Genomic DNA, 57,671 nt, shown 5'->3' on the forward strand with positions numbered 1-57,671 from the left:
TTGTTTTCGGGCTTCCGCATCAGACCTGGGAGGCAATGGAATATACGATCAGAAAAACAATGGAGCTGAAACCGGACAGGCTTGCTTTCTATTCTTATGCACACGTTCCGTGGGTAAAAGGGGTAGGGCAGAGAGGCTTTGATGAAAACGACCTTCCGAGCGGTGAAGAAAAGCGCCGTCTATATGAAGACGGGAAGAAGCTGCTTCAGGAATTGGGGTATATTGAAGTTGGTATGGATCATTTTTCCCTTGAACATGACGATCTTTATCAATCCCTGATTCATAAAAAGCTTCACAGGAACTTTATGGGATATACTTCAAGCAAGACTCAATTGATGGTAGGTCTTGGAATGTCCGCTATTTCAGATTCCTGGTATGCCTTCGCCCAGAACGTAAAAACGGTGGAAGAATACCAGAAAATGGTGGAAGAAGGAGAAATCCCTGTTGTAAAAGGACATATTCTTGATAATGAAGATCTTATCGTAAGAAGGCATATCCTGAATCTGATGTGCCAGCTTGAAACCACCTTTACAGACAAAAACTTTTTCCCTGAACTGGAAAATGCATTTGAAATGCTGGAAGAAATGGAAAAAGATGAACTGGTTGAAATCTACGATAATCAGATCAAAATTACAGAAAAAGGAAGAGCATTTACGAGAAATGTTGCCATGGTTTTCGATCTCAGAATGATGAGGAATAAGCCGGAAACAAGGATTTTCTCTATGACGATATAAAAAGCAAAAGCGGTTCATCATTTGAACCGCTTTTTTATTAATTGTATTGAAAAGAATTGAAATATGTCATGCTATTTAATAATAAGTTTCTGGCTGTAAGACTTCAGTTCTCCTGATTTTATGATCAGATAATAAACTCCCGGCGGAATTCCTGCAATATCAACACTTCCGTCATATTCAATTTTTGCTTTTTCCAGAACTGTTTTTCCATCCGTGCTGATAAGATCTGCCGTACTGTTCATATCTGAAAGTCCTTCAACGAAAACTTTTTCAGAAGCAGGATTGGGATGAATAGTTACAGAATTCAGGTTGGAAGTTTCATCCGTTGCCAGAGCTCCGGTTGTGATTTTAAATATTTTCCCGCTGTTCACTGCCGCCACAAACAATTCTTTCTGGGAGTTTTGTCCGAAGGTAGAAAAATTATTACCCGTACTCGGCGAATTCCATACAATGGAATTATCCGGATTCATAAACCCGATTTGTTCAGAACAGTAATCTGCAAAGAAATATTTTCCCTGAAGCGCAGGATACTGGCTTCCCCTGTACACATAACCACCGGTGATAGAACACCTTCCCCCGGAATGGTTATAAACGGCTACAGGAAAAGTCATGGACGACATACTTGCACATCCGGCAGTATTGTATGCATTGTTTCCTTCATAACACCGCCATCCGTAATTTACACCTGACTGCGTAACAGGTATCCTGTTGATTTCCTCGATGGCTCCCTGTCCTACATCAGCAATCATTGCATTCCCTGTGTTGGTATCAAACGAAAATTTCCAGGCATTTCTAAGTCCGTAAGCCCAGATTTCATCAGCTCCGGTTACCAGATTTCCGGCAAAAGGATTTCCGGGAGGAATATTATACGGTCCTGTGGCATTCACATCTATTCTTAGCATTTTTCCCAGAAGTGAATTGATATTCTGGGCATTATTGTTAGGATCTCCGCCGCTTCCGCCATCTCCTGTAACGATCCAGAGATTGCCGTCAGGAGCAAAATGGATGCTTCCTCCGTTGTGGTTGTCAAAAGGTTTTGGAATATTCAAAATGATCTTTTCAGAAGTCGGATCTGCAATATCCGGATTGGTTGTGTTTACAGAATATCTTGCTACCGTAATATTTCCATTCGTCGCATTGTTGTAATACACAAAGAAATATCCATTTGTTGCATATTGGGGGTGAAATGCAAGCCCAAGAAGGCCTCTTTCTCCTCCGTAAAGCACTTTGGAACTGATATTTAAAAAGTCAGCACCATTGATCGTTCCACCGGGCTGGATGATTTTGATGATCCCGTTCTGCTGTACAACAAACAGTCGGGTGTCATTGGCATTCGTAATTTCAACGGGACTGGTAAGCCCGGACGCGAATTCTACTAAATTAATGCTTTGAGAATTAACAATTAAAGAAGAAAAAACGCTTAGAGTAAAAAATAGTTTTTTCATAATATTTTGATATTTAGTGTATTGATAAATGAATGAAAATTTTATACCAATCGGAATTTGAAAATTTCATTACAATAAGAAGGAAAAATTATTAAATCTTAAATAGAAGTTAAAACCCCGATATATCTGAAAATAAACCATTTCTGCTGTTAAAAAATTCATAAAATAATAATAAAATCATTATATTTGCCGACTTAATTTAACGTAGTTATAACAAAATGCAAGGAAAAGGACTTATTACAATTGTTGCTATTGTACTAGGGTTAATTTGCTTAAATGAGCTATTACCAACCTGGTATGCCAGCAAAATTGAAAAGCAGGCGACTGCTGTTGCAGGAGACAATCCGGAAAAGTATCAGAAAGAAATTGCAAAACTTTCTAAGGATACTTTGAACCTGGGATTCACAAAACTTTATTACACTAAAGCCAAAGACAAGGAAATGAAACTTGGTCTTGACCTTAAAGGCGGGATCAACGTTCTTTTGGAAATCAACCAGAGAGACCTGGTGAATGATTTAACCAATTATTCTACCAATCCGGTTCTTATCGAGGCTTTAAACAAGACTGATGAAGTTCAGAAGAATTCTACAAAATCTTATATCGATAACTTTTTCGATCAGTTTGAGGCAATCAACAAAGCAAAAGGCACTAACCTTAAGCTTGCTGATCCTGAGCTTTTCGGGAATACCAACTTATCAGAGATCAAGTATAACACTTCTGATGATCAGGTAAAAAGTATTATCAAAAGAAGAATTGATCTTTCTGTAGGTACAGCTTTCGAGGTAATCAGAACCAGAATCGATAAAATGGGTGCTGTGCAGCCAAACGTTCAGAGAGTGCCTGGTACGGCAAGAATTTCTGTTGAAATGCCTGGTATGAAGGACATCGACAAGGTGAAGAAAATGCTTCAGACTTCCGCAAAACTTCAGTTCTGGGAAGTACAGCAGGTTCCTGAAATGGCTCCATATTTCCAGACATTGACTACAATGGTGGCTATAAAAGGTGATTCAATGGGAGTTGCAAAGAATATCAACTTCATGAATCTTTTAAACCTTGACAAATTAAGAGCAAACGGTGTTGCAAGCGTAAAACTTTCGGATACTGCTGCTGTAAACAAAATTCTGAACAGCAAAGTAGGTCAGTCATTACGTCCGGCAAACATTAAATATACCCAGTTTATGTGGGGTTACAAACCTGAAGCTACAGATGCTGAAAGCTTGGTACTGTATGCAATCAGAGGTAACATCAATCAAAAAGCTCCGGTAGACGGTGCTGTTGAAACTGCAAGCATTGGCTATGATGAGCTGAGCAGAGTAGTGGTAGATATGCAGATGGATTCCAAAGGGGCTAAAGAATGGAAAACATTAACTGAGAAAAACGTAGGTAAACCAGTTGCTGTAACATTGGATGGCAGAGTTTATACCGCGCCAAACGTTGTTAATGCTATTCCAAACGGTAGAACTCAGATCTCAGGTAACTTCTCTCAGGAAGAAGCCAAAGAACTGGTAGACGTTTTAGGAGCAGGTAAATTACCGGCAGGTGCAAAAGTAGTTCAGGCTACTGTAGTAGGACCTTCATTAGGACAGGAGTCTATTAATGCAGGGGTTATTTCATTTGCTATCGCATTCCTTATTATTATTGTTTATATCATTTTCTATTACGGTGGTGCAGGTGTATATGCTGTAATTGCAATGATTATCAACTTATTCTATATTTTCGGAATTATGGATTCCGGAGACTTTACACTTACACTTCCTGGTATCGCAGGTATCGTTCTTACAATGGCCATGGCCGTGGATACGAACGTAATTATCTACGAAAGAACCAAAGAAGAATTATTCGCAGGCAAGAGTATTTTAGAAGCCTATAAAGACGGTTTCAAACATGCATTAAGCGCGATTGTAGATGGTCACTTAACAACATTATTAACGGCTGGTGTACTTTTCCTATTCGGAACAGGTCCTATTAAAGGATTTGCTTTGACTTTGGGAATTGGTATATTAATGACATTCTTTACTTCCGTATTACTTTCAAGAGTAATGATCTTCTCAAGACTGAACAAAGGAAAACACCTTTCCGTTTGGACAGCTCCAACGAAGAACCTGTTCAGAAATACATGGATCGATTTTATTGGGAAAAGAAAATATGCATATATCATTTCTGCTGTTTTAACGGTAGTTTGTATCGCATCTATCGCTATCCACGGTTTCAAATACGGAATCGACTTTACAGGAGGTAGAAACTATGTGGTAAGATTTGACAAAGCCGTTAACGCGGAAGATATTGAGCAAAACTTAGTAAAAGTATTCAAAACTGAAGACGGTAAGAACTCTTCTGTTGAAGCTAAGACCTTCGGAAACGACAGACAACTGAAAATCTCTACAGATTACCTTATTGAAGATGAGTCTTTAAAAGCTGACCAGACTGTAGAGCAAAAATTATATGAAGGCTTAAAAACAAGCCTGCCTGCTAATACCACATTGCACGATTTCAAATCTGCGGATAAAGAGCACGCAGGAATCATTTCTTCTGAAAAAGTAGGACCTACAGTGGCTGATGATATCAAAACTCACGGTATCCTTGCTGTAGTGGCTGCTTTGGCTGGTATCTTCATCTATATCTTATTAAGATTTAGAAAGTGGCAGTTCTCATTGGGTGCTGTTGTAGCTCTATTCCATGATGCGGTAATTATTTTAGGAGCTTATTCACTGCTTCATAAATTTATGCCGTTCAATATGGAGATCAACCAGGATTTCGTTGCGGCGATCCTTACCGTATTAGGTTACTCAATCAATGATACCGTAATTATCTTCGACAGAATTAGAGAATATTTAAGAGAGAAGAAAGCTTTAACATTGGCTGGATTATTTGATGACTCTATTTCAAGTACGTTGGGTAGAACATTCAACACTTCATTTACAACAATCCTGGTAATTCTGGCGATCTTCATCTTTGGTGGTGATAACCTGAGAGGATTCATGTTTGCCATGTTGATCGGTATTGGATTCGGTACTTATTCATCCATCTTTATTGCATCGGCCATCGCTTACGATTTCCTTAAGAAAGGAAAAGAAGAGGGGGTGCATGGTAAAACAACTACCAGTAAAGAAGTACTTGCTTCAAAGTAATATAAACTACAATAAATAAGTAAAGGCCGTTTCAAAAGAAGCGGTCTTTTTTTGTGCGAGTTGCGAAGATTCGAGTTAGGGGTTACAGGCTACAGGATTTAATTTCCAGGTTCAAAAACTTAATATTCAGAGATCAGGGTTTAAGCTTATATTTACAGATGTCAAAAATTCCGTAACCTTTAACCCGAATCTTTTCAACTCGCAACTCGCAACCCAGAACTCGCAACCCGCAACTTCCCTAAAATTCACAATTTAGAACCATTATATTTCGGATTTGATTAATTTTGCAGCATTATGGAAAACTCAAAGAAAAAAGCAGCCATTGGCTTCATATTTATAACCTTACTGATTGATATTACAGGATGGGGAATTATTATTCCTGTAGTTCCCAAATTAATTGAGGAACTTATCCATGCAGATATCAGTGAAGCTGCAAAATATGGTGGCTGGCTTGGTTTTGCATATGCATTCACCCAGTTTATTTTTTCTCCGGTGGTAGGAAACCTGAGTGATAAATATGGAAGAAGACCTATTATACTGATTTCCCTGTTCGGGTTCGCAGTTGATTATATTTTCCTGGCGCTTGCACCCACAATCTGGTGGCTTTTCCTTGGAAGGATTATTGCCGGGCTTACCGGAGCCAGTGTAACAACTGCCAGTGCCTATATTGCCGATATTTCTACAGATGAAGACAGAGCCAAGAACTTCGGGCTTATTGGAGCTGCATTTGGTCTTGGATTTATTATCGGGCCGGTATTGGGTGGAGTTCTGGGACATTATGGTGCCAGAGTACCTTTTTATGCCGCCGCCGGATTATGTTTGTTAAATTTCCTTTACGGGTATTTTATCCTGCCGGAAAGTTTAGATAAAGACAAAAGAAGAGAATTCGACTGGAAACGGGCTAATCCTATTGGTTCATTTAAGTTTTTAGGTAAGCACCCGGAAATTTCGGGACTTATTGTCGCCCTTATTTTAATTTATATTGCAGGCCATGCCGTACAGAGTAACTGGAGCTTTTTTACCATGTATAAATTTAGCTGGACAGAAAGAATGGTGGGTATTTCATTAGGAGCAGTCGGGCTTTTAGTAGGTTTGGTACAGGGTGTTCTTATACGATGGACAACACCAAGGCTTGGTGAGCAGAAAAGTATTTACTACGGCCTGGCCCTGTATGCAATTGGAATGCTTCTGTTTGCTTTTGCTACAGAAGGCTGGATGATGTTTGCTTTTTTGGTTCCTTACTGTTTGGGGGGGATTTGTGGACCTGCATTGCAGTCTGTAATTACGAAAAGTGTTCCTTCCAACGAGCAGGGAGAACTTCAGGGAGCATTAACCAGTTTAATGAGTGCTACTTCCATTATAGGACCACCATTGATGACCAATCTGTTTTATTATTTCACCCATGATGAGGCTCCTTTTGAGTTTTCAGGGGCTCCGTTTTTCCTGGCATTTATTTTAATGGCGATAAGTGTAGCAATGACGTATTATGCATTCAAGAAAAAAGATAAGAAATTGGGGTAAACTGATTTTTAAAACGGGATGTTTAAAAAGATTTATTAATTTGGTTTAAATATTTCTTATGAGTCGTATCCCTCAATATAAACCTGATGATTTTAATCCGATCCTTGATATAGACTGGACTGAAAAAAGTGCAGCAAGAAAAGAACTGAATGAATTCTTTATAGAGCCGTTACAGGTGCTTAAAGATGCTAAAACCCCTTCACAGCCACACCGCAAAACCGTCAATGATTTTATTTTTATCGCAAACGGCAGTATCGAAAAAATGGTATGTTCCAGCCTGTACGGAGTGGAAAAAGGAATGATTATGCTGCTTCCTCCGCATAAGATCCGGACGTTCATTCATAATACCTCCGATGTGGAAGGTTTTTACTGTCATTTTTCCAATGAATTCATTGCGGAAGGCCCCGGCCTGAAATATTTACAGGATATCCTGAACCATGCTGATATTATCTATAATCCTACTCTGGTTCTTGATGATGAACATCGTGAGAGAATCTTTCTTATCCTTCAGCAAATGGAGGCGCTTTATCATCAGAATCAAGGTTTAGATCTTATCCGGTTGTATCTTTTTACTTTACTGGGCGAGATCCGGCATTTTATAGAAAAGCTTCCGCACCCGAACCTTTCTGTCAACGAAACATTGGTATTCCGTTTCCGTAAGCTGATCACCAGTGAGATCCAGAATCTGCATTCGGTGAAAGAGTATGCTGACCTGCTCAGTGTTTCACCCAATCACCTGAACAAATCTGTAAAAAATGTGACGGGCAAAACAGCCTCAGAAATCATTAATGAATCTTTATTAATGGAAGCCAAAGCTCTTCTTTCACTGTCTCATCTTTCTGTTTCGGAAATTGCTTTTGCACTGGGAGTAGATGATGTTTCCTATTTTTCACGCTTTTTCAGGAAGCACAGTGGTGTAAGTCCTTCTGATTACCGTAAAAGGATTGATCTGTCCTGATAACAGATTCATCTGTTCTAACCATATTCTATTGTATTTCAGAATTTTGCTGGTATAATTGATGACGGTTAAAACATGAAAAAAATGCTATTTATAACAGCCTGTTTAATGCCCTTGCTGTTTTATTCTCAGAATAATATCCATGGCTCCAATCCTCCCGTTATATTTGAAGCTTTAGCCGGAAATAAAGGCTTTGCCTCGCAGATGACGATCAATAAAACATTTGAAGGAAGCAAAAAGCTGGGTTTCTTCAGCGTTGCCAACATTTCTTCTAAATGGACGGAGGATAATTCTAAAGATGCCATGATCCAGGCCAATATTACCTTTGAGGTTATCAAAGACATCCGTTTGGTAGCCGGTTCTCACTATACACCAACAACAGGCTTCCGGCCTACTGCCGGATTTATGTATTCCCGAAATTTTAATGATTTTTTATTGGTGGTTAATCCAAGATGTATTGGATTTTCCAAAAACAGTATTGCTGAAGGTTTCATTATGGCTGAATACAAACCTAAAATCAGTGAAAACTGGAACTTATATTCAAGGGTTCAGGGATTGTACTCGGAAACCATAAGGGATGGTGAACACGCCCGCAGCTATCTGATGCTGAGACTTGGAGTGAGTCATAAATTCATCACTTTCGGAGCAGGAGCCAATTTTGACAGTTATGGACCTTTTAAAGAAAGCAAGCAGAATTACGGGATATTTGCTTCTGCCCGGTTATTTAACTAAGGATATAAGACATCATTATTAATCATTTAATTCTTATTATGAAACAATTACTTTTTAAAACAAATGAAACATGGACCGGGGCTTTTCTAAGATGGACATTGAGCATCGTTTTTATCCCTCACGGACTTCAGAAAACATTTGGACTGTTCGGCGGAATGGGATTTACCAAAACAATGGATATTTTTACCCATGGCCTGCATTTGCCTTCCGGAGTTGCATTTACCGTAATAATGGTTGAGTTTTTGGGATCATTTCTGCTTCTTCTGGGGTTAGGTACAAGATTTTGGGCTTTATCATTTATCGGATTAATGGCAGGAATAATGCTGACTGCTCATATTGAAAACGGTTTCTTTATGAACTGGTTCGGAACACAAAAAGGAGAGGGCTGCCAGTTTGATATCCTGGCTATTGGAATTGCTCTGGCATTGGTGTTTGAAGGCGCAGGAAAACTGTCAATGGATGGATGGCTATTTACAGGAAATAAAATAGAGAGCCAACCAAAAAGCTGAGATTTAGTACTGATAAAAGCAGAGAATCATATCTTGATTCTCTTCTTTATTTTTCTGAGATTATTTATAATTTTTAATTCTTTAAATGGTGAATGCTCTATCTTTTTCGTTATTTTATTGTTGATTATTTTCTAATTTGTGTTTTTTGGTGTGATATTTTTATATATTTGCCAAAAATTAACACGAATTTATGAAAATGAATAAATTTATTGTAAGCCTTTTTGCTTTATCAACTATTTTGAGCTGTAGTAATAATGAAGATACGGCAGAAACAACTGGCAACAATACTGGCTCTTCAACGGTTCCTGCTATTTACAGCAAAATTTATGGTGCCTCAAGCCTAACATCTGATGGTACTTATGTTTATATCAAAACAAACGGTACGCCTGATCATAAAAGTGTATATTATTCTACGGGCAACAGTCTTTACGAAAATTTTTCGGGAACAACATTTGGAGGATATGCATTTTCCAAAAACCCGAATTCTATCGCCACAAAAAGCTATACCTTTAAAATTCCTATAAATCCTGCAGTTAATTCGGCACATTCTGCAACACCTCTTGGTCCTATTGGAGTTTCTCTTAATGGAGTTCCTTTCTTTAACCAATATGCGGGACCTAACCAGCCTTTATCAGGAGAAATCGTTTCTTTTGATCAATGGTGGGGGCATCCAGCTCCGGGAGGAGATTATCACTATCATGTTGAACCTAAATACCTTACTACGGTAAAAGCTTCAAAATCTGCATTATTAGGATTTTTATTGGACGGATTCCCTGTTTACGGACCCGAAGAAAACGGAACAACTGTTGCAACGGCTTCATTAGATGCTTATCACGGACATACAACTGTAACGGCAGATTATCCGAACGGAATTTATCATTATCATATTACCGATACAGATCCTTATATCAACGGAAATGGTTTCTATGGAACTCCGGGTACTGTCAGCAATTAGTTTTTTATTTCTTCTGATATCCTGTGAACCTTCAGATAAAGAAACCGAAAAACCGAAATATTATAATATCGAAAATATCAGCCCGGAAAACAATAACGGATTGCTGATGAATCACGGCTTACCTTTTACGGGAATTATTTATTCCTTTTTCCCGAATACGAAAGATACGGCAGAAGTAATGGGCTTCAACAAAGGGAAAGAACATGGTGAATGGAGGCAGTTTTTTCCGGGAGGCAAATTAAGACAACAAAGATATTACGATAACGGCACAAAAGTTAAAACCATGAAAGAATGGTGGGATAACGGAAAACCAAAAATATCGGGTTCGTTTCTTAAAGGAGAAAATAACGGAGAGTTTAAAGAATGGAACAGAGAAGGACGATTGATAAAAGAAATGCATTATAAATTGGGATATGAAGAAGGAAGTCAGAAACAATTTTATGACAACGGAAAAATAAGATCCAATTATGTAATGAAAAACGGGAAAAGATTTGGTTTGTTGGGCACAAAAAACTGCGTTAATGTTAAAGACAGTATTTTCAGGAAATAATTTTGCGGTATTTTTGGTATTGACATTATTTTCATGCAAAAAACATGAAGAAGAATCTTTACCTTATTATAATACTCCCGATTTTGATCCTCATTTCATAACAGGAGAAGAAGCTGTAAAGCAGATTCCTCATACTATTGCTCCTTTTTCTTTTATTGATCAGAATAATGAGATGATTACTGATAAGACGATAAATCATAAAATACACGTCGCAAGTTTTATTTTTACGTCATGCGGAAGTATATGCCCGATCATGATTAAGAATCTCGATGTGGTCAATAAAAAGTACGAGAAAGATCCGGATGTAGTTCTGCTTTCTTTTTCGGTAACACCTTGGATCGATACACCACAAAAATTGGCAGAATTTAAAAAATTCAATAAAATCAATAATCCGAACTGGCATTTTTTGACAGGAGGAAAAGGAGAGATTTACAAGCTTGCCCGTCAGTCTTATTTTGCCGAAGAAGATTTGGGATTTACAAAAGACAGTACGGAATTTCTCCATACAGAACATGTAATTTTGGCGGATCGTGACAAAAAAATAAGGGGAATATATAACGGAACTCTTCAAACAGATGTGCAGCAGCTTGTAAAAGACATTGAAATTTTGAAAAAAGAAAAATAATTGTAAAAACTTAATATTTTATTAAATATCAAGTTTAAAGATACAGATTCATTAATCTTTTGTAATTTTGCTGTATGGAATTAAGCATTGGAGAAATGGCATTGATCGCCGTGGCGATTGTTGTATTATTCGGCCCGGATAAACTTCCTCAGATAGCACGTGACTTAGGCGCAGGTGTTAGAAAAATGCGTGGCGCAGTGGAAGATATTAAAACTGAGATCATGAAAGAGACGGATAATCCTGTATCTGAGATCAAACGCGAGATTGAGAAGGTAAAGGATGCAGCAAAAGACTTCAATCCCGTGAAGGATATTCAAAAAGATATTCTTACTGAGCCTTCCTCTGCCAATGAACCTCCCAAAATCAAGCCTGCCGATGATGAAACCTACGAAGGGCCTGTAAGCAGATAATTCATGGAGGAGATTATTCAGGAAGATAAAAAGGTTTTTCTATACCTTAATAATCTGGGCGATACTTCCTTCGACCAGTTTTGGATGCTGATTTCCAGTACATGGATCTGGATTCCGCTTTATATTATATTCCTTTACTTTTTATACAAAAATCATAAACTAAAATCTTTAGTTTTCATTCTTATATTCATTGCGCTTGGAGCTACGGTATCCGACCAGCTGGCCAGTATTTTTAAATATGGAGTAGCAAGGTTAAGGCCCTGTCATGATCCCAGCATAGAGCATTATATGAGAATCGTGAAATGTGGCGGTCAGTATGGCTTCTATTCTGCCCATGCCTCTAATACCTTTTTCCTGGCAGCCTATTTAAGTATTTTATTGAAAAAGAAACTTAATTGGTTTCCATATGCTATATTTGTATGGGCTGTGGTAGTTTCTTACAGCCGGATATATTTAGGAGTGCATTTCCCGATAGATATTTTGGTGGGGGCGTTTGTTGGATCTTTATTGGGAGTGATATTTGGAGTGCTCGCCAAAAAAGTCATCAACAAACAAAATATAGCTTCATGAAAAAATCTTTATTACTGACAGCATTCATATGCTTCTCATTCAGTCTTTACGCACAGGATAAAATTAAAGCCGAAGAGTGCTTTAAAAAAGCCGATTATAAATGCGCTGAAGAACAGTACAGTAAACTTGCGGAAAAAGAGCAGATACAGAAATTCCAGTCCGAATATTATAACAACCTAGGTACAGCCCAAAGAAGGCTTGGAAAAACTGCATTAGCTTTGAAATCATATGAGTCTGCTATGAAAGCTAATCCTTTATCGGCTCCTGTATATGCGAATCTTGCTTCTTTGAACAGTCAAAAGGGAAATAAAACTAAAGCGTTAGAATATATTGCCACAGGTCTTACGATCGATGCTGAAAATCCTGAATTTTATCTTACCCGTTCCAAAATTTATGACAGCCAGGGAAAAAAAGATCTCGCTTTGAGTGATCTCAAACAGATCCTGACCTTTGCACCGGATAATATTTATGCGAAAACCGGTTTGGCTAATCTTAAAAAAAATAACGGGGATCTGGATGGCGCTTTAAAAGATTATAACCAGCTTATCTCTGAAAAGCCGGAATCACTTCTGTATAACGGAAGGGCAGATGTGTATTTGAAAATGAAAAAGCCTAAAGAAGCTCTTACAGACGTTAATAAAGCTATTTCCATAGATCCTAAATTTTCTAATTCCTATGTAACTAAAGCATTGGTATTATTTGATACCGCAAAACCTAAAGAAGCATGTGAAAATCTGGATAAAGCAGTAAGTTTAGGGTATGAAAAAGCTATTTTGGCAGATTATTATGCCAAGTGTGTAAAAAAATAACTTTTTATGATATGAGTTTCGGGCCCGGCATGAAATGCCGGGCCCGAAACTATTTTTATCAATTTTAAAATTTTAAATCTAAATGTTAAATATTGTTCTTATAGAACCCGAAATCCCCAATAATACCGGAAATATAGGACGGTTATGCGTAGGTACGGAAAGTAAACTGCATCTGGTTCATCCGTTCGGATTTGTAATTAATGATAAAAACCTGAAAAGGTCCGGTCTGGATTACTGGGTACATCTTGATGTGACTGAATATGCCAATGTGGAAGAATGGATGAAAAATATTCCGGATACATCGCGGGTATTCCTAATGAGTTCACATGCTGAAAAATCATATCTGGAAAATGATTTCAGGGATGGTGACTGGTTGGTTTTCGGTAAGGAAAGCGTTGGTCTGAGTAAAGAGGTTCTTGGGCTTTTTGAAAATCATCTGACTATTCCTATGTCAAAATTAATACGGAGTTTCAATATTGCCAATTCCGTTGCTTTCGTAGTTGGTGAAGCAAAGAGGCAGATCAGTTTACACTCTGAATAGGGCAAGATCCTATTAACTTAGATCCTGAAACAAGAATTTTTTTAAATACAAATATTTTAGTCATTATGATAAGGTTTACCCTGCAATATCTGGTCGGCACGGTAAAGCTGCTCCACGATAAAAAGGCGGATCATCTGATGGGTAAACGTCATTTTTGAAAGAGACATCTTTTCATTGGCCCGGTTGTAAACCTCTTCAGAAAAACCATAAGCTCCCCCGATAAGAATATGAACCTTTTTTACCGAAGAATTCATCCATGTATCAATTTTTTGGGAAAATTCACGGCTGGTAAACTGTTTTCCTTTTTCGTCCAAAATCACAACCAGGTCATTTTTATCAATCTGATTGAAGAACAGCTTGGCCTCTTCCTTTTTCAAAAGCTCAGGAGAAAGGTTTTTGGCATTTTTTACATCAGGAATTTCCGTGATTTCAAAATTCCAGTGTTTGGGAAGGCGGGTAAGGTAATAGTTGATCAGAGAAGTGATTTCCTTATCATCCGTTTTACCGATACAAAGTAAGCTGATTCTCATGTATAGAGGATTTCAAAGGGCAAAGATACCATTTTTATGCTGGAAAATAAAGGTCGGGGAAAGTTGATCAGGATGTTAGCATAAAAGAAAATATTGATTTCAGACATTAGTAATGTCTGGATCATTTAGTTTTCAAATCTTTTTATTTTAGACCCTTTCTTTTGATCCATAATAGCAGAACTGCTGAATTATTAGATCATTACTGCTTATTGAATCCCTTACTATTGAAATAAGGAAAAGGAAAATGTTTATATTTGTATAAAGACTTATGACAAAAGATCAGATATCTTCGTTTAAAGAGATAAACCGGATTGTTTTTTATTAAGTAAAATGCACTAAATAGATGAATATAAAAGTTCCCAGATTTATCCTGAAGATTCAAGAATTTTTTGACGATATACATATTCCTGTTTTGGGAATATCGCTCTGGCAGATGTTCCAGATCTATATTTCCGGGATTTTCAAAGGTAAGATAGGGCGGAAGGCTGCTGCTATTTCCTGGAGCTTTACCATCAGTCTGTTTCCTTTTCTGCTTTTTCTGCTTTCCGTTTTGCCTTATATGCCGCATTATGATAAGCTACAGTTTTATATTTTTGAAGTGCTGATGCATAACGTTTTCCCTTCTAATATGGAAGGCGATGTAAGAGGATATATTGAAACCAATATCATCCCGAATATGAAAGGAATAAGTAATCTGACGATCGTTCTGGCATTGGTTTTTGCCACCAACGGAACCTTTTCGCTTATCAATGGATTCAATGAAAATTCGGATGAAAAACTTACTGATGTAAAAGAATTTATACTCTCTTTTTTTATAACAATAGGCTTTATCACGATTGTCTTTCTTGCGCTTTTCGGGGTATATTATGTGGAAGTTGTAATGAAGCTTTTTACGCCGGCTTATGATATTTCGTGGCTGGTGAATAACCTTTCCAAGATCATCGGGTTTGTATCTTTTCCGCTGTTTTATTTCATTCTTCTGACCCTTTTCTACTGGCTGGGAACGGTGAAGATTGCCAGATTCAGACAGGCGGTTCCAGGAGCCATTTTAACAACGGTTTTATTTGTTATCACTACATTCCTCTTTGCATTTTATGTAAAAGATATTGCAAGATATAACGTTCTTTACGGGTCCATCGGAAGTATGATCTTACTTATGGTTTGGGTGAATGTTAATGTATACCTTCTGTTGTTTGGCAACGAGCTGAATATGGCACTCAGAAAACTGAGAATTGAAAAATTGCTTTCTGATGAAATTCAAAAAGAAGCGGTTCATTATCATGCATCAGTCACAGAACCGAACCTGGAAAGTGATGACGAGCATAAAAGAAGGCTTGATGAGAGAAAATAATTAGTTTTCCACCTCATTTATATCTTTTTTGGAACTCACACTTAATATTATAAATCCTAAAAAAGCGGCTAGGAAAGAAGCGATCAGAATGGCAAATTTAGCCTCATCCTGAATAGGAATTTCATCTTTAAATGATAGCAGGGCAATGAAAATAGACATAGTGAAACCTATTCCCGCCAGCAATCCTACACCAGCCATTTGAAGCCATGTGCTGTTGTACGGAAGGGTACTGATTTTTAATTTAATAGCAATAAAAGAAAACAGGTTAATTCCGATCAGTTTTCCCAGAATCAGCCCGCAGATAATTCCCAAACCCAGTGTACTTGTCACTCCGGCTGCCATTTCGTTGGTAAAAGCGATATTGGTATTTGTTAAGGCAAATATTGGCATGATCAGGAAGCTTACCGGAAAATGAAGCTTATGCTCCAGTTTTTCAAGAGGAGAGATTTCTGTATCAGACACATTCGTGGGAATGGAGAAGGCAAGCAACACCCCCGCTATTGTTGCATGAATTCCGGAATGATGAAGAAAATACCATAGAAATAATCCGGGAATAATATAAAAAATAAGACGGGTAACTTTCAGAAAATTTAAAAGAAAAAGCAATGCCGCTGTTCCAAATGAGAGCAGGAGATAGGTCCAGTGAATCTGTTCGGTATAAAAAACAGCAATGACCAGAATAGCTCCCAGATCATCTACAATAGCCAGCGCTGCAAGGAATATTTTAATGGAATTCGGAATTCTTTTCCCAAGCATTGAAATGATGGCAAGTGAAAAAGCAATATCCGTAGCCATAGGAATTCCCCAGCCGTTGCTGTATTCCGTGCCGCTATTGAAAATGGTATAGATGACAGCCGGAACCAGCATTCCGCCTACAGCCGCAAATATAGGAAGGGAAGCGTTTTTGAAAGAAGACAGTTCACCTTCTATCATTTCTCTTTTGATCTCAAGCCCAACCAGCAGGAAGAAAACAGCCATAAGACCGTCATTGATCCATATGCTGACAGGGTAGGTGAGATGAAAAAGGCGAGTTCCCACTTCCTTGTCTAAAAAGTGCTGAAAAAGCTCACCTGCAGAAGAATTAGCAATTAATAATGAAACCAGTACACAAAAAATAAGTATAATTCCTGAGGCCTGGTTGCTGTTGAAAAATTTTTTAAAATATAGAGTTAAATTCATGTTTATGATTGCAGTCGCCTCACTCTTGAAACTCCGTCAATATCTTTAAGCTTTTTAAATGTTTCTTCCAGCTGACCTTTATTTTTAACTTCAAGGTTGATGTTACCCATAAAGATACCGTCGTTGGATTCTATAGACATACTTTTCATATCCATTCCCATGCTTCCGCTGATCACGGTTGTAATATCGTTGATCATTCCCATTCTGTCAAGACCTTCAATTTCGATCTTAACCCTGTTTTTGAAGCTTTCCGCATTTACCCATTTGGCAGGGATCACACGGTAATCATACTGTGCTCTCAGGTTAATGGCATTCGGGCAGTTGTCACTGTGTACTTTGATACCATCTGAAATTGTAATGAACCCGAAAATTTTATCACCGGGAATTACCGTACAGCATTTTGCATAAGTGTAATTCAGTTTTTCTTCATCTTTCCCGAAAACAATCATATCAAGGTTCTGCTCTTTCGGTTCCTCAAACTGGACGTTTTTCGACGGGGATTTTCTGAATCTTGAAAGTAAATTATTGAATACGTTTTTACTTTCAATATATTTTCTCAGGCTGCTGACATCCAGTTCGTTGCTCTGGAATTTAAGATATAATTCCTGGGAAGATTTAAGATTGAAAAATTTCTGCAGCTTATTAACCTCTTCATCATTAAAATTGATCTTGGCATGACGAAGCTTTCTTTGAAGAATTTCTTTTCCGTCTTCTACCAGCTGGTTCTTCTGGGAATTCAGGTAACTTTTGATCTTGGACTTGGCTTTGGAGGTTACTACAAATTCCAGCCAGTCAGATTTAGGCTTCTGATTCTGTGAAGATAAAATATCGATCTGGTCGCCATTCTGAAGTACATAAGAAATAGGGACCAGTTTTCCATTAATTTTTGCTCCGAGACATTTCATTCCGAGATCAGAGTGAACGGAAAAAGCGAAATCCAAAGCGGTAGCATTGGTAGGCAGGATCTTGATTTCACCTTTCGGAGTAAATACAAATACTTCTTTAGAGTATAAATTAAGTTTAATATTATCTAAAAGTTCGGATGTAGAAAGATTCTGCTGCTGTTCAAGAATATCGCGGATTTCGGTAACCCACCTTTCAAAATTCCGGTCATCGGAGCTTTGTTTATAGCCTTCTTTGTATTTATAGTGTGCAGCAACTCCTTTTTCTGCAATTTCATTCATTCTTTCTGAACGGATTTGTACTTCAATCCACTTTCTGTCCGGTCCAAGAACGGTCAAATGAAGACTTTCATAACCTGTTGAGCGCGGCTGTGTGATCCAGTCCCTCATTCTTGAAGGGTTACTGTGATAAACATCTGTTACAATAGAATAGATTTTCCAGGCCAGAAACTTTTCATTTTTAGCATCCGATTTATAAATGATCCTGATGGCATAATTGTCAAAGACTTCTTCGAAAGAAACGCCCTGTTTAAGCATCTTTCTGTAGATGGAAGAAATTGCTTTTGCACGGCCTTTGATGTTGAAATTTAAACCTTCGTCTTTTAATCTTTCTGAAACTTCGGTTTTAAACTCTTCAATATATCTTTCTCGGTTTTCTTTGGCGGATTCAAGTTTTTCCGTGATCTCGGTATAAACTTCCGGATTATTGTATTTTAATGAAAGATCTTCCAGTTCCGATTTGATATTATACAATCCAAGGCGGTGGGCCATGGGAGCATAAATATAAACGGTTTCCGAAGCAATCTTTTTCTGCTTGTCCGGAGCCATGCTTTCCAGGGTCCTCATATTGTGAAGACGGTCTGCAATTTTGATCAGAATAACCCTGAAATCTTCAGATAATGTCAGTAACAGTTTCCTGTAGTTTTCAGACTGTACGGAAATATTCTGATGATTCATGATGGAGATCTTTGTGAGCCCGTTTACAATATTGGCTATTTTTTCTCCAAAAATCTTTTTGAGATCTTCATAGGTGTAATCTGAGTCTTCTATCACGTCATGCAGCAGGGCACAGGCAATGGAAGTGGCTCCCAGGCCGATCTCTGTTGCTACAATTTTAGCAACGGCAATGGGATGGTAAATATATGGTTCGCCGGATTTTCTTCTTTGATCTTTATGGGCATCCAATGCAATATCGAATGCCTTCCGGATGAGCTTGTTATTTTCCTCGTCCAGAGTTCTGTATGTGTTCGAAATCAGATCCTTATACCGGGCAAGGATCTCTTTATTTTCCTGTTCTAAATCGTAACTCATTTGTGCTAATGCCTATATTTAAACGAAAATACGAAATTTTTTAAACTTTTCAAACATAAAAATCCGCAGAATGTTCTGCGGATTCCGGTTATTAGATTTTGTGTTTCTTGTCAGAATTTCACTTCTGAATCTATGCCACTGCTTGATGCTTTTATTTTCACATCGGGGCTGTTATGAATTTCGGCTCTGTTTCGGGCATCAATAAATCGTTTGATATTATCATAATTTGCATCTCCAATACCCATATTCTCCAATAAATAGGTTTTCAGTACTGAATTTTGGTTGAAAATATTCCGGACGCCATCAGTTTGGTTATTATCTTTTACCACAACACTTGCGAGGTATTGAGAGGTGTCAGAGCCGTTATTAAGATATACGATGTAATCTGAATTTTCAAATCCTGAATTCTCCAGATCGGCTTCTAGTTTTTTGTAATCGCTGTGATGTGCAAATAATCCAGCTAATATATTTGACATAAGCAATAGTTTTAAAATTGTACTTAAAGGTAATAAATATTTTTCAATATTGTTATTGAAAATTTAATAAATTTTGCATTTTAATCATTTGTCTATAATATAATGTTAAAATGTTTGAAAATATCTATTGAACAGGTGTTTGATTTTATTCATGGTATAATATGTGAAATCTGCAGGAAATAAAAAACGGGCTGTAAAGCCCGTTCTATAGTATATATTGAATAAAATATAATTATATTCTTTCATTCTTGATTTCTTCTACAATTTCAGGATTCAGCAATGTAGAAATATCTCCGAAATTACTGAAATCTCCTTCTGCAATTTTTCTCAGGATTCTACGCATAATTTTCCCTGAACGTGTTTTCGGAAGCCCGGAAACAAACTGTATTTTATCCAGCTTGGCAATAGGCCCTATCTGGTCTGAAATAAGCTGATTGATCTCCTTTTTAAGATTGTCTTTGTCGCGGCCTTCTCCTGTTTCTTTTAAGATCACAAAGCCGTATAAAGCATTTCCTTTGATGTCATGAGGATAGCCAACGATGGCAGATTCTGCAACGGCAGGATGCTCATTGATGCTGTCTTCAATAGGGGCGGTTCCCAGGTTATGCCCGGAAACAATAATTACATCATCCACACGGCCTGTAATTCTGTAGTATCCGACTTCGTCTCTCAATGCACCGTCACCTGTGAAGTATTTTCCCGGAAAAGCGCTGAAATACGTTTCCTTATATCTCTGATGATCTCCCCAGATGGTTCTTGCAATTCCCGGCCACGGAAACCGGATGCAAAGATTTCCGGTTACCTGGTTTCCTGTAATTTCATTCCGTTTATCATCCATTAACACAGGCTGAATTCCCGGAAGCGGAAGGGTAGCGTATGTCGGTTTGGTTGGGGTAACAAAAGGGAGAGGAGAGATCATGATTCCTCCGGTTTCCGTTTGCCACCAGGTATCAACAACCGGGCATTTTTTCTTTCCGACATGATCATTGAACCAGTGCCATGCTTCTTCATTGATGGGTTCACCTACAGAACCTATTACTTTCAGCGTGCTCAAATCATGTTTGTCTACCCATTCCGTGCTTTCTTTGGCTAATGAGCGGATGGCAGTAGGAGCCGTGTAGAACTGGGTAATTTTATGCTTTTCGATCACTTCCCAGAAACGGTCCGGCTCAGGGTAAGTAGGTACACCTTCAAAAATAACGGTTGTGGCTCCGTTAAGCAATGGCCCGTATAAAATGTAAGAGTGTCCCGTGATCCAGCCGATATCAGCCGTACACCAGTAAATATCATTTTCTTTATAATTAAATACATTTTTAAAGGTATAAGCCGTGTACACCATGTATCCGGCACAGGTATGGAGCATTCCTTTCGGTTTTCCGGTAGAACCTGAAGTGTACAGGATGAAAAGAGGGTCTTCGGCATCCATAATCACGGTGACGAAATCTGCGGAAGCTTTTTCATACAGATCAGCCATCCAATGGTCTCTGCCTTCTTTCATTTTGATCTCATTGTGTGTCCTTTTTACGACAAGGACAGATTCCACACTTGGTGTTTTTTCCAGGGCTTCGTCTACAATACTTTTCAGGTCCAGAACTTTATTTCCCCTGTAGCTTCCGTCTGAGGTAATGATCATTTTGGCACTGCAGTCGTTAACTCTTGAAGCAACGGCAGAAGCTGAAAACCCTGCAAATATTACGGAATGTACAGCTCCCAATTTTGCACAGGCCAGCATGGTAACTGCCAATTCAGGGATCATAGGGAGGTAGATGCAGACTCTGTCACCTTTTCCAATACCCATTTCACGTAAAACATTGGCTGTTTTATTGACGCGGCTGTACAATTCATTGTAGGAAATATGCTGTGCTTCTTCTTTTGGATCGTTCGGTTCCCAGATGATGGCGGTTTTTTCACCTCTTACGGAAAGATGCCTGTCGATACAGTTTTTGGTGATATTTAATTTGGCATTTTTAAACCATGCAATTTTGGCTTCATTCATATCATACTTAACCACTTTGCTCCATCTTTGGTACCACACAAAGTTTTGGTCGGCTATCTTATCCCAGAATTTTTTTGGGTTTTTAATAGAATTTTTATACTCTTCAAAATAATGTGGAAGATCTTCAATTAAGTAATTTCTCATATCCCTTCGTTTTTTGAAATTTGAATTTTATTAATATTAAATATATGTTTAATTTATAGCTTAAGCCCTATAGTTACTGATTTTTTCCTGGATTTCTTCAATGATTTTTTCATCGTCTATAGTGGATGGAACCTGGAAATCTTTTCCGTCCAGTAATGTTCTGATCAGTTTTCTTAAAATCTTTCCGGAACGGGTTTTAGGTAATCGTTTGACAACCATGACGTTTTTTAAAAAAGCTACAGCGCCAATCTTTTCGCGGACCATCCTGATGATGTCTTTTTCAATGTCATCTTCACTGATTGCTGAACCGTTTTTTAATACAACTGTGGCAAAAGGAACCTGTCCTTTAAGTTCATCATCAATACCTACAACAGCACATTCCGCAACATCCGGATGAGAAGACACAATTTCCTCCATTTCCGAGGTGGAAAGCCTGTGTCCCGCAACATTGATGACATCATCAACTCTTCCTGTAATGAAAATGTAACCGTCTTCATCCTGAATGGCCCCATCTCCTGAAAAATAATATCCATTATACTGTGAAAGATAGCTGTTCTGGAAACGCTCATGATCATTCCAGATTCCCAGAAGGGCTCCGGGAGGAAGCGGAAGCTTGATCACCAGATAACCTTCATGGTGTGGATCTAATTCAAATCCGTTTTCATCAAAGATTTTAATATCATATCCCGGAATTGGTTTTCCGGCGGAAGCTCTTTTAATTTGATAATTATTATCAAAAGTCATTAATCCCAGCATAGGCCATCCGGATTCTGTCTGCCACCAATGGTCGATAGCAGGAATTCCGATATGTTCCGCAAACCAGTCTAAGGTAGCTACATCACATCTTTCGCCGGCCAGAAACTGCTTTTTGAAATGGCTCAGATCATATTTTTTAACCAGCTCTCCGTTTGGATCTTCTTTTTTGATGGCTCTGATGGCTGTAGGAGCGGTGAACATTACGGAAACTTTATATTCAGAGATAATTCTCCAGAATGTTCCGGCGTCAGGTGTCATAATGGGTTTTCCTTCAAAAATGATGGTTGTATTCCTGTTGATAAGCGGCCCGTAAACACTGAAACTGTGGCCTACTGCCCAGCCGAAATCAGATGCAGCCCAGTAAGTTTCTCCAGGATCAACACCATAAATGCATTTCATGGAAAATTTAAGGGCTGTTGCGTAACCTCCGGTATCCCGGGTGATTCCTTTTGGTTTTCCCGTTGTTCCTGATGTGTAAAGTAAATACAGGGGATGAATAGATTCTACCGAAACGCAATCCACAGGTTCTGATTTTTGAACTAATTCTTCATAATCAATAAGTCCTTCAAACATTTCATGCTGATTGTCTACCAGTTTTCGGTTGTAAACAATAATGTGATCCACTTTATCCTGTGCCAGCTCAATGGCTTTTTCAACAAGGGGTAAATAAGGAATTCTTCTTGCTATTTCTACACCAGCTGTAGCAGTAATCAGGGCTTTTGGCTTACAGTCATCTATTCTTACAACGAGTTCATGGGGTGCAAAACCTCCGAAAACCACATTGTGGATCACTCCGATTCTGGCGCAGGCCAGCATTGCAAAGAGGGTTTGCGGAATCATTGGCATGTAAATAATGGCAGTATCACCTTTTTTTAAGCCCAATGAAGAAAGTCCTCCTGCAAATTTCGAGATTTCTTCTTTAGCCTGATTAAACGTGTAGGTTTTCTTCTGACTGGTAACGGGAGAGTCATAAATGATAGCGGTTTGATCACCGAAACCGTCTTCAATATGCTTGTCAATGCACAGGTAGCACATATTGAGCTGTCCGTCTGAATACCACTGTGAATAATCATTTCTATCTTTAGAAAGTATCTGCTGTGGAAATTCAAACCATTGAATTTCTTTGGCCTGTTCTTTCCAGAAATTTTCTCTGTCGTCTATGCTTTGTTTAAAAAGAATATCTGTGTTCATATCAATTTTTGTGTTTCATGTTTTTTAGTGCAGGTGAAGGATTCTGAATGTAAGGCTAAACTTAATTTTCTTAACAGCTTAACAAAATCTTAATAGCTCAGTATTTTTAACCATTACGATTCATTTAAGAATTAAGATTATTAAGAAATTGCTTCACTTCACCCGAAATGACGGATGCATATTTATATCTAATGTCCAATATCTACACTTCTGATGTCTGTTATCTGATATCTGATGTCTGAAATCTTGAATCTCTCATCTACCCAAACATCTCCTCAATCTGCTGTATCAGTTTTTTAATGGAATAGGGTTTTGTTACATAGGCATCAGCGCCCATTTCCAGACCTTTTTCAATATCTCTTGGGTTGTTTTTGGCACTCAGGAAAATGACTTTTGTCTCTTTCAGTTTGTCCTCTTTTTTGATGGCTTCCAGGGTACTGTATCCGTCCAGATTGGGCATCATGATATCCAGAAGGATTACATCAGGAGTCATGGTTTTCAGGAAATCCAGGACTTCCGTTCCGTCTCTTGCGATGTAAACGTCATAACCGTTTTTTTTGAAGCTGTATTCCAGCGACATTAATATTTTGTGTTCGTCATCGGCAATAATGATCTTTCTCATAGATGGTTATTGGTTTTGTTCAACTTCATTTCTTATCTCTTTTGTAATGTTATAAGGAATACTTATTGTGAAAGTTACGCCCAGGCCGCTGTTTTCTGCTTTTATTCTTCCGTTGTGAGCCTGTACAATTTTCCTGGAAATAGCCAGTCCGAGTCCGCTTCCTGTAGGTTTCAGAATATTCTGGTTTTTTGACTGGTAAAATTTATCAAAAATCATATCAAGGTCTTCCTCAGGAATGTGTCTTCCCGTATTAAAAACCGTGATGATCAGGTTTTCTTGTTTTTCAGACAGCTTGATTTGTATGGTTCCCTGGTCATCGGTAAATTTTAAAGCATTTCCGAGGATATTGTGGAAGAGCTGTATCATTCTTGCTTCATCATATTGCAATGTGGTTTGATTCAGAAGGTTAACTTCACTTAAATGGATGTTTTTCTGCTGTATCAGGTGGAGTAGCGGATTTAAAGCTTTTTTGTAGGTTTCAAGGATGTTGTTTTCTCTGATGTGTAAAACAATTTCGCCGTGTTCCAGTTTGTCAAGGTAAAGAATATCGTTGATGATTTCGCTCAGCCTGTCGGATTCCGTAATGATATTGTTTAAAAATTCCTGTTTGATATCTGAAGGAATATCATCATCATCCGCTAAAATTTCTCCTGCCGAACGTATGGCGGTGATCGGGGTTCTCAGTTCATGGGCAACGGAATCCAGGAAATCATCTTTCTGGCGGTCTTTAACGATCAGGTTTTCATTGGCTGTTCTGAGATCATCGGAAAGTTTCTGTAATTCTTCAGACTGTTCTGTCAGCTTTTTATTGAGGGTGATATTTTCTTTGGATTCCTCTAAAATATTTAAAACTTCTTTCAAAGATATTTTATCTTCTTTCGTCACTCCTTCGATGAGGATTTTAGCTGATGCAGTTCCTATTCTTCCTGCCAGAAGGTTTTCTGAGAATTTGATGAACCTTGAATCTGCTGTTTCGGTTTTGGAATCGATGTTATATTTTAAATTGAAAATTCTTAAAGCCTGTTCCGTTTTATTCTTGCCTAAGAATCTTTCCAGGATGTTCTTAATATCTGAAACATAAGCTGTTCCACGCCAGATGAATGCATTTTCATGATTTTGTATGTATTTGTCAATGTCTACATATAATTCCGCAAAGTTTCTTTCACGATAGTTTCCTTTAACGCTCACGGAAATAATGGTAAAAACTGCGGTGTTAACTAAGATAGACCAGAAGAATATCTGCGAAATCCTGCTTAAAAAAGGAATATTGAAAAATGCAAAAGCATCGTACATCTCACGAAGAACTCCTTTAAATTCCTGATTGTATGAGAAATAATACTGTGGAATAATAAGGCCGAAGTAACAGATTGCTAGTCCCACAAGAAGTCCTGCTACAGCGCCTTTGTAACTTCCTCTTCGCCAGAAAATAGCCCCGAAAAAAGAAGGAGCCAGTTGTGCAATGACAACAAATGAGATAAGACCAACGGAATCCAGGGATGTCTTCAGAATAAAATATTTATAGAAAACAAAAGCCATGATGATCAGGGCAAAGATGCTGAACTTCCTGATATTGGTAATGTTTCTGGTGTTCTGTACCTCATTATCAGACTTGAATTTTCCCAATAAGCCGTAAGGAATGATAAGGTTATTGGAAAGCATTATGGATAAGGTGATGGCGGAAATAATAATCATGGAAATGCAGGAACTTAATCCACCCAGAAATACGAAAACCGTGATTAAAGTATTGTCAAAATGCTGCGGAATCAGAATAGAATAGAATTCCGGATTTACCTTATCTCCATCAAAAATGAGTCTTCCTCCCCAGGCAATAGGAAAAATGAATATGGTAAAAATAAGTAAGTAGAGCGGAAAAAACCAGATAGCAGTTCTGATGTGTTTTTCCTGCCTGTTTTCTATAATTGCTGTGTGAAACTGCCTTGGAAGAATACAGATTGCTGTGGCGGAGATCATGCATAAAATCATCCAGTTCATAGCATCCTCAATACCGTTGAAAGTATTTTTCTGCTTAAAATCTTCAAATTTACTTGCCTTTTCATAAATATCTGAAAAACCGTCAAATACAAAATAGATGACGAATATTCCTAAAATAATGATAAAGAAAAGCTTTAAAAAGCTTTCCAGGGCAATGGCGGAAATAATTCCCAGGCGTTTTTCCGAGGCATCTACATATCTTGTTCCGTAATAGGAAGAGAATAAGGCTATTAAAATGACTACAAACGTAGCATTGTCCGTCAGTATATTCTTGGACATTGAAGTTTCTGTGACCAAATGGAAGGTTTCGGAGATTGCCTTGATCTGAAGTCCGATATAAGGAACGATGGCCAGCAGGCATACAATGGTGATTATTGCACTGAAGCTTCTGCTGTTCCCGTATCGTAAGGAAATAAAGTCTGCGAGACTGCTGATCTTATTGATTCTTGAAATCCTTACAATCCGTGTATTGATATAGATCCATGCCGGAATAATCATGATGGGGCCAATGTAAATAGGCAGATAATTCAGTCCGCTTGTAGCTGCAACGCCTATGCTTCCGTAATACGTCCAGGCTGTACAGTATACTGCCAGAGATAATGCGTAAATGTAGGGATTGTTGATCCAGCGCTTGCTTCTCTTCTTCTCTGCTAAATGGGCCACTAAGAATAAAAGAGCGAGATAGATTAAAACAACAACAAATAATGCCAGGCTACTCATCATACTTTTTTACGATTACAAAAGAAATAATGATGGAGATCATCCAGACTGCGAACATATAAACCAGGATCATCGGGTAGCCGAAAACATCTTTCTCACTGTTGAAAAGCAGTGAAACAGGGATGCTGAAAGCTATCATCAGTCCGATGCTCAGGATAATCAGTTTTTGTTCGTGTCTTTTCTTCATAAATGATGAATGATAAAAGATAATTGATGAGTAAATCTGCACCCATCAATTATCATTAATTTATTTTAGATCTTATCGTCCGAATATTCCCCTGTAAGCGAATAGTACCCGAAAATAGCCATTCCGCCAGAGATAATCGGCATCAGCACAAATAAGATAATGATCCCGAATACCAGATCTTCCTGCTTTCCTGAAGTGATCTTTGGAATTCCTAAAACAGTTATTCCGAAATATCCTACCACAAGGGCAACAGCGATCCAGAGTATGCCTAATATTTTTTTTAGTCCGTTCATTTTTAGTAGTTTTAAAATTAGTAAAAAATTAAGTGATTTGGCCTCTGTCTAATCGTGAATATTACTATTCTTATTTTTAAGATAAAACAATCCGATAATCAGGCAGACAGCGGCAACTCCAATAGGATACCATAGTCCCTGAAGATACCATGTCGGGTGCCCTGCATCTTTACCCACTGTTACCAGGTAAGTGGCGACTGCCGGAAGAAGTCCTCCAAATACCCCGTTTCCAATGTGATATGGTAAAGACATGGAGGTATAACGGATTCTTACAGGGAACATTTCCACAAGGAAAGCGGCAATAGGCCCGTAAACCATCGTTACAAACAGTACCTGAATAAATACTAAAAAGACGAGATACCATTTTGTATTATCAGCCAGCTTTACCGTTTGTGAAACTTTAGGCTCTTCTGCTTTTCCATCTTTCATAACAGGTCCGGTTGGCGACCAGTGAACAATACTATCTTTTTTAGTTAAAGTTCCGTCCGTATAAAGAGTTTCTTTATGTAAGGTCACTAAACTGTCTGTAGCAATATCTGCATGGATCTTTGAAGTTCTTTTTTCTGTAATTCCGTTAGCGGCAACTGTTTTACTTTCAAGGTTGACGCTTTTGAACATGCTGTCGTAAATAGGCCTGTACGCTAAAATAGCAACCAGCATTCCCGTCATCATCACAGCTTTTCGTCCTATTTTATCCGATAGCCATCCGAAAAATACGAAGAAAGGTGTTCCTAAGAACAGAGCGGTGGCCATAAGAGAATCAACCTGAGCGGATTCCACATTCATTACCTTTTGAAGGAAGCTCATGGCGTAGAACTGTCCTGTATACCAGATCACCCCTTGTCCCATTGCAGCTCCGAATAAAGCGAGAAGAACGAATTTAAAATTGTATTTGTTACCAAAGCTTTCTTTTAAAGGATTTTTTGAAGTTTTTCCTTCACTTTTAGCCTTTGCAAAAAGCGGGGATTCTTTCATGTTTTTTCTGATGATGTAAGAAACTCCTACCATAAGGATTGAGATCCAGAACGGAACCCTCCAGCCCCAGTTGTCAAATTCCTCTGCCGATAAAGTGGATTTGGTAACCAGAATTACAATTAATGATATGAAAAGTCCTGCCGTTGCGGTAGTTTGTATCCATGAAGTCCAGTAGCCTCTTCTGTGCGGTTGTGCATATTCCGCAACATAAGTGGCTGCACCTCCATATTCACCTCCAAGTGCCAATCCCTGTAATAATCTTAAAATTAAAACTAAAACAGGTGCTAAAAATCCAATTGTTTTGTAGCTTGGAATACATCCGATCAGGAAAGTGGAGAATCCCATAATCAAAAGGGTGACAAGGAATGTGTATTTTCTCCCGATAATATCGCCTAATCTCCCAAAGAATAATGCCCCGAACGGTCTTACTACAAATCCTGCTGCAAAAGTGGCCAGCGTAGATAAAAAAGCTGCGGTAGGATTATCTGCAGGGAAGAATTTGGTAGCTAAAACAATAGCCAGGCTCCCAAAAATATAGAAATCATACCATTCTATCAAAGTACCGAGTGATGAGGCTGTGATCACGCTCCAGATGGTGCGGTTCTTTTGCCTTTCGGTCATATTCTCGTAGTTTTCGTGGTGATTTTCACTCATGTTAATTGGTTTTGATGTTAAAGAATTAAGATATTAAATTCATCCGGGTTTTTAAAGATAAATATGGAACTGTACAATGAATTCTCCTTTTGAAGAAGGACTTTCCGTAGGACTGGTATAAACCGGCCTTGTGGAATATTGTGTGGTGATCTTTGCGTGATGCCCGTCTATGAACCAGTTGGCACCCACGTCAAACTGTGATGAAGGTTTGTCAAATGCTTCAAAGTCTTTATAGGTATATGCTGCAAAAGGCTGTATCCTGATCTTTGGTTTTTCTGTCTCGTTCGGAAGAAGGAAACCAGCCTGTGCATAAACGATATTACCTGTTCCGATCACAGGTTGTAGGTTTCCGGGGCCTGCAATGGCTTTATTTCCGGTAAAATTAGGATCAGAAGCCGCAATATTCATTGTTCCCAGATTTCTTACATAGTTAGGTCCGAAATTATAGTTATAATATCCGGCATAGGCGGAAACTGCCATTTTATGTTTTGCATTTCCCAGGGGAATATCTGCAAAAGCATCTACCGCTACAAGGGTAATATCGTGTTTTTCAATATTTGAATTCACGGAAGTTCTTGTTCCGTCCGCCTGATGATAAAAACCTGCGCCTACATTGAAAACTTTCTTGGTTCCTAAATATGAGCCCACTTTGAAAGGAAGGGTATTCGATTCTTCATCTAAGAATTGGTATTCCACATAACCTGCTTTTGAAAAGCTCGGATTTCCATTATTATCTACAGCTACAGCTCTTGCGGGATCTGTTACATTGACAGGAACCAGGTCAGTTGCAAAAGGTTTGTTTAAACTGAAACGGTATTCCAGTTTGCCGTATTTTCCTTTGGCAAACATTCCCAGCTGTCTCGCAAACTGATCGGAATTGTCAATCAAAGGCCAGGTGAAAATAGGAGAATCCAGGGTAAGGAAATTCAGTGTTGAAGCCATAGTCATACGGGAAAGTCCCATGTAATAATGAAGTCCGGCCCCTAAAGATAAACTGAATTTTCCTGCTTCCCCAGGTAAAATAACCGCGTACTCATTCCATGCATCATGAAAAAATAACTGTGGTTTCTTGCCGTTTCCATAACCTCCCGTACCTGTGGTTCCTGTGGCGCCGCCGTTAATAAATGTCTGGTTATTGATCCCGAAATGAGCTAAAATCATATATCTTTTAGAGATCTGCGCATATACTAAAGCACGCAATCTTCTGTTTCCCAGGCTCCAGGAGTTATCGGTAGGTTCATTGGCGACCATACTTCCCGGGTTCATCTGGGTGTTTCTGAGCCAGAACTGATCCCATAAAATAAATCTGATATACTTATCTCCTTCCTGGTTGAGGTTTAATTTTAATCCGCCTCCGTAATCAGGAGAACCCTGTGAATATAAAGAACTGCTTATTAAGGCTAATCCAATAAATGAAAGTAATTTCTTCATAAATTATCAATTTTTGGCGTTGTTTTTTGTGAAAGCCAAATTGTAATTAATAATTTATTTATAAAAATTTAATATATATTAATGGTAAGTATATAGTTATTTTATATATTGCTAATTTTTAGTTGATAGTTGTGGGGTTCGTGTTCCGGTTTTTTAGTTTTAGAGTCTGAGGGTTTGGGAGTGACTGAGTTGAATTCATTATTCACTTGCGAAGCAAAATCCCCATTGACCTTAATCTTAATCCTACTTTTTAAATCTCTCCCATTTAATCAGCATATACTTGTCCGCGAACTGGGTGATGATAAGTCCTGAATTTTTAATATTGTTTTCCTGAGACATATACTCAATCAATTCATTTTGTTTTAAAATCTTATAAACAGGGTGGAATTCAGAGTGGGGCGGTCTTGTAATATTGTATTTTTTGATCCAGGAACTGATTGTTACGTGCGAAACTCCGATAATACGTTCTATTTCCCGGAAGCTTAAACCTTCAAGATAGAGTTGCAGGGCTTTGGTTACATAGTAATCATCAATCTGTTTGCCCATTTTTTTTACAGTAAAATAATACCTGCAGTCTTTGCAGAGAAAACGTTGTTTTCCGTTAATAATTCCACTTTTTACAATGGTATTGCTACTGCATTTCGGGCATTTATTTTCCATAGCTATATGTTTTTAGCAAATATATAATAATTTAGCAAAATTATATTTTTCAATAAAGATAAAATTACCTGTATTTTTTATTTAAACAAAAAAAATATCTTTTTAATTTGGTTTTTAAAGTTATTATGCTTTAAATTTGCCAAAAAATTCAGATAAATAAATGGAAATAGAAATTTCCTCAGACAAACATTTATTGCATGTGAATGAAATACAGCAGGAAATGTATGATTCTGCACAGCGCAGAGGAACGGGAATCGCCAAACGTTCCATTGAATATTTAACGAAAAAGATTTCAGAAGGTAATGCTGTGGTTGCCACTGAAAATGGAGATTGGGTAGGTTTCTGCTACATAGAAACCTGGTCGCATGGTCAGTTTGTGGCAAATTCAGGGCTTATTGTCTCTCCTGATTACAGGAACAGAGGAGTAGCCACTTTGATTAAGAATAAGGTTTTCCAGTTATCCAGGGAAAAATATCCGAATGCAAAAGTGTTTGGTTTAACAACAGGGCTTGCCGTCATGAAGATCAACAGTGATCTTGGCTACAAGCCGGTAATTTACTCTGAGCTCACTCAGGATGAAGAGTTCTGGAATGGCTGCAAAAACTGTGTAAATTATGAAATTTTAATGAAAAAGGAGCGTAAAAACTGTCTGTGTACAGCCATGCTTTTCGTTCCTGAAAATAATGATAAAGTAAACGGGATTGAAATTAAACAGTCCGAAATTGATTGTTACAATGGAGAAAAAGAAAGTAATCTTAGCGTTTAGCGGAGGTTTGGATACCTCTTACTGTGCCAAATATCTTAGTGAAACACTGGGATATGAAGTGTATGCAGTTACTGTAAATACCGGAGGTTTTTCTAAAGAAGAGGAAAAAGAGCTGGAGAAAAAAGCCTTCAATCTTGGGGTAAAAGAATACAGGTGTGTTGATGCTCAGAAAGATTATTATAACTCTTGTGTAAAATATCTGATCTTCGGAAATGTGCTGAAAAATAATACCTATCCATTGTCTGTAAGTGCTGAACGTACAGTTCAGGCACAGGAAATTGCAAAATATGCCATTGAAACCGGTGCTGATGCCATTGCGCACGGAAGTACAGGAGCCGGTAATGATCAGGTCCGTTTTGATTTGATTTTTCAGGTAATGTGTCCCGAAAAGGAAATCATTACGCCAATCCGCGATATGAGCCTGTCCCGTGAAGAAGAAATTGAATTTTTGAAAAACCACGGTTACGAAATGGAATTTCATAAAGCTCAGTATTCTGTAAATAAAGGACTTTGGGGAACTTCAGTAGGAGGGAAAGAAACACTGACATCAAGAAATTACCTCCCTGAAGAAGCTTTTCCATCGCAAATCAAAGAAATCCAACCTTCAGAGCTTGAAATTGAATTTAAAAACGGTGAGATTATTGGAGTGAACGGAGAAAATTTTGAGCATCCCGTGTATGCTATCCAGAAAGTTGAGGAACTGGCTTCCGCTTATGGAATCGGCCGTGATATTCATGTTGGAGATACTATTGTCGGAATTAAAGGAAGAGTAGGTTTTGAAGCAGCTGCGGCGTCCGTGATCATCAAAGCACATCATTTACTGGAAAAGCATACCCTATCAAAATATCAGCAGATGATGAAATCCCAGCTGTCTGATTGGTACGGAAACTGGCTTCACGAAGCACTTTTCTTAGATCCGGTAATGAGGAACATTGAATCTTTTTTAACAGATTCTCAAAAAGCAGTCACCGGAAAAGTATTTGTAACACTTCATCCATACAGATTTGTTTTAAACGGAATTGAATCCGGTCACGACCTGATGTCCGATAAATTCGGAAGTTATGGTGAAGCAAACAGGGCATGGACAGGAGAAGATGTAAAAGGATACACAAAAATTTTAAGCAATTCTTTGAATATATATCACCAGATCAATTCAAAATAAAGAGTTCCGAAAGAACAATTTAACCTGAGGTGGGGCAAAATCTCATTAGTCAAAAAATTAGAAATGAAAAAAGTAGGAATTGTAGGCGCGAACGGCTACACAGGAAGTGAACTGGTCCGTGTGCTGGCTTTTCATCCCAATATAACATTGAGTTTTTTATATAGCCGTTCCAATTCGGGGACAAAAATTTCAGATTTGTACCCGGATTTAACGGCGGTTTGCGAACAGGTTTTAACGGATAAAGTTGAAAATGTGGATATTCTTTTCCTGTGTCTTCCTCACAAAGAAAGTCAAAACTGGCTTACTCAAAATCCTGTTAAGGATGATACTTTAGTAATCGATCTTGGAAATGATTTCCGTTTGGATGGAAACTTTGAAAACAGAAATTTTATCTATGGACTGCCTGAAATCAATAAAAAAAATCTGGCGGAGGCAAAAAGTATTGCCAATCCAGGATGTTTTGCAACGGCGATTCAGCTGGCTTTACTTCCATTGGCGGAAAAAGGTTTGCTAAACGAAGTGTATACAACAGGAATTACAGGGTCAACGGGTGCAGGACAGTCTTTACAGCCAACAACCCATTTTACCTGGAGGAACGATAATATTTCAGCATATAAAACTTTGACGCATCAGCATGTGGATGAAATTTTACAGCAGTTGTCTTCATTCAACCATAAAGATGTCAGTTTGAATTTTGTTCCATGGAGAGGAGATTTCGCAAGAGGAATTTTTACAAGTTCAACCATAAAAACAGATTTAATTTTTTCAAATATCTGTCAATTGTATCAGGATTTTTATGAAAATGAGCCTTTTGTAAAGGTAAGCGAAAATACAATTGATTTAAAACAAGTTGTTAATACCAATCGCTGTGTGATTCATATAGAAAAGAGCGGAAATGCAGCAGTTATTCACTCAGCGATTGACAATTTGTTGAAAGGAGCTTCCGGACAGGCAGTGCAGAACATGAATATAGCGATGGGCTGGGAAGAAAAACTGGGGTTGAATTTAAAGCCGGTAGCATTTTAAAGTGAATGCTCAATAAGTCAATTGTGAATTTTTAAAACTCAATCCAAAACCGACCTAGGAAAATGGAGCGTTAAAAAAATTAATTCTGTGAACGTTAAGAAAATTCTACTGTTTGAAGCGCGAGACAACAATTGAATCGAAAAAGTAATATCGAATTCGCGCAAGTTTTAGAATTTTTAGAGAACAGAAATAATTTTTAGCGGAAGTTTCCAGTCTTGAACTTTTGTTTCTTTTGTTTCAAGACAAAAGAAAAATAAAAAAAATAAAAAAATGAATTTATTCAACGTATATCCATTATTCAGCATAAATCCTGTAAAGGCTCAGGGATCTTTTCTTTGGGATGATAAAGGAGAAAAATATCTCGATTTTTATGGCGGTCATGCAGTGATTTCCATAGGGCATAATCATCCGTATTATCAAAATAAATTAAAAGATCAGTTAGAGAAAATTTCTTTCTATTCCAATTCTGTGCAGAATGAATTGCAGACTGAACTCGCTGAAAAATTAGGAAAAATATCAGGATACGAGGATTATAACCTTTTCCTGTGCAATTCCGGAGCTGAGGCCAATGAAAATGCATTGAAGCTGGCATCTTTCCACAACGGAAAAAGTAAAGTGCTGTATTTCTCAGGATCATTTCACGGGAGAACTTCCGCAGCCGTTTCTGTGACAGACAATCCCAAAATTGTTGCTCCGGTAAACTTCTCTGAAAGATTCATTAAATCTGAATGGAATGATATCAAACAGCTTGAAGAAATTTTTGAAGCACAAGGAAATGAAATTTCATCCGTAATCATCGAAGGAATTCAGGGTGTAGGCGGAATTATGATTCCAAAAGCAGAATTTCTGTCGAAAATTAAGGAGTTGTGTGAAAAGTATAATTCTGTTTTGATTCTGGATGAAGTGCAATCAGGATATGGCAGAAGCGGATATTTCTTTTCCCATCAGGAATTTGGGATTGAACCAGACATTATCACTACGGCCAAAGGTATGGGAAATGGCTTCCCGATTGGCGGTGTTCTGATTCACCCGAAATTTCAGGCAACTAATGGTTTATTGGGGACAACTTTCGGAGGGAATCATTTAGCCTGTGCTGCAGCAATTGCTGTTCTGGATGTTATAAAAGATGAAAATCTTATCAAAAATGTTCAGGAGATGGGAGGTTATATTGAAGATGAAATTAAAGACTTTCCGCATGTTAAATCCATCAGGCGGAAAGGACTGATGATTGGAATAGAGCTTGATCAGGATTGTTCAGAAGTGAGAAAAAACCTGTTGTACAATCATCATATTTTTACCGGAAACTCTAATGATAAAAGTGTTTTAAGGATTCTTCCGGCTCTTAATATCAGAAAAGAAGAAACAGATCTTTTCATCAGTGCTCTGAAAACGGTATTGGAAAATATGTAACCACAAAAGTTACAAAAGGTTTAAACGCTTTAGTGACTTCAAAATAATAAACTTTTAAAACATAAGTGTTTAACAATAAAAACTTTTGTGTCTTTTATGGTTAAGATTATCACAATTAATTAGAAAAAAATCATCAAATGAAAAAATTCACCTCTGTAAGCGATGTAGAAAACTTACAGGAAATCATAAAAAAAGCTTTACAAATTAAAGAAAATCCTCATTCCGAAACTGAAAAAGGAAAGGGAAAAACCATAGGTCTTGTATTTTTAAATTCAAGTTTAAGAACACGTTTAAGCAGCCAGATTGCAGCACAGAATTTAGGGCTGAATGTCCTTACTTTAAATGCAGCGCAGGAAGCCTGGAATCTGGAATTTGCAGACGGAGCTGTAATGAATGGCGATACAGTGGAGCATATCAAAGATGCCATCGAAGTGCTGAATCAATATTGTGATATCATTGCAGTACGTTGCTTTGCCGGAATGAAATCCAAAGATGATGATGTGAACGAAAATATCCTGAGCCAGTTTGAACAGCACGCAAAAGTGCCGGTGATTTCCCTGGAATCAGCTACGCGACATCCTTTGCAAAGTCTGGCAGACTGTATTACCATTACAGAAAACTGGAAAAAAGAAAGTAAACCTAAAGTAGTTCTGACATGGGCGCCGCATATTAAACCCATTGCACAGGCTGTAGGAAATTCTTTTGCAGAATGGATGCAGGAAATGGATGTAGAATTTGTCATTGCTAATCCTGAAGGATATGATCTGGATAAAAATTTCACAAAAGACGTAAAAGTAATTCATAATCAGGAAGAAGCGTTGAAAGATGCAGATTTTATTTATGTAAAGAACTGGTCCTCTTTCGATGATTATGCAGCAATGCCTGAAGTGAAGGAAAACTGGATGCTGACAGCCCAAAAACTGGAAAATACCAATGCTGCAAAAGTAATGCACTGCCTTCCTGTACGCCGTAATGTAGAATTGAGCGATGAAGTAATGGACGGAAAAAACTCCATCATCTATCAGCAGGCAAAAAACAGAATTTTCTCTGCCCAGACTGTATTTAGTGAAATTCTGGACGAAATTGATTCAAAATAACGGTTATGAAAGAAAAGCTTTTCGTGATAAAAATAGGCGGTGCTCTGATTGACGATGAGGCACTATTAAACCAATTTTTGGAACAGTTTTCCGGGATTAAAGAAAAGAAAATTCTTGTTCATGGAGGAGGAAAAGTGGCTACGACATTGGCTGATAAGCTGGGAATCGAGCAGAAATTAATCAACGGAAGAAGGATTACAGATAAAGATACCCTGGATATTGTATCCATGGTGTATGCAGGAAGCATCAATAAAAATATCGTAGCTAAACTGCAGGCGAAAAACTGCAACGCTATTGGATTTTCCGGTGCTGATGGAAATATGATCCAGGCAAAAAAAAGAAACCATCCTGAAATAGATTTTGGATATGTAGGCGATATTGACAAGCAAAGCATTAATGAAAAACTGCTTTTACAACTGATTAATCTTGAACTTGTACCCATTTTTTCAGCAATCACGCATGACAAAAAAGGAAATCTTTTAAATACCAATGCGGACACTATTGCTTCTGTAATTGCGCAATCTCTGTCAGATATTTATGTTGTGGAACTGCTTTTCTGTTTTGATAAAGAAGGAGTTCTGGAGAATGTTGAAGATCCCGGATCAGTGATAAAAAGTGTATCCGAAGAAGAGTTTTCTGTTTTAAAACAGGCAGGAAAGCTGCATAAAGGAATTCTTCCCAAGCTTGAAAATGCTCTCGGAGCTGTAAAGAATAATGTAAACAAGGTATTCCTAATTAAAGAAACCCAACTGAAAAACCATATAGAAAATCATCATGCAGGAACTGAAATCCGTTTATAATAAAGAAGAGCTGCTGAATAACGCAGTTGAATTGCTTAAAAAACTGATTGCAATTCCTTCATTCAGCAAAGATGAATACAATACGTCTGTGGAAATTGAGAATTTTTTCAAAAAGCATCATATTCCTGCAAAACGTTTTAAAAATAATATCTGGGCAGTTAATAAAAACTTTGATGTATTTAAGCCGTCAATCTTATTAAATACCCATCATGATACCGTAAAACCCAATAAAGCATACACATTGGACCCGTTTCTTCCAGTTGAAAAAGACGGAAAATTATACGGATTGGGAAGTAATGATGCAGGAGCTTCCCTGGTTTCTATGGCTCAGGTCTTTTTACATTTTTATGAAAAAGAAAATTTACAATACAATTTGATTATTGCCCTGACAGCTGAAGAAGAAATTTCAGGTATTGACGGCATTGAAGCTCTTTTTCCGCAGCTTCCCAATATAGAACTCGCTATTGTAGGAGAACCCACACAGATGAATCTGGCGATCGCAGAAAAAGGACTTTTGGTAATTGACGGGGAAACGAAAGGAACCCCTTCACATGCCGCCCATCCCAATAATGATAATTCCATAGTAAAATGTATGGAAGACCTGCAGGACATTCTGGCTTTTAAGTTTCCCAAAGTTTCCGATTATCTGGGTGAAGTAAAGATAACATTATCCGGAATTCATGCCGGAGTTCAGCATAATGTGGTTCCGGAAGCCTGTACTTTCACTTTAGATGTAAGAATTACTGATGAATATTCCAATAAAGAAGTATTTGAAATCATTCAGGAACAGATGAAATCTACATTAACGGCAAGATCTTTAAGGCTGAATTCATCAAAAATAGAAATGGATCATCCTTTTGTACAGGCCGGGCTGGAAATCGGAAGGACAACGTACGGTTCACCAACGTCATCCGATCAGGCCATTATTCCATGTACATCAGTAAAAATAGGTCCCGGAGACAGCAGGCGCTCCCACACCGCAGATGAATACATTTATATAAAAGAGATTGAAGAAGGAATAGGGATCTATATCGGGATCTTGGAAAAAGTTTTATAAAGACATCAGATGCCGGATTCCAGACACCAGATTTTCAAAAGTCTGAAATCTAATATCTAAAAATAATGTTTTGACCAGGCTCAACAGGCAGTAAAGTTCAGTTTTTAATAAAGATTTATGCAAAAAGAAGATTAAAGACGAAGACTTTAAATGTAGAGATGTTTTTTTATAGTTTAATAATAAGGATGCCCTGTTGGGCAGGTTGAAACAAATCAATATTGTAAAGAAAATCATTATGAAAAAAATATGGCAGAAGGATGACCTTGCCACCAATATATTAGTCAACAAGTTTACAGTCGGAAAAGACCTTGACTTTGATGAGCGTTTGGCAAAATATGATGTTATAGGCTCAATGGCACATTGCAAAATGCTGGCAGAAACCGGAATTGTTTCCGGTGAAGAATCCAAACAGATGCTCTCTGTTTTGGAAGATATTTTAAAGGATATTGAGAACGGAAGTTTTGAAATTGACAAAGAAGCGGAAGATATCCATTCCCAGGTTGAAGCTATCTTAATTGAAAAATTAGGAGATACCGGAAAGAAGATCCATACCGCAAGATCCCGTAACGATCAGGTTTTGTTGGATATAAAGCTTTATCTGCTGGATGAGATCCGTGAAATTACCTCTTTAACCGATGAATTTTTCCAGATCCTGATCAGTCTGGCCGAACAGCATAAAAATATATTGCTTCCGGGTTATACCCATTTTCAGATCGCGATGCCGTCTTCATTTGGATTATGGTTTGGAGCTTATGCTGAAGCATTGCTGGATGATATTGAACTGTTATTTTCGGTGAAGAATATCATCAATAAAAATCCGCTTGGTTCTGTAGCAGGATATGGTTCCTCTTTCCCGATTGATCGTGAAAGCACAACTTATAACCTGGGTTTTCAGTCGATGAACTATAATTCCGTGTACGCCCAGATGACCCGTGGAAAATCTGAGAAAATGTTATCCATGGCTATAGCTACTTTAGCAGGAACCCTTGGAAAATTTGCATACGATGTCTGTCTGTATTTAAGCCAGAACTTCAATTTTATAAGTTTTCCAAAAGAATTTACCACCGGAAGCAGCATTATGCCCCATAAAAAGAATCCCGATATTTTTGAATTAGTTCGTGCACGATGCAACAGAATCCAGTCTCTGCCCAATGAGCTGATCCTGTTGACAAACAATCTGCCATCAGGTTATCACAGAGATGTACAGCTGACGAAAGAAATCCTTTTCCCTGCCATTGATTCTTTGAAAGAATGCTTGGAGATTTTAAATTACACTCTTCCGAACATCCAGGTGAAAGACGGAATTCTGGAAGATGAAAAGTATAAATACCTGTTCAGCGTGGAGAAGATCAATGAGGAAGTGAAAAAAGGAAGCTCATTTCGCGATGCTTATGTAAAAGTAGGGCAGGAGATTGAAAATAATGAATTTGAGTTTGAAGTAGGAAACCTGGATCATACCCATCAGGGAAGTATAGGGAATCTCTGTCTGGATAAAATAGAATATCAGTTTAATAAGCTGAAAAACAAATTATTGGGTTGATGGTTTTTAATCAATTTATTCTTAAGCTGATTAGAAATTTTATCAGATGCTTCGGCTCCGCTCAGCATGACAACACTACAAAATGACGTTTGATATTAGAAATGTCATGCTGAGCGAAGTCGAAGCATCTTCAACGTGATTTTAGTAGGATTATTCCAGATCAATTTTAAACTTAGTGGATTTTTTAACCTCGTGAAGCACAATTGAACTGTGATACTGACCGATATTAGGAATATTTGAGATTACATTCACCGCGAAATCATTATAAGAATTAATGTCTTTTGCAATGATCTTCAGCATATAGTCATATTCGCCGGAAAGACTGATGATTTCCTGCACTTCATCATGCTTCATAATGTTTTTCTCAAAGGTTTCCAGCACTTTCTGGGATTGTTCCTTAAGGCGGACATTACAGTAAACCACAATATTTAAACCCAGTTTTTCACGGTTCAGAAGGCCAACATACTTCTCAATAATGCCCTGTTTTTCCAGCTGTTTAATACGCTCATAAGTAGGAGTAAACGTAAGACCAATCTTTTCTGAAATTTCTTTCACCGATAAAGTAGAGTCTTCCTGAATAATACTGAGAATCATTTTGTCCTTTAAATCCATAGAATAGGTTTGAGTTTTTAACAAAAATATTAATTATAAATGAAAATAAGGAAGGTTTAGAAAGTTTTAATTTATTTGAAACTTGGGTTTTGTAGGTTCGTGAAATTTTTGTATCTTTGCACCTAATGAATAAAAGAGTATTTATATCATTAGATTTACCGGGCGAAAGCGCCCTTTACGATATTTATTATTATTAAGCGAAGATGTTGTCTTCGCTTTTTTTATGCTCAAAAATTAAGAATTATGTTTACGATCGCAGAACTAAGCACAGAGAGAATCAACAGTATACTGACCGAAGCACTGGCTTTTGCCAACGGTAAAACTGCAAAAATTGAAGGAGAAGTTTTTTGCTCAAATCTTTTCTTTGAAGACAGCACCAGAACAAAAACAAGTTTTGATATTGCAGAAAGAAAACTGGGTTTGCAGGTAGTACCTTTCGATGCTTCCCACAGTTCTGTTAACAAAGGAGAAAGTCTTTATGATACCGTGAAAACCATTGAAAGCCTGGGAGTAAACCTGGTAGTGATCAGAGATAAGAAAGACCGGTATTTTGAAGAACTGAATAATATCAGTATTCCAGTAATTAACGGAGGAGACGGAACAGGAAACCATCCGTCCCAATGTATGCTGGACCTGATGACAATTTTCCAGGAATTCGGAAAATTTGAAGGACTGAAAATAGGAATTGTAGGAGACGTAAAACACAGCCGTGTAGCCAATTCAAATGCAGAAGCATTGAGAAGATTAGGAGCTAAAGTATATTTTTCCGGCCCGGAAGACTGGTTCGATGAAGGAGCTTTAATCAACGGAACCTACTTACCGGTTGATCAGTTAATCGCTGAGGCAGACGTATTGATGCTCTTAAGAATTCAGCATGAAAGACATGATGCAAAAATGAGCTATTCAGCCTCCGAATACCACAGAAAATACGGTCTTACAAAAGAAAGAGAAAAAGCAATGAAAAAGGGAGCAATCATCATGCATCCGGCTCCTATCAACAGAGGTGTTGAAATTGATACAGACCTTGTGGAATGCGAACGTTCAAGAATTTTTAAACAAATGCAGAACGGCGTTTTCGCAAGAATGGCAATCCTTAAAGAAACATTGGAAAAAGAAGGATATACCTTTAAATAAATAAGATTCGGGATTCCGGTTTCGGGTTCCATATCTTGAACAGGCAAAAAATTCCCCTCCCTTGGAGGGGTGGCAAAAATTCAGAGAGTTTTTGACGGGGTGGTTTAAAAAGAATAAAAAGTAAAAGAAAATCTAAATAAAGAAAATGAAGAAAAAATTAATACTGGAGTCCGGTGAAGTATTTCATGGAGAAGGTTTTGGAGCAGAATTGGAAACTGCCGGAGAAGTAGTTTTCAATACCGGAATGACAGGATATCAGGAGCTGATCTCCGACCCGTCATACTGCGGTCAGATTGTTTGCATGACCTATCCGCTTATCGGGAATTATGGTATTAACCGTGATGATTATGAAAGTATCGAGCCGGCTATTAAAGGACTTATCGTAAAAGAACTTTGCGATCTTCCTTCTAATTTCCGTACTCAGATCACTTTAGATGAATTATTTAAAAAGAAAAACCTGTCGGGAATTTCAGGAATCGATACCAGAAGACTGACCAGAATCCTACGTAACTCAGGGGTTGTGAAAGGAAAAATTGTAAACGCTGATACTGATGAAAACACAGTAGTTTCAGAATTAAAATCAACAACTTTCCCTACCAATCAGGTGGAAATGGTTTCTACAAAAACACCTTACGCCAATCCGGGGAGAGGCTTGAAAGTAGTACTGGTAGATTTCGGTTCCAAGTTGGGGATTATCAGAGAGTTATCCCAAAGAAATTGTGATATCACAGTAGTTTCCCAGGATGTAACGGCAGAAGAAATTTTACTGATGAATCCTGATGGAGTTATGCTGTCAAACGGTCCCGGTGATCCTGAAGACAACCAGAATGCTCTTGAAATGATCCGCGGCATTTTAGGAAAAGTTCCGATTTTCGGAATCTGCTTAGGACATCAATTGATCGGTCTGGCTTGTGGAGCAAAAACCTTCAAATTAAAATTCGGTCACAGGGGAGGAAATCATCCTGTCTTGGATCTGGATAAAAACAAAGTGGCGATCACTTCTCAAAATCATGGTTATGCAGTAGATCAGGAAAGTTTGAAAAATACAGATTTAATTGAAACGCACATCGCTTTGAACGACAGAACAAACGAAGGCCTGAAACACAAGATTCACCCTTGTTTCTCAGTTCAGTATCACCCGGAAGCAAGCCCGGGCCCGGAAGATGCGAACTATTTGTTTGATGAGTTCATTGAATTAATGGAAAACTTTAAAAAATAGAACCAAGAATCAAGATACAAGAACCAAGACGCGAAGATTAAAATTAATAGACTATAAATGCACAATTTTGAAAAATTGCTTTTCTGGCAAAAATCTATTGTACTGGCAAAGAATGTTTACATTATCTGTCAGGAGATCAGTAGCGATGAAAAGTATGGTTTAATTTCTCAAATTAAAAGATCTGCAGTTTCTATTCCTTCGAATATTGCGGAAGGTTCTGGTAGAAATGGAAGTAAAGAATTTAATCATTTTTTGGCAGTTGCTCTGGGATCAGCCTTTGAATTGCAGACACAGCTGATTCTGATTAGAGAATTAAATCTTTTACCGGAAGAAAAAATAAACACTTTACTAAGTGAAGTTTCTGAAATTCAGAGAATGATTTATTCGTTTAAAAATAATTTAAAATAAAAGTCTGGAATCTTGGCTCTTGGCTCTAGAATCTTGACTCTACAATAAAAAGAAAAATGGCAAAACGTACAGATATAAAAACAATTTTAGTAATCGGTTCAGGACCCATCATCATCGGTCAGGCAGCTGAATTTGATTATGCAGGAACACAGGCTTGCCTGTCTTTGAGAGAAGAAGGCTACAAGGTGATTTTGATCAACTCAAATCCGGCAACCATTATGACGGATGTGGAAATCGCAGATAAAGTTTACATCGAGCCTATTTCCCTTCAGTTTGTAAGCCACATCATCAGAAAAGAACGTCCGGATGCGCTTTTACCGACATTGGGAGGCCAAACTGGTCTGAATATGGCAGTAGAGCTGGAAAAATCCGGAATCCTTGAAGAATGTAAAGTAGAAGTATTGGGAACTAAGCTTTCTGCAATCAACAGAGCAGAAGACAGGGACCTTTTCCGTGAGCTGATGAGAGAGCTGAATGAGCCGGTTCCGGAATCGGATATCGTGAATACGGTAGAAGGAGCCATTCGCTTCGCTGATGAGATCGGATATCCGGTAATTGTTCGTCCTGCCTTTACAATGGGAGGAACAGGCGGTGGTATCGCCTCTACAGAAGCCGAACTGAAAGAAATTGCTGAATTGGGATTGAAATACAGCCCTGTTACCCAGTGTCTTATCGAAAAATCAATTGCAGGCTTCAAAGAAATTGAGTATGAAGTAATGCGTGATGCAAACGACAATGCCATTGTGGTTTGTAACATGGAAAATATAGACCCGGTAGGAGTACATACGGGAGACTCTATTGTAGTAGCGCCTTCCCAGACACTTTCAGATAGAGAATATCAGTTGTTGAGAAATGCTTCTCTGAAAATCATCAGAGCTTTGGGAATTGAAGGAGGTTGTAACGTACAGCTGGCTTTAGACCCACATTCTTTCGACTACTACATTATCGAAGTAAACCCGAGAGTTTCCCGTTCATCAGCATTGGCAAGTAAAGCAACAGGGTACCCGATCGCAAAAATTGCAGCGAAGATTGCAGTAGGTTTAACGCTTGACGAGATTATGAACCCGGTAACAGGAAAAACATACGCATGTTTTGAACCCGCTCTTGACTATGTTGTAACAAAATTCCCGAGATTCCCGTTCGATAAATTCGAAACAGCGGACAGAAGATTGTCTACCCAGATGAAAGCAACGGGAGAAGTAATGGCTATCGGAAGAAACTTCGAAGAATCCTTACAGAAAGCCATCCGTTCCCTTGAAACAGGAATCAGACATTTAGGATTAAAAACAAAACAGGCTGAAGCGCTTACTGCTGAAGAAATTGAAAGAAGAATCCGAGTATGTGATGATGAGAGATTATTCATCATCGGAGATGCGCTAAGAAAAGGTTACGATTGGGAACAGATCGTAGAATGGAGTAAAATTGATAAATTCTTCATCTGGAAACTGAAAAAATTAGTTGATTTCGAAAAAGTAATCGCCGCCAATAAATTTGATAAAGAAACCTTAATTCAGGCTAAGAAATTAGGTTTTGCAGATATGAATATCGCTCACCTTTGGGAAGTGAAGCAGCGTGAAGTTTTCGATTTCAGAAAACAAAACGGAATAATGCCGGTATATAAAATGGTAGATACCTGCGCTGCTGAATTTGAAAGTGAAACACCATATTTCTACGGAACTTACGAAGAAGAGAACGAAAGCGTTGTTTCCAGCAAAGAAAAGATCATCGTTTTAGGTTCAGGGCCTATCAGGATCGGTCAGGGAGTGGAATTTGACTATGCAACGGTTCACTCGGTTTGGGCGATCAAAGAAATGGGCTACGAAGCCATCATCATCAATAATAACCCTGAAACGGTTTCTACAGACTTCTCAATCTCAGATAAATTATACTTTGAGCCATTAACGGAAGAAGATGTAATGAACATCATCGAGCTTGAAAAACCAAAAGGAGTGGTAGTACAGTTCGGAGGACAGACAGCCATTAACCTTGCAGATAAACTGGCTTCTCACGGGGTACAGATTCTTGGAACTTCACTGGAAGACCTCGACAGAGCCGAGAACAGGGATAAATTCGAAAAAGCACTTCAGGAACTGGGAATTCCCCAGCCATTAGGGAAAACTTCCACTTCAAAAGAAGAAGCGATAAAAATTGCCAACGAAATTGGTTATCCCGTTCTGGTACGCCCAAGTTACGTATTGGGAGGACGCGCAATGGAAATCGTATACGGTGAGGCAGAACTGGCTTACTACATGGAAAACGCGGTAGAGGCAAGCCCTAAACACCCTGTTTTGGTCGACAAGTACATGGTAGGAAAAGAAATTGAGATCGATGCGATCTGCGATGGTGAAACCGTAATAATTCCTGGAATTATGGAACATATCGAAAGAGCCGGGGTACACTCAGGAGACTCTATCGCAGTATATCCTACACAGAATGTTTCACAGAGAGAAATCGATACGTTGGTAGATTATACACAGAGACTTGCCAAAGGCTTGAATGTAATTGGTTTAATGAATATCCAGTACGTTCTTTTCGAAGGAAATGTCTATGTAATTGAAGTAAATCCACGTTCTTCAAGAACAGTTCCTTTCCTGTCCAAAATAACAGAAGTTCCGATGGCTAATCTGGCTACAAAAGCAATATTAGGCCAGAAACTGACGGACTTAGGCTATAAAAACGGTCTGGTTCCAAGCAAAGAAGGTGTATATGTAAAAGTTCCTGTATTCTCTTTCTCAAAACTGACAAAAGTAGATATCTCTTTAGGCCCAGAAATGAAGTCTACGGGAGAGGTTATGGGTAAAGATACCACCCTTGAAAAAGCACTTTACAAAGGATTGGTTGCGGCTGGAAGAAAAGTTCCGATGCACGGATCGATCTTATTCACGGTAGCTGATAAACACAAGCAGGAAGCGGCTGATCTGGCGGCGAGATTCCATGAGGTTGGTTTCAGAATCTGGGCAACGGAAGGAACAGCCAAATTCTTCGAAGAAAAAGGGATTCCGTGCAAGATAGGATACAAAATCGGGGAGGAGAGTGTCAACCTTATCGATCTGATTCAGAAAGGAAAAGTACAATACGTTGTAAATACCATGACGAAAGGAAAGCAGTCTGAAAGAGACGGTTTCCAGATCAGAAGAATGAGTGTTGAAAACGGTGTTCCTTGTTTAACTTCAATGGATACTGTTGAAGCTATACTGAAAGTAATCGAAAGCATGACTTTCAAAATGGAAACAATGTAATTTTCGAATAAGAATAAATACTGTAAACCTCATAGATTGCTGAAATCTATGAGGTTTTTTATTATATTGAATGAAATTTAACCTTAGAAAATTGTAAAAATTAATTATAAAAGAAATGTTTTAAATAATTCATATAAAACATTTTATGGAGACTCTAATTTCAATTATGTAAACGAGATACTGTCTCCTAAAGCTTTCAACAGAATTAAAAATCTAAAATGAGAATAAATACGGTTGATGTGGATAGGAAAGTATACAGCATTAAGGAATTGGAGGAAAAAGCAGACAAAATCAAAACAAATTATGTTTTCAAAGTTCAATAAATAGTTCCGGCATACTTAAGAAGCTTCAATTTTATCATCGATTTAATCTCTATTTTTTGATCAGAAAGAGTGCATCGCCATGAAAATTAATTTTAAGGAAACCCAGAATTAAATAACTATTTGTTGATTTATATAATTTGTATAAATTCGCTGAAAATTAATAGAATAATTTTTCATGCAGCAAATAACTCTTATTTGTGAAAATTAGCATGAGAATTATTCTATAATTAAATAAAAAACACTATAAACTATGAAAAAAATATTTTTTCTTTTGATAAGCACAATGTGCTTGTCACAAAACATCAATTTTACCTGGATACAAGGAGGAAATCAAATTGAACAAAACGCTGAATTTGGAATATATGGGCTTGAGAGTAATGAAAACTGGCCGAATATTTTAAAAGAAATGTCCTATGTGGTAGATAACGACGGAACTTTCTGGATGTTCGGAGGTTATAGTACAGGATGGGTGAGTAATGCAACCAGCCTGTTATGGAGCTACAACTATCAAAATAACAATTTTACCTTCAGAAAAGGCTGGCTTTACCACGATTTTAACGGGTATAATAAAGGAATAAACGCAGATAGCTACAGAAACGTTCCCGGAGCTGTAAGAATGTCTTCTATGTGGGCTTCAACAAATAAAAATTTATATGTTTTTGGAGGAGCGGATGCTTCCGGTAAACAAAAAAATGACCTGTGGAAATTCAACAGCCTTACCAATAACTGGATTAAAATTTCAAACGGAACACCAACCGGTGAAGCTAATTTCGGTACAAAAGGAGTTGAAAATATCACCAATGCTCCTCCTGCACTGATCAATACCACAACGTGGACCGATTCGTCAGGAAATCTCTATTTCTTCGGAGGTAAAACATCAAATGGGGATGAATATAATACCGTATGGAAGTACAATATTTCCACCAATATGTGGTCTTGGACCGGAGGAGCAGATCAGCCCAATACAAATGGTGTATACAACAGCATAGGACAGGAAAACACTCTGAATACTCCAAGTGCAAGGTTTGGAAGCTGTAGTTTTAAAGATTTGCAGGGGAATATCTTTATTTATGGAGGATATCATAGTTCCGTACCTCAAAGCTATAATTACAATGATATATGGAAGTTTAATCCTGTAAACGGATTATGGACCTGGATGAAAGGAAGCCAGACAAGTACCGAAAACATTGCCGGCGGAATAGGAGTGGAAAATGCTAATAATATGCCGGGAACCATTAACTATAATTATAACAATCCCAAGCCTAATAACTGGACAGACAAAAACGGAAACTTCTGGATTCAGATAAATTATTATATGTGGAAATACACACCATCCACTAATTCCTGGACATTAATGAAGAAAAACGGAAATCCTCCTGTCAGCCAGCCCCCTGTTTATGGAGCAATGAATGTTGAAGATGTACAAAACTTTCCGGGATTCAGAAATTCATCAGCCTGTTGGACCGGAAATGATGGAAATCTGTATTTATATAATGGCAATACAAATGATTCAAGTACATATGCAGTTGATTTGTGGAAATACAACACAGTGACCAATAATTGGGTTCAGGTTAAAGGACCGGGAATTACAAGCGGAGGCAATTCTTACGATTTTACTTCCTATGAAAAACTGGCAGGGCTTGTTGAAAGCGAAAATACTCCCGGAGGAACGGCCAAGTATGGCGCCCAATGGAAAGATACTGACGGCAATTTATGGATCTATGGAATTTGCGGGAAGTATGGTAATGAAATAAATAGCACAGGCTATTCTTCTGTTGATTTATGGAAGTTTAATTCTTCTCAAAAAAAATGGCAGTGGATCAACGGTAACGAAAATAGTTTCTTTAAATCGTACACAGGAGATTTGCTTAACTATGGAACAATTAATGTTGAAAACAAAAGAAATGCTCCGGGACGCCGTATTGATGCTATGTCATGGATAGACACTAACGGAAATCTATGGATGTTTGGTGGTCAGGTACCACAGGTGAACTCTTATTATCAGGATTTATGGATGTTCAACGTTACATCTAATAACTGGGTCTGGAAAGGAGGAATAAAAAATCCTGATAATGGTTATAACAGGCATGCAAATTATGGAAGCCAGGGAATATACTCTTCAGCTAATATTCCCGGAGCCAGAGTAAGAGGGAAAACATGGACAGATGTCCAGGGGAATTTCTATTTGTATGGTGGTTATGGCTTTGATGAAACTTCTGCAAATGAAGGATATTTAAATGACGTATGGAAATATGATATAGCCCAGAATCAGTGGGTATGGTTAAATGGAGATAAAACTGTTAACAACTTCAGCAGCACCAATTATCCTGTCGCTGACTATGGAACAGGAATCAGCTGGGCGGACGAAAATAAAGACTTCTGGTATTTTACAAATGCTAAAATGTGGAAATATCAGACGGGTACCAACAGCTGGTCTGTAATAGGAACCCCTCCTCCTTACGGAAATGCAAACTATGGAACTATGGGAACGGAAAGCTCTTCCAATTTCCCGGGAGATAGAAACAAGGCGCTGACATGGACCGGTAAAAATGGAAATCTGTGGTTATTTGGCGGAAACAGTACATCTCAACAAAATCTATGGAAGTACAATATCTATACAGGTAACTGGACATGGATGTATGGCCCTCAGTCTTCATCCTCATATAATTATGGACAGCTAGATGTTTCTTCCAATGTGAATTTACCGCCTTACAGACGCTATTCCGCTACCTGGACCGATACGCTTGGAAATTTATATTTCTTTGGAGGTACTCAGACAGAAACTTATGATCATCTGAACTACAATGATGTTTGGAGAATAGATGTAGCCAGCTATAGCCTGAATACCAACGAATCCATAAAATCAAATGGAAAATTCAAAGTATATCCTGCATTCTTTTCAAACGAGGTAACTGTGGAATCCGGAGAGAATTTTGAAAAAATAACAGTTTCCGATTTTTCCGGTAAAACAGTGAAAACAGTAAATTTCAGTTCAGATAAAAAGAAAGTTATTAATTTATCAGATTTGAATACTGGAGCTTATATACTTGCTGTTCATGGATTGAAAAACAATATCTTATTTTCAACAAAAATTATAAAAAAATAAAAAATTAAATGAATCTTTAGAAAGAGAATGATTTTAAGAATAAAAATAGTTAATCACTGTTTAATTAGGGTTTCCGAATTCGGAAACCCTTTATTTATGGTTTTTTTTTGTAATAAAGTTTCTCGTTTTACAAAATTTAAATTATAGCAAAAACTCCTAAAAATATGAAAAAACATCTGTTTTGACATATTTGATTGTTTTACATTGAAAAAAGACAAGGAGCTTTTTGTATATTAATTCATCTTGTAATAAGCCTCAGAAAAATACGTACTCGGTTTAAAATATGCCGTTTTTCTTTCCACATCAAAAATCCAGTTAAATCTTCTCAGTAAATCAGCTCCGAAATAATTTGATTTCTGAGTTTTCAGATCTCCGGCAAAAAATCCGGCTGTAACACCTTTCAATACAGTATTTCCTAACTTTAAAAAAGGCAAAATTCCCTGTTGGGTTACAATGCTTTTTCCTGCAGAATTTTTTAATGTTCTTTCACCGGTTAAATTTAACTTTTTGCCTAATTCCTTTTCATCTGCAAATTGGTTGCTGTAAAGAATTCCGCCAGAATATCCTGACTGTAAAAGAAAATAAACCTCCTCCTGTTTACCATCGATAACGTTATCCGCAACAATATAAAACTGCCCGTTTTCTGAAAATAAAGGTGTTGATTCATAGTCCTTCAGGTCCGGCATTTTATCGTAAATAAGAAATTGACTATTATCATAATCAATTTTAAATGCTTTTCCCTTAAAAATTCCCGTCCCGATTTTTCCGTCAGCTTCATGTCCGGTAATTTCATTGTCAAAAAAACGCACATTATTTACGGTTAATTTTCCGATCTGCACTGTATTTTTCTCGCTTACTTCCTCATTATTGAAAACAATATGATCCGCCTTACGCTGTCTTTCCGGGGAAATTGAGGCATCCTCCATAGCGATCTGGAACATCAGATCCAGGGAATCCTTTTTATTCACAAGTGTTTTTACAATAATATTATTATGTTTGGTAATTCTAAAGGGAACAGCCTGTTGTGCATTTACCGAAAGACCGATAGAAAATAGAAAAATAAAACTTACTTTTTTGAACATCATAATGTGATTAACGGTTAAAGTTTTGAAATCTAAAATTACCTATTATCTTTGGAACAGCAAACATTCATATTAAATGATTCAGAAACTGCTAAATAGTGGACTTTACTGGCAAAAGAAAGAATTCAGAAGAAATGAATTTCTGAAAATTTCAGGAAGTACGAATACTGATATTTATTTTGTCGAAAATGGCAGCATCCGGATTTTTATGATGGATGATGATGAAGAAAGAATTATTCGTTTCGGATATACTGGAAATATTATTGTTTCCCTAGACTCTTTTCTGTCGGGTAAACCTTCAGATCTTTATATGCAGGCAATTAAGAAAACAAGTGTGAGAATAGCGTCAAAAAAAGATTTTTATGCATTCATTGTATCAGGTGAAGAGAATCTTAAATTCTGGAACAGTCTTCTGGAAGATTTGGTGCTTCAGCAGATGGAGAGAGAAAAAGATTTGCTCATTAATTCCCCTAAAGAACGTTTCGAAAGAGTATTGAAAAGAAGTCCTAAGTTATTTCAGGAAGTCCCGAATAAATATATTGCCAATTACCTCAGAATGTCTCCGGAAACATTGTCAAGACTCAAAAAATCTTGATTTCAGTCAACATTTAAGAAAAAGTTGATCCCGAAATTTGTATAAAAATGATCAATGGAAATTTCTACATCACAATTACTTAATGAACTGAAAATATTAACCCAGGAACACATGCAGTATGCAGAAAGCCTTCTGAAACAACCGGATGAAAAACTCAATTTCAGACTTTCTCAGGACAGCTGGAGTATTCTTGAATGTCTCGAACATCTTAACCGTTACGGGAATTTTTACATTCCGGAGATCAGTCAAAGAATTTCTGCCGCAAAAACATCTCCTGTAGCAGTATTCAAACCTGGAATTATAGGGAATTATTTTACTGAAAGCATGCGCCCAAAGGAAAAACTAAACAAAATGAAAGCTTTTAAAAGCATGAATCCCGTAAACAGCCGGCTAAATAAAAATATAGTTCACGAATTTATAAGACAGCAGGAACAAATGACAGAATTGCTCGGAAAAGCAGAAAATGTTAATGTCAATACTGTAAAAACCAACATTAGCATTACAAAGTTGGTCAAGCTGAAATTAGGAGATACTTTCCGTTTTGTGATTTATCATAATGCAAGACATATCCGTCAGGCAGAAAATATTATAGTTAATATCTGAGTTTTTTGAGTGAAGATTCCAGATATTTACTAATTTTAAGTCTATGGAACTTATTTACCGAAAAACAATACAGACTCCACTGGGAGAAATGGTAGCCTGTGCCGTTGAGGAAGGAATCTGCCTCCTTGAATTTACAGATCGTAAAAACTTTGAAAAGCAGTTTACTTCTTTATCAAAAGCTTTAAATTCTGGATTTGAAGAAAGAGATCACAAACATTTCACCCAGCTGGAAACAGAATTAAAAGAATATTTTGAAGGAAAAAGACAGGTCTTCAATGTCCCTTTGTATACCACCGGAACAGAGTTTCAGGAAAAAGTATGGCAGCTTTTGTGCGAAATTCCTATGGGAGAAACAAGAACCTATAAAAAACAGTCGGAACTTTTAGGAAATCCCAAGGCAATACGCGCAGTGGGAACAGCAAACGGAATCAATAAAATTGCCATTCTGATACCCTGCCACCGTGTCATTGGTTCAAACGGAGAACTGGTAGGCTATGCGGGAGGAATCTGGAGAAAGCAAAAATTATTGGAATTAGAAAAGGCTATTTTGTTTTGATTTTTGTAAATTTAGGCAAAAATTTACACGTGAAAAAGTTACTATTAGCACTTTGCATATCAGCTTCGGCTCTAAGTTTTGCCCAGGATTATTCAGTACCGGCAGTAAGTCCGCGTCAGAAGGTGGAACAGCAGTTTTCAATGTCTAAAATTACCATCGATTACGGAAGACCAGGAGTGAAAGGACGTAAAATATTCGGAGAATTGGTTCCTTACGGACAGGTTTGGAGAGCAGGAGCGAACTCATCTACCAAAATTACATTCGGACAGGCTGTTAATTTCGGAGGAAAAATGGTTCCGGCAGGAACTTACGGACTGTTCATCGTTCCTACAGAAACAGAATGGAAAGTAATCTTAAACAAAGACTTCCAGCAGTGGGGCGCTTATACCTATGATCCGAAACAGGATGTGGTAGATGTAACCGTACCGGTGAACAAACTGGCAGACAAGCAGGAGTGGTTTGAAATTACCTTAAACCCGATGGATGAAAATTCAGGAAACCTGGTGATAAAATGGGATATGGCTCAGGCAGAAGTTACTTTAAAACCTGCAAAACTGGACGCCGTTATGAAGATTTCAGATAAATTGAAAGAAATTAAGAAAATAGAGTCTGACGCTGCAAAAGCAAAAAGCTAAACAATGAAATTTTCAATTCAGCCTGTTTTAGAAAATCAGGAATATAAATTAATCCCCTTACAGCAAGGGGATTTTGAATCTTTATATGAAGTGGCTTCCGATCCCAGAGTTTGGGAACAGCATCCCAATCCCGACCGCTATAAAAGAGAAGTTTTTGAATCCTTCTTTAAGGGAGCAATGGAAAGTGAAGGAGCCTTTAAAATTATTGAAAAATCGTCCGGTGATGTTTTGGGAAGTACCCGTTTCTATAATTTCGATGAAAATGAGAACCGTATTTTTATCGGTTATACGTTCTACGGAACAAAATCATGGGGAAAAGGCATCAATCCGCAGGTCAAAAAAATAATGCTTGATTATATCTTCCAGTTCGTAGATAAGGTACATTTCCACATAGGAAAAGAAAACCTCCGTTCACAGATTGCTATGGAAAGAATTGGCGGACAAAAGATCGCGGAAGAAGAAGTGGCTTATTATGCTGAGCCTACAAGAACCAATTTTGTTTACGAAATAAAAAAAGAAAACCATTCATGAAAAAATATAAAATTCAAAAATCACCGTTTGTAGTTCCTACTACAGATGGAAAATTAATTGAAGAACACTGGGGAAACTCTACGGGAAACTCAAATGTCTCCATTGCCCACATGGTAGCACCGCCGGATTGGAGCGAGCCTCACCAGACTCCGGATTTTGATGAATTTACCATTATCATTTCAGGGAAAAAGCAATTTGAAATAGACGGGGAAACCATTATTCTCGAAAAACGACAGAGTATTTTAATAGAAAAAGGAGCAAGAGTACGTTACAGCAACCCGTTTTCAGAATCCTGCGAATATATTGCCATCTGTCTTCCTGCATTTTCAATGGAACTTGTAAACAGGGAAGAAGCTTAATAAATGTAACAATCTAACAGTGTAGCAATGTACCAATATACCAATTCTTAAAACATTGTTACACTGTTAGATTGATACATTACTACATTAAAAAATTATTTCAAAATTTCTTTCAGGAACATCAGCGTATGATTCCAGGCTCTTTTGGCCATTATTTCATTATAGTCAGGCGATTTCGGATCGGTGAAAGTATGTTTTGAATGAGCATAGGTAATAATCTGCCAGTCAGCATTTCCTTCATTCATTTCTTTAATCAGGTTATTGTAATCTTCAGGAGTTACTCCTTTGTCATCAGCAGGATTCTCAACTAAGATCTTCGTAGAAATAGGACCGTTTTTTCTGGTCTGGTCCTTTCCGATGCTTCCGTGAATGGAAACCGCTCCCACAACCGGCAGGCTTCCCCTTGCAGATTCCAGAGCACCTGTACCACCAAAACAATACCCGATTACTGCAATTTTATCAGCAACAGCGCCATTCTTTTTCAACTGGTCTAAAGCAAGAGAAATCCGCTTCTGATAAGCATCATAATTCTGCTTGTAATATCCGGCAGATTTACCGGCAGCAGCATTATCGGCAGGAATATTTCCTTCACCGTAAATATCAGCAATAAAAGCAATGTATCCCTGCTTTTCAAGCTCGGCAGCGGCAGTTTTAGCTTCATCATCTATACCTTTCCATGCAGGAAGAATCAGAACACCCGGAAGCTTTTTCCCGGCATTGGATGTTACCAGACCATTCAGTTTCTGTGAACCGTCCTGGTAGGAAACTGTTTTCAGCTTTTGTCCGAAAAGTGTTCCTGCACTTATAACGCATGCTGTTAATAGAACGTTACGTATCATATTTTGTAATTTAGTAGATTGTTAAACAGGTTTGGATTATGGAGAATCAAATAAAAATCCTCATCTAAATTACAGAAAATAACTCAGATGAGGATGAATAATGTATAAACCAAAGTTTTATTCAAGTTGAATTCCCAGACCTGCCAGCTCTTTTTCCAGATCAGTATCCGGATCAACTTTAATAGTATTGAAGCCTAATGAATTGGCCATTTCAATATTCTTAGGATTGTCATCAATAAAAACAGATTCATTCGCCTGCAGGTTGTATCTTTCCAACAGGACATGCCATATTTTCGGATCCGGTTTGATCATTTTTTCTGTTCCTGAAACCACAATTTTCCCATTAAAAAGCTGGAAGAAATCATAATTTTCCAGAGCATAGGGGAAAGTTTCCTCAGACCAGTTGGTTAACCCGAATAATTGATAATCGGTTTTTCCTAAACGCTTTAAGACTTCTACATTGTGCGGGATATCACTTTTCAGCATCACAGTCCAGTTATCGTAATAGGCTCTGAGTTCCTTTTCCCATTCAGGGAATTTTTTCACCTGAATTTCCGTACCTTCCGCAAGGCTTCTTCCGCGGTCCTGTTCCTCGTTCCATTCGGTCTGTGCAATGTGTTGAAGAAAGTATTCCATTTTTTCATCATCATTGAAATAATCTTTAAAAAAATATCTCGGATTCCAGTCCATTAATACACCGCCAAAATCGAAGATGATATTCTTAATTTCCATAGGTATTTTAAACGTATTTAAATTATTATTTTTCTCAGGCAATTTAATGCTAAAAATTAATGTTTGAAAAGGATACTTTTCTATTTTATGAAATATTAATATAGATAAAGAAGATAAGGGCAGTTAAGATAAAATCTAAAAATTTTTCAGCAAAATTCACTTAGTCTTCTTAAATACCTGATCAATCTTAATGGTTCAGTGTTTACTCGCAGATTAAGCAGATTGGGCAGATTTTTTAATAGCTTTAAAATTTCATCAATAAAAATCTTTGATTTTTATAAAAACTTAAGTGTACTTCTTATCCACAGGCATTTAACTTAGGTATCAAAAAAGCTTTTGTAACTTTTGTGGTTAAAATATTTACTCCGGTTTATAAAACTGATACTGTTCGTTTTCGTAATACGCATTGATATGCTGCAAGCCATTAGTCAGGATGATCTCTTTCGCGCCAATAATAGAATTGTACCTTGCCGTCTGCTCAAAAGTTTTCTCTGTAAGTTTAACCTGTGGCGCTTTACATTCAATCAGGATAATGGGTTCTGTTTTTTCGGTAATCAGCAGATCTATTCTTTTGGTAAGGCCATTTAGAAGGATCTTTTTTTCAGTGATAAGTGCTGATGGGGAATAGGCTTTTACGGTAAGATAATAATGTATCCAATGCTGTCTTACCCATTCTTCGGGGGTAAGGAGAAGGTAAGTTTTGCGGACCAAGTCATAAATAAAAAACTTATCTTTGTCTTTCTTGAATTTAAAATCAAAAGTTTCCTGAAAATTCAGTTTTGGAAGTTCCATTAATAAGATGAAAGAATTAGATTTAATCCTCAAAAATATTAAAAATAAAGAAGTTTTACCTATTTATTTTTTCCACGGAGAAGAACCTTACTTTATTGATGCTGCTGTAAAAGCACTTGAACACGACTTTCTGGAAGAAGATGAAAAAGCCTTTAACCAGACCGTGGTATATGGAAAAGATACTTCTTATCAGGAAATCCTTTCCCTGGCAAGGCAGTTCCCGATGATGGGTGATAAGCAGGTAATTATTGTAAAGGAAGCCCAGGATTTGAAATTCAATGAAGAAGAAAACAGGGTTTTGGAAACCTATGTTGAAAATCCCGTTCCTTCTACTGTATTGGTTTTTGCCCATAAGCACAAAAAGCTGGACAGCCGGAAAAAAGCTACAAAAGCTCTGGATAAAGCAAAGGCACTTTTTTTAAGCGAGTCCGTACGGGATACCAATCTTCCCAAATGGATTGCCGATGAATGCGCCCTGCTGAAAATAAAAACAGCCCCGAATATTTCCCATCTGCTTGCTGAATATCTCGGAAACGACCTCTCCAGAATTGCCAATGAGCTGAATAAATTGAAGATCATCCTTAAAGAAGGCGAAATACTGGACGGAACTATTGTGGAAAACCACATCGGGATCAGTAAAGAATATAATGTGTTTGAGCTGCAGAAAGCTTTGGGAACTAAAAATGCGGATACAGCCTTCAGAATTGCCCATTTTATGGGTAAAAATCCAAAGAATAATCCTTTTGTAATGATGCTGGCCAATCTTTACAGCTATTTCTCCAATGTCATTATTTACCAGACTATGGCGGGACAGCCTCAGCAGGCTATTGCTTCACAGATGGGGGTCAATCCGTATTTCCTGAAAGACTATGCGGAAAGTGCAAGGCTTTATCCTCTGAAACATGCCACAAGAGTTATCTCTATTTTAAGGGAATTTGACATGAAAGGAAAAGGACTAGGAGCTGTAAATATGAGCGAAGCGGAACTGATTAAGGAACTGGTATACAAGATCATCAATGTGGATAAGATTAAGATGAAAGTGTAATGAGTTTGAGAGTGGGAGAGTAAGAGGGTTTGAGAACGAAAGAGTGGGAGAGTGAAATGAAAGGTTATTAATATGGGATTAGCCGGTTTCCGTTTCCATTATCTATCTCGAAACAAGCATCACGCATCCCGTACCTCGTAACGCAT

At 37.7% G+C, this 57,671-nt stretch carries 52 protein-coding genes and 1 pseudogene (1 of these 53 running past the window's edge); 34 read left to right on the forward strand and 19 right to left on the reverse strand.

Annotation, left to right across the window (positions count from 1 at the left end; translation table 11 throughout):
• Positions 1-734: the 3' portion of an oxygen-independent coproporphyrinogen III oxidase gene (hemN, locus tag HNP36_RS03075; protein WP_184160529.1), read on the forward strand. 625 nt of this gene lie to the left of the window's left edge; only the last 734 of its 1,359 coding nucleotides appear in the window; the start codon falls outside the window, past its left edge; its stop codon occupies positions 732-734.
• A gap of 71 nt (positions 735-805) precedes the next feature.
• Here the strand turns inward: hemN and HNP36_RS03080 are convergent, their stop codons facing one another.
• The gene (locus tag HNP36_RS03080; RefSeq protein ID WP_184160527.1) at positions 806-2,179 is read right to left on the reverse strand and encodes a PQQ-dependent sugar dehydrogenase; all 1,374 of its coding nucleotides are present in this window, start codon (positions 2,177-2,179) and stop codon (positions 806-808) included.
• 218 nt (positions 2,180-2,397) lie between these two features.
• On the opposite strand from HNP36_RS03080, the gene secD reads away from it, so the two are divergent.
• The 12 genes from secD (at position 2,398) to HNP36_RS03140 (ending at position 13,487) form a co-directional block, all read left to right on the forward strand.
• A complete protein-coding gene (gene secD, locus HNP36_RS03085) occupies positions 2,398-5,307 on the forward strand; it encodes a protein translocase subunit SecD (RefSeq protein WP_184160525.1) in 2,910 nt (969 codons plus the stop codon).
• 294 nt (positions 5,308-5,601) lie between these two features.
• Positions 5,602-6,828 (forward strand): TCR/Tet family MFS transporter, encoded by a 1,227-nt coding sequence (locus tag HNP36_RS03090; RefSeq protein WP_184160523.1) that lies wholly within the window; start codon positions 5,602-5,604, stop codon positions 6,826-6,828.
• 58 nt (positions 6,829-6,886) lie between these two features.
• Positions 6,887-7,786 (forward strand): helix-turn-helix domain-containing protein, encoded by a 900-nt coding sequence (locus tag HNP36_RS03095; RefSeq protein ID WP_184160521.1) that lies wholly within the window; start codon positions 6,887-6,889, stop codon positions 7,784-7,786.
• 75 nt (positions 7,787-7,861) lie between these two features.
• Complete coding sequence (locus HNP36_RS03100) at positions 7,862-8,518, forward strand: hypothetical protein (protein ID WP_228456227.1); 657 nt, start codon at positions 7,862-7,864, stop codon at positions 8,516-8,518.
• Positions 8,519-8,556: 38 nt separating this feature from the next.
• Positions 8,557-9,027 (forward strand): DoxX family protein, encoded by a 471-nt coding sequence (locus HNP36_RS03105; protein WP_184160519.1) that lies wholly within the window; start codon positions 8,557-8,559, stop codon positions 9,025-9,027.
• 196 nt (positions 9,028-9,223) lie between these two features.
• Positions 9,224-9,982 carry a YHYH protein gene (locus HNP36_RS03110; RefSeq protein ID WP_228456230.1) on the forward strand — a complete coding sequence of 253 codons (759 nt, stop codon included), beginning with the start codon at positions 9,224-9,226 and terminating at the stop codon, positions 9,980-9,982.
• Complete coding sequence (locus tag HNP36_RS03115; protein ID WP_184160515.1) at positions 9,954-10,532, forward strand: toxin-antitoxin system YwqK family antitoxin; 579 nt, start codon at positions 9,954-9,956, stop codon at positions 10,530-10,532. Before HNP36_RS03110 ends, HNP36_RS03115 begins: the two co-directional genes overlap by 29 nt.
• The gene (locus HNP36_RS03120) at positions 10,504-11,157 is read left to right on the forward strand and encodes an SCO family protein (protein ID WP_184160513.1); all 654 of its coding nucleotides are present in this window, start codon (positions 10,504-10,506) and stop codon (positions 11,155-11,157) included. Before HNP36_RS03115 ends, HNP36_RS03120 begins: the two co-directional genes overlap by 29 nt.
• A gap of 74 nt (positions 11,158-11,231) precedes the next feature.
• Positions 11,232-11,567, forward strand: coding sequence for a twin-arginine translocase TatA/TatE family subunit (locus HNP36_RS03125; RefSeq protein WP_184160511.1), 336 nt, complete (start codon positions 11,232-11,234; stop codon positions 11,565-11,567).
• Positions 11,568-11,570: 3 nt separating this feature from the next.
• The gene (locus tag HNP36_RS03130; RefSeq protein ID WP_184160509.1) at positions 11,571-12,137 is read left to right on the forward strand and encodes a phosphatase PAP2 family protein; all 567 of its coding nucleotides are present in this window, start codon (positions 11,571-11,573) and stop codon (positions 12,135-12,137) included.
• Positions 12,134-12,946, forward strand: coding sequence for a tetratricopeptide repeat protein (locus HNP36_RS03135; protein WP_184160507.1), 813 nt, complete (start codon positions 12,134-12,136; stop codon positions 12,944-12,946). The genes HNP36_RS03130 and HNP36_RS03135 overlap by 4 nt, the downstream gene beginning before the upstream one ends.
• Positions 12,947-13,028: 82 nt before the next feature.
• Entirely contained in the window at positions 13,029-13,487 is a 459-nt protein-coding gene (locus tag HNP36_RS03140; RefSeq protein ID WP_184160505.1) for a tRNA (cytidine(34)-2'-O)-methyltransferase, read from the forward strand.
• Positions 13,488-13,543: 56 nt separating this feature from the next.
• Here the strand turns inward: HNP36_RS03140 and rlmH are convergent, their stop codons facing one another.
• The gene (gene rlmH, locus HNP36_RS03145; RefSeq protein ID WP_184160503.1) at positions 13,544-14,017 is read right to left on the reverse strand and encodes a 23S rRNA (pseudouridine(1915)-N(3))-methyltransferase RlmH; all 474 of its coding nucleotides are present in this window, start codon (positions 14,015-14,017) and stop codon (positions 13,544-13,546) included.
• A 343-nt stretch (positions 14,018-14,360) separates the two neighbouring features.
• Here rlmH and HNP36_RS03150 point away from each other — a divergent pair, with 343 nt between their 5' ends.
• On the forward strand, positions 14,361-15,368 hold the full coding sequence (locus HNP36_RS03150; RefSeq protein WP_184160501.1) for a YihY/virulence factor BrkB family protein: 1,008 nt from the start codon (positions 14,361-14,363) through the stop codon (positions 15,366-15,368).
• Here HNP36_RS03150 and nhaA read toward each other — a convergent pair whose 3' ends face one another.
• The 12 genes and pseudogenes from nhaA to HNP36_RS03210 form a co-directional block, all read right to left on the reverse strand.
• Entirely contained in the window at positions 15,369-16,547 is a 1,179-nt protein-coding gene (gene nhaA, locus HNP36_RS03155) for a Na+/H+ antiporter NhaA (protein WP_184160499.1), read from the reverse strand.
• 2 nt (positions 16,548-16,549) lie between these two features.
• Positions 16,550-18,760: a RelA/SpoT family protein gene (locus HNP36_RS03160; RefSeq protein ID WP_184160497.1), complete on the reverse strand. Its 2,211-nt coding sequence runs from the start codon at positions 18,758-18,760 to the stop codon at positions 16,550-16,552.
• 110 nt (positions 18,761-18,870) lie between these two features.
• Positions 18,871-19,236, reverse strand: a complete 366-nt coding sequence (locus HNP36_RS03165; protein WP_184160495.1) for a hypothetical protein — start codon at positions 19,234-19,236, stop codon at positions 18,871-18,873.
• Positions 19,237-19,468: 232 nt separating this feature from the next.
• Positions 19,469-21,379, reverse strand: a pseudogene (acs, locus tag HNP36_RS03170) (acetate--CoA ligase); the annotation flags it as partial.
• Between the two features lie 57 nt (positions 21,380-21,436).
• Positions 21,437-23,323, reverse strand: coding sequence for an AMP-binding protein (locus tag HNP36_RS03175; RefSeq protein ID WP_184160491.1), 1,887 nt, complete (start codon positions 23,321-23,323; stop codon positions 21,437-21,439).
• 259 nt (positions 23,324-23,582) lie between these two features.
• Positions 23,583-23,945: a response regulator transcription factor gene (locus tag HNP36_RS03180; RefSeq protein ID WP_184160489.1), complete on the reverse strand. Its 363-nt coding sequence runs from the start codon at positions 23,943-23,945 to the stop codon at positions 23,583-23,585.
• Positions 23,946-23,951: 6 nt separating this feature from the next.
• A complete protein-coding gene (locus HNP36_RS03185; RefSeq protein ID WP_184162286.1) occupies positions 23,952-26,657 on the reverse strand; it encodes an ATP-binding protein in 2,706 nt (901 codons plus the stop codon).
• Entirely contained in the window at positions 26,650-26,844 is a 195-nt protein-coding gene (locus HNP36_RS03190; RefSeq protein WP_184160487.1) for a hypothetical protein, read from the reverse strand. The genes HNP36_RS03185 and HNP36_RS03190 overlap by 8 nt, the downstream gene beginning before the upstream one ends.
• A gap of 65 nt (positions 26,845-26,909) precedes the next feature.
• A complete protein-coding gene (locus tag HNP36_RS03195; protein ID WP_184160485.1) occupies positions 26,910-27,137 on the reverse strand; it encodes a DUF6814 family protein in 228 nt (75 codons plus the stop codon).
• A gap of 48 nt (positions 27,138-27,185) precedes the next feature.
• Positions 27,186-28,766: an MFS transporter gene (locus tag HNP36_RS03200; protein WP_184160483.1), complete on the reverse strand. Its 1,581-nt coding sequence runs from the start codon at positions 28,764-28,766 to the stop codon at positions 27,186-27,188.
• Between the two features lie 51 nt (positions 28,767-28,817).
• Positions 28,818-30,197: a porin gene (locus HNP36_RS03205; RefSeq protein WP_184160481.1), complete on the reverse strand. Its 1,380-nt coding sequence runs from the start codon at positions 30,195-30,197 to the stop codon at positions 28,818-28,820.
• A 243-nt stretch (positions 30,198-30,440) separates the two neighbouring features.
• Positions 30,441-30,857 carry a terminase gpP N-terminus-related DNA-binding protein gene (locus HNP36_RS03210; RefSeq protein WP_184160479.1) on the reverse strand — a complete coding sequence of 139 codons (417 nt, stop codon included), beginning with the start codon at positions 30,855-30,857 and terminating at the stop codon, positions 30,441-30,443.
• Between the two features lie 160 nt (positions 30,858-31,017).
• Between HNP36_RS03210 and HNP36_RS03215 the strand changes: the two genes are divergently transcribed.
• From HNP36_RS03215 to argH, 8 genes are all read left to right on the forward strand, one after another.
• A complete protein-coding gene (locus tag HNP36_RS03215) occupies positions 31,018-31,623 on the forward strand; it encodes a GNAT family N-acetyltransferase (protein ID WP_228456232.1) in 606 nt (201 codons plus the stop codon).
• Entirely contained in the window at positions 31,592-32,785 is a 1,194-nt protein-coding gene (locus tag HNP36_RS03220; protein ID WP_184160477.1) for an argininosuccinate synthase, read from the forward strand. The genes HNP36_RS03215 and HNP36_RS03220 overlap by 32 nt, the downstream gene beginning before the upstream one ends.
• Before the next feature lie 63 nt (positions 32,786-32,848).
• A complete protein-coding gene (gene argC / locus HNP36_RS03225; protein WP_184160475.1) occupies positions 32,849-33,811 on the forward strand; it encodes an N-acetyl-gamma-glutamyl-phosphate reductase in 963 nt (320 codons plus the stop codon).
• Positions 33,812-34,081: 270 nt separating this feature from the next.
• A complete protein-coding gene (locus HNP36_RS03230; RefSeq protein WP_184160473.1) occupies positions 34,082-35,221 on the forward strand; it encodes an aspartate aminotransferase family protein in 1,140 nt (379 codons plus the stop codon).
• 137 nt (positions 35,222-35,358) lie between these two features.
• Positions 35,359-36,318 carry an acetylornithine carbamoyltransferase gene (locus HNP36_RS03235; protein ID WP_184160471.1) on the forward strand — a complete coding sequence of 320 codons (960 nt, stop codon included), beginning with the start codon at positions 35,359-35,361 and terminating at the stop codon, positions 36,316-36,318.
• A 5-nt stretch (positions 36,319-36,323) separates the two neighbouring features.
• Positions 36,324-37,118, forward strand: coding sequence for an acetylglutamate kinase (argB, locus tag HNP36_RS03240; protein ID WP_184160469.1), 795 nt, complete (start codon positions 36,324-36,326; stop codon positions 37,116-37,118).
• Positions 37,093-38,175, forward strand: a complete 1,083-nt coding sequence (locus tag HNP36_RS03245) for a M20 family metallo-hydrolase (protein ID WP_184160467.1) — start codon at positions 37,093-37,095, stop codon at positions 38,173-38,175. Before argB ends, HNP36_RS03245 begins: the two co-directional genes overlap by 26 nt.
• A 235-nt stretch (positions 38,176-38,410) precedes the next feature.
• Complete coding sequence (gene argH, locus HNP36_RS03250) at positions 38,411-39,715, forward strand: argininosuccinate lyase (RefSeq protein ID WP_184160465.1); 1,305 nt, start codon at positions 38,411-38,413, stop codon at positions 39,713-39,715.
• 150 nt (positions 39,716-39,865) lie between these two features.
• Here argH and HNP36_RS03255 read toward each other — a convergent pair whose 3' ends face one another.
• Positions 39,866-40,327: an Lrp/AsnC family transcriptional regulator gene (locus tag HNP36_RS03255; protein ID WP_184160463.1), complete on the reverse strand. Its 462-nt coding sequence runs from the start codon at positions 40,325-40,327 to the stop codon at positions 39,866-39,868.
• 243 nt (positions 40,328-40,570) lie between these two features.
• Between HNP36_RS03255 and HNP36_RS03260 the strand changes: the two genes are divergently transcribed.
• The 5 genes from HNP36_RS03260 to HNP36_RS03280 all read left to right on the forward strand — a co-directional run bounded on the left by HNP36_RS03260 (position 40,571) and on the right by HNP36_RS03280 (position 49,756).
• Positions 40,571-41,461 carry an aspartate carbamoyltransferase catalytic subunit gene (locus HNP36_RS03260; RefSeq protein WP_184160461.1) on the forward strand — a complete coding sequence of 297 codons (891 nt, stop codon included), beginning with the start codon at positions 40,571-40,573 and terminating at the stop codon, positions 41,459-41,461.
• 145 nt (positions 41,462-41,606) lie between these two features.
• A complete protein-coding gene (locus HNP36_RS03265) occupies positions 41,607-42,680 on the forward strand; it encodes a carbamoyl phosphate synthase small subunit (protein ID WP_184160459.1) in 1,074 nt (357 codons plus the stop codon).
• 57 nt (positions 42,681-42,737) lie between these two features.
• Complete coding sequence (locus HNP36_RS03270; protein WP_184160457.1) at positions 42,738-43,088, forward strand: four helix bundle protein; 351 nt, start codon at positions 42,738-42,740, stop codon at positions 43,086-43,088.
• A gap of 56 nt (positions 43,089-43,144) precedes the next feature.
• Entirely contained in the window at positions 43,145-46,327 is a 3,183-nt protein-coding gene (carB, locus tag HNP36_RS03275) for a carbamoyl-phosphate synthase large subunit (protein WP_184160455.1), read from the forward strand.
• Positions 46,328-46,900: 573 nt separating this feature from the next.
• Entirely contained in the window at positions 46,901-49,756 is a 2,856-nt protein-coding gene (locus HNP36_RS03280; protein WP_184160453.1) for a kelch repeat-containing protein, read from the forward strand.
• Positions 49,757-49,989: 233 nt separating this feature from the next.
• Here HNP36_RS03280 and HNP36_RS03285 read toward each other — a convergent pair whose 3' ends face one another.
• Positions 49,990-50,841: a hypothetical protein gene (locus HNP36_RS03285; protein ID WP_228456234.1), complete on the reverse strand. Its 852-nt coding sequence runs from the start codon at positions 50,839-50,841 to the stop codon at positions 49,990-49,992.
• Positions 50,842-50,914: 73 nt separating this feature from the next.
• Here HNP36_RS03285 and HNP36_RS03290 point away from each other — a divergent pair, with 73 nt between their 5' ends.
• Genes HNP36_RS03290 through HNP36_RS03315 form a run of 6 tightly spaced genes read left to right on the forward strand, consistent with a single transcriptional unit; the run spans position 50,915 to position 54,117 of the window.
• Positions 50,915-51,433 (forward strand): Crp/Fnr family transcriptional regulator, encoded by a 519-nt coding sequence (locus HNP36_RS03290; RefSeq protein WP_184160451.1) that lies wholly within the window; start codon positions 50,915-50,917, stop codon positions 51,431-51,433.
• Positions 51,434-51,487: 54 nt separating this feature from the next.
• On the forward strand, positions 51,488-52,036 hold the full coding sequence (locus tag HNP36_RS03295; protein ID WP_184160449.1) for a DinB family protein: 549 nt from the start codon (positions 51,488-51,490) through the stop codon (positions 52,034-52,036).
• A gap of 43 nt (positions 52,037-52,079) precedes the next feature.
• Positions 52,080-52,592, forward strand: coding sequence for a methylated-DNA--[protein]-cysteine S-methyltransferase (locus HNP36_RS03300; protein ID WP_184160446.1), 513 nt, complete (start codon positions 52,080-52,082; stop codon positions 52,590-52,592).
• Between the two features lie 29 nt (positions 52,593-52,621).
• Entirely contained in the window at positions 52,622-53,227 is a 606-nt protein-coding gene (locus HNP36_RS03305; protein WP_184160444.1) for a DUF2911 domain-containing protein, read from the forward strand.
• A gap of 3 nt (positions 53,228-53,230) precedes the next feature.
• Positions 53,231-53,758, forward strand: coding sequence for a GNAT family N-acetyltransferase (locus HNP36_RS03310; protein WP_184160442.1), 528 nt, complete (start codon positions 53,231-53,233; stop codon positions 53,756-53,758).
• Positions 53,755-54,117 carry a cupin domain-containing protein gene (locus tag HNP36_RS03315; RefSeq protein ID WP_184160440.1) on the forward strand — a complete coding sequence of 121 codons (363 nt, stop codon included), beginning with the start codon at positions 53,755-53,757 and terminating at the stop codon, positions 54,115-54,117. Before HNP36_RS03310 ends, HNP36_RS03315 begins: the two co-directional genes overlap by 4 nt.
• 95 nt (positions 54,118-54,212) lie before the next feature.
• Here the strand turns inward: HNP36_RS03315 and HNP36_RS03320 are convergent, their stop codons facing one another.
• The 3 genes from HNP36_RS03320 to HNP36_RS03330 form a co-directional block, all read right to left on the reverse strand.
• Positions 54,213-54,956 (reverse strand): dienelactone hydrolase family protein, encoded by a 744-nt coding sequence (locus tag HNP36_RS03320; protein WP_184160438.1) that lies wholly within the window; start codon positions 54,954-54,956, stop codon positions 54,213-54,215.
• A gap of 117 nt (positions 54,957-55,073) precedes the next feature.
• Complete coding sequence (locus tag HNP36_RS03325; RefSeq protein ID WP_184160436.1) at positions 55,074-55,688, reverse strand: HAD family hydrolase; 615 nt, start codon at positions 55,686-55,688, stop codon at positions 55,074-55,076.
• A 360-nt stretch (positions 55,689-56,048) separates the two neighbouring features.
• Positions 56,049-56,480, reverse strand: coding sequence for a type I restriction enzyme HsdR N-terminal domain-containing protein (locus HNP36_RS03330; RefSeq protein WP_184160434.1), 432 nt, complete (start codon positions 56,478-56,480; stop codon positions 56,049-56,051).
• Between the two features lie 7 nt (positions 56,481-56,487).
• On the opposite strand from HNP36_RS03330, the gene holA reads away from it, so the two are divergent.
• Positions 56,488-57,525, forward strand: coding sequence for a DNA polymerase III subunit delta (holA, locus tag HNP36_RS03335; protein WP_184160432.1), 1,038 nt, complete (start codon positions 56,488-56,490; stop codon positions 57,523-57,525).
• The last annotated feature ends 146 nt before the right edge of the window (positions 57,526-57,671 follow it).

Source organism: Chryseobacterium shigense (assembly GCF_014207845.1).
GTDB lineage: Bacteria > Bacteroidota > Bacteroidia > Flavobacteriales > Weeksellaceae > Chryseobacterium > Chryseobacterium shigense_A.

What these genes read in the sequence shown, in the direction of transcription:
- HNP36_RS03080 (WP_184160527.1), bottom strand. Translation starts at nt 2,179, where the DNA reads ATGAAAAAACTATTTTTTACTCTAAGCGTTTTTTCTTCTTTAATTGTT.
- secD (WP_184160525.1), top strand. Translation starts at nt 2,398, where the DNA reads ATGCAAGGAAAAGGACTTATTACAATTGTTGCTATTGTACTAGGGTTA.
- HNP36_RS03090 (WP_184160523.1), top strand. Translation starts at nt 5,602, where the DNA reads ATGGAAAACTCAAAGAAAAAAGCAGCCATTGGCTTCATATTTATAACC.
- HNP36_RS03095 (WP_184160521.1), top strand. Translation starts at nt 6,887, where the DNA reads ATGAGTCGTATCCCTCAATATAAACCTGATGATTTTAATCCGATCCTT.
- HNP36_RS03100 (WP_228456227.1), top strand. Translation starts at nt 7,862, where the DNA reads ATGAAAAAAATGCTATTTATAACAGCCTGTTTAATGCCCTTGCTGTTT.
- HNP36_RS03105 (WP_184160519.1), top strand. Translation starts at nt 8,557, where the DNA reads ATGAAACAATTACTTTTTAAAACAAATGAAACATGGACCGGGGCTTTT.
- HNP36_RS03110 (WP_228456230.1), top strand. Translation starts at nt 9,224, where the DNA reads ATGAATAAATTTATTGTAAGCCTTTTTGCTTTATCAACTATTTTGAGC.
- HNP36_RS03115 (WP_184160515.1), top strand. Translation starts at nt 9,954, where the DNA reads ATGGAACTCCGGGTACTGTCAGCAATTAGTTTTTTATTTCTTCTGATA.
- HNP36_RS03120 (WP_184160513.1), top strand. Translation starts at nt 10,504, where the DNA reads ATGTTAAAGACAGTATTTTCAGGAAATAATTTTGCGGTATTTTTGGTA.
- HNP36_RS03125 (WP_184160511.1), top strand. Translation starts at nt 11,232, where the DNA reads ATGGAATTAAGCATTGGAGAAATGGCATTGATCGCCGTGGCGATTGTT.
- HNP36_RS03130 (WP_184160509.1), top strand. Translation starts at nt 11,571, where the DNA reads ATGGAGGAGATTATTCAGGAAGATAAAAAGGTTTTTCTATACCTTAAT.
- HNP36_RS03135 (WP_184160507.1), top strand. Translation starts at nt 12,134, where the DNA reads ATGAAAAAATCTTTATTACTGACAGCATTCATATGCTTCTCATTCAGT.
- HNP36_RS03140 (WP_184160505.1), top strand. Translation starts at nt 13,029, where the DNA reads ATGTTAAATATTGTTCTTATAGAACCCGAAATCCCCAATAATACCGGA.
- rlmH (WP_184160503.1), bottom strand. Translation starts at nt 14,017, where the DNA reads ATGAGAATCAGCTTACTTTGTATCGGTAAAACGGATGATAAGGAAATC.
- HNP36_RS03150 (WP_184160501.1), top strand. Translation starts at nt 14,361, where the DNA reads ATGAATATAAAAGTTCCCAGATTTATCCTGAAGATTCAAGAATTTTTT.
- nhaA (WP_184160499.1), bottom strand. Translation starts at nt 16,547, where the DNA reads ATGAATTTAACTCTATATTTTAAAAAATTTTTCAACAGCAACCAGGCC.
- HNP36_RS03160 (WP_184160497.1), bottom strand. Translation starts at nt 18,760, where the DNA reads ATGAGTTACGATTTAGAACAGGAAAATAAAGAGATCCTTGCCCGGTAT.
- HNP36_RS03165 (WP_184160495.1), bottom strand. Translation starts at nt 19,236, where the DNA reads ATGTCAAATATATTAGCTGGATTATTTGCACATCACAGCGATTACAAA.
- HNP36_RS03175 (WP_184160491.1), bottom strand. Translation starts at nt 23,323, where the DNA reads ATGAACACAGATATTCTTTTTAAACAAAGCATAGACGACAGAGAAAAT.
- HNP36_RS03180 (WP_184160489.1), bottom strand. Translation starts at nt 23,945, where the DNA reads ATGAGAAAGATCATTATTGCCGATGACGAACACAAAATATTAATGTCG.
- HNP36_RS03185 (WP_184162286.1), bottom strand. Translation starts at nt 26,657, where the DNA reads ATGAGTAGCCTGGCATTATTTGTTGTTGTTTTAATCTATCTCGCTCTT.
- HNP36_RS03190 (WP_184160487.1), bottom strand. Translation starts at nt 26,844, where the DNA reads ATGAAGAAAAGACACGAACAAAAACTGATTATCCTGAGCATCGGACTG.
- HNP36_RS03195 (WP_184160485.1), bottom strand. Translation starts at nt 27,137, where the DNA reads ATGAACGGACTAAAAAAAATATTAGGCATACTCTGGATCGCTGTTGCC.
- HNP36_RS03200 (WP_184160483.1), bottom strand. Translation starts at nt 28,766, where the DNA reads ATGAGTGAAAATCACCACGAAAACTACGAGAATATGACCGAAAGGCAA.
- HNP36_RS03205 (WP_184160481.1), bottom strand. Translation starts at nt 30,197, where the DNA reads ATGAAGAAATTACTTTCATTTATTGGATTAGCCTTAATAAGCAGTTCT.
- HNP36_RS03210 (WP_184160479.1), bottom strand. Translation starts at nt 30,857, where the DNA reads ATGGAAAATAAATGCCCGAAATGCAGTAGCAATACCATTGTAAAAAGT.
- HNP36_RS03215 (WP_228456232.1), top strand. Translation starts at nt 31,018, where the DNA reads ATGGAAATAGAAATTTCCTCAGACAAACATTTATTGCATGTGAATGAA.
- HNP36_RS03220 (WP_184160477.1), top strand. Translation starts at nt 31,592, where the DNA reads ATGGAGAAAAAGAAAGTAATCTTAGCGTTTAGCGGAGGTTTGGATACC.
- argC (WP_184160475.1), top strand. Translation starts at nt 32,849, where the DNA reads ATGAAAAAAGTAGGAATTGTAGGCGCGAACGGCTACACAGGAAGTGAA.
- HNP36_RS03230 (WP_184160473.1), top strand. Translation starts at nt 34,082, where the DNA reads ATGAATTTATTCAACGTATATCCATTATTCAGCATAAATCCTGTAAAG.
- HNP36_RS03235 (WP_184160471.1), top strand. Translation starts at nt 35,359, where the DNA reads ATGAAAAAATTCACCTCTGTAAGCGATGTAGAAAACTTACAGGAAATC.
- argB (WP_184160469.1), top strand. Translation starts at nt 36,324, where the DNA reads ATGAAAGAAAAGCTTTTCGTGATAAAAATAGGCGGTGCTCTGATTGAC.
- HNP36_RS03245 (WP_184160467.1), top strand. Translation starts at nt 37,093, where the DNA reads ATGCAGGAACTGAAATCCGTTTATAATAAAGAAGAGCTGCTGAATAAC.
- argH (WP_184160465.1), top strand. Translation starts at nt 38,411, where the DNA reads ATGAAAAAAATATGGCAGAAGGATGACCTTGCCACCAATATATTAGTC.
- HNP36_RS03255 (WP_184160463.1), bottom strand. Translation starts at nt 40,327, where the DNA reads ATGGATTTAAAGGACAAAATGATTCTCAGTATTATTCAGGAAGACTCT.
- HNP36_RS03260 (WP_184160461.1), top strand. Translation starts at nt 40,571, where the DNA reads ATGTTTACGATCGCAGAACTAAGCACAGAGAGAATCAACAGTATACTG.
- HNP36_RS03265 (WP_184160459.1), top strand. Translation starts at nt 41,607, where the DNA reads ATGAAGAAAAAATTAATACTGGAGTCCGGTGAAGTATTTCATGGAGAA.
- HNP36_RS03270 (WP_184160457.1), top strand. Translation starts at nt 42,738, where the DNA reads ATGCACAATTTTGAAAAATTGCTTTTCTGGCAAAAATCTATTGTACTG.
- carB (WP_184160455.1), top strand. Translation starts at nt 43,145, where the DNA reads ATGGCAAAACGTACAGATATAAAAACAATTTTAGTAATCGGTTCAGGA.
- HNP36_RS03280 (WP_184160453.1), top strand. Translation starts at nt 46,901, where the DNA reads ATGAAAAAAATATTTTTTCTTTTGATAAGCACAATGTGCTTGTCACAA.
- HNP36_RS03285 (WP_228456234.1), bottom strand. Translation starts at nt 50,841, where the DNA reads ATGATGTTCAAAAAAGTAAGTTTTATTTTTCTATTTTCTATCGGTCTT.
- HNP36_RS03290 (WP_184160451.1), top strand. Translation starts at nt 50,915, where the DNA reads ATGATTCAGAAACTGCTAAATAGTGGACTTTACTGGCAAAAGAAAGAA.
- HNP36_RS03295 (WP_184160449.1), top strand. Translation starts at nt 51,488, where the DNA reads ATGGAAATTTCTACATCACAATTACTTAATGAACTGAAAATATTAACC.
- HNP36_RS03300 (WP_184160446.1), top strand. Translation starts at nt 52,080, where the DNA reads ATGGAACTTATTTACCGAAAAACAATACAGACTCCACTGGGAGAAATG.
- HNP36_RS03310 (WP_184160442.1), top strand. Translation starts at nt 53,231, where the DNA reads ATGAAATTTTCAATTCAGCCTGTTTTAGAAAATCAGGAATATAAATTA.
- HNP36_RS03315 (WP_184160440.1), top strand. Translation starts at nt 53,755, where the DNA reads ATGAAAAAATATAAAATTCAAAAATCACCGTTTGTAGTTCCTACTACA.
- HNP36_RS03320 (WP_184160438.1), bottom strand. Translation starts at nt 54,956, where the DNA reads ATGATACGTAACGTTCTATTAACAGCATGCGTTATAAGTGCAGGAACA.
- HNP36_RS03325 (WP_184160436.1), bottom strand. Translation starts at nt 55,688, where the DNA reads ATGGAAATTAAGAATATCATCTTCGATTTTGGCGGTGTATTAATGGAC.
- HNP36_RS03330 (WP_184160434.1), bottom strand. Translation starts at nt 56,480, where the DNA reads ATGGAACTTCCAAAACTGAATTTTCAGGAAACTTTTGATTTTAAATTC.
- holA (WP_184160432.1), top strand. Translation starts at nt 56,488, where the DNA reads ATGAAAGAATTAGATTTAATCCTCAAAAATATTAAAAATAAAGAAGTT.